Origin of the sequence: Lentibacillus sediminis (assembly GCF_002763455.1) — a bacterium.
Classification (GTDB): domain Bacteria; phylum Bacillota; class Bacilli; order Bacillales; family Amphibacillaceae; genus Lentibacillus_D; species Lentibacillus_D sediminis_A.
Map to the genome: position 1 here is coordinate 807,402 of NZ_NIXK01000001.1, position 46,022 is coordinate 853,423.

Annotated in this window: 51 protein-coding genes and 1 tRNA gene (1 of these 52 only partly in view); 43 read left to right on the plus strand and 9 right to left on the minus strand. The window is 46.6% G+C overall.

The window, feature by feature from the left end; genetic code table 11:
* A protein-coding gene (locus CEG13_RS03780) for a Na+/H+ antiporter NhaC family protein (protein WP_100010449.1) crosses the window boundary here: on the plus strand, positions 1-1,395 show its 3' portion. It extends 159 nt beyond the left edge of the window; only the last 1,395 of its 1,554 coding nucleotides appear in the window; its start codon lies beyond the left edge, outside the window; its stop codon occupies positions 1,393-1,395.
* Positions 1,396-1,533: 138 nt separating this feature from the next.
* Here the strand turns inward: CEG13_RS03780 and CEG13_RS03785 are convergent, their stop codons facing one another.
* Together CEG13_RS03785 and CEG13_RS03790 are read right to left on the minus strand one after the other, a co-directional pair.
* Entirely contained in the window at positions 1,534-2,520 is a 987-nt protein-coding gene (locus CEG13_RS03785; RefSeq protein ID WP_100010450.1) for a bile acid:sodium symporter family protein, read from the minus strand.
* Complete coding sequence (locus CEG13_RS03790; protein WP_100010452.1) at positions 2,517-3,917, minus strand: FAD-binding oxidoreductase; 1,401 nt, start codon at positions 3,915-3,917, stop codon at positions 2,517-2,519. The genes CEG13_RS03785 and CEG13_RS03790 overlap by 4 nt, the downstream gene beginning before the upstream one ends.
* A gap of 465 nt (positions 3,918-4,382) precedes the next feature.
* Between CEG13_RS03790 and CEG13_RS03795 the strand changes: the two genes are divergently transcribed.
* From CEG13_RS03795 to CEG13_RS03885, 17 genes are all read left to right on the plus strand, one after another.
* Positions 4,383-4,577, plus strand: coding sequence for a PspC domain-containing protein (locus tag CEG13_RS03795; protein WP_100010454.1), 195 nt, complete (start codon positions 4,383-4,385; stop codon positions 4,575-4,577).
* On the plus strand, positions 4,578-4,931 hold the full coding sequence (locus tag CEG13_RS03800) for a phage holin family protein (protein WP_100010456.1): 354 nt from the start codon (positions 4,578-4,580) through the stop codon (positions 4,929-4,931).
* Positions 4,932-5,066: 135 nt separating this feature from the next.
* Complete coding sequence (gene hprK, locus CEG13_RS03805; protein ID WP_192869510.1) at positions 5,067-6,008, plus strand: HPr(Ser) kinase/phosphatase; 942 nt, start codon at positions 5,067-5,069, stop codon at positions 6,006-6,008.
* 5 nt (positions 6,009-6,013) lie between these two features.
* A complete protein-coding gene (lgt, locus tag CEG13_RS03810; RefSeq protein ID WP_100010460.1) occupies positions 6,014-6,898 on the plus strand; it encodes a prolipoprotein diacylglyceryl transferase in 885 nt (294 codons plus the stop codon).
* A 28-nt stretch (positions 6,899-6,926) separates the two neighbouring features.
* Positions 6,927-7,889, plus strand: coding sequence for a nucleoside recognition domain-containing protein (locus tag CEG13_RS03815; protein WP_100010461.1), 963 nt, complete (start codon positions 6,927-6,929; stop codon positions 7,887-7,889).
* On the plus strand, positions 7,861-8,499 hold the full coding sequence (ppaX, locus tag CEG13_RS03820; RefSeq protein ID WP_100010463.1) for a pyrophosphatase PpaX: 639 nt from the start codon (positions 7,861-7,863) through the stop codon (positions 8,497-8,499). The genes CEG13_RS03815 and ppaX overlap by 29 nt, the downstream gene beginning before the upstream one ends.
* 3 nt (positions 8,500-8,502) lie before the next feature.
* Positions 8,503-9,024 (plus strand): acyltransferase, encoded by a 522-nt coding sequence (locus CEG13_RS03825; RefSeq protein WP_100010464.1) that lies wholly within the window; start codon positions 8,503-8,505, stop codon positions 9,022-9,024.
* Positions 9,025-9,032: 8 nt separating this feature from the next.
* Entirely contained in the window at positions 9,033-9,587 is a 555-nt protein-coding gene (locus CEG13_RS03830; RefSeq protein ID WP_100010466.1) for a glycerol-3-phosphate responsive antiterminator, read from the plus strand.
* A 189-nt stretch (positions 9,588-9,776) separates the two neighbouring features.
* On the plus strand, positions 9,777-11,441 hold the full coding sequence (locus tag CEG13_RS03835) for a glycerol-3-phosphate dehydrogenase/oxidase (protein ID WP_100010468.1): 1,665 nt from the start codon (positions 9,777-9,779) through the stop codon (positions 11,439-11,441).
* 518 nt (positions 11,442-11,959) lie between these two features.
* On the plus strand, positions 11,960-12,964 hold the full coding sequence (locus CEG13_RS03845) for a tetratricopeptide repeat protein (RefSeq protein WP_100010471.1): 1,005 nt from the start codon (positions 11,960-11,962) through the stop codon (positions 12,962-12,964).
* Positions 12,965-13,050: 86 nt separating this feature from the next.
* Positions 13,051-14,004 (plus strand): thioredoxin-disulfide reductase, encoded by a 954-nt coding sequence (trxB, locus tag CEG13_RS03850; protein WP_100010473.1) that lies wholly within the window; start codon positions 13,051-13,053, stop codon positions 14,002-14,004.
* 996 nt (positions 14,005-15,000) lie between these two features.
* On the plus strand, positions 15,001-15,885 hold the full coding sequence (rapZ, locus tag CEG13_RS03860; RefSeq protein ID WP_100010477.1) for an RNase adapter RapZ: 885 nt from the start codon (positions 15,001-15,003) through the stop codon (positions 15,883-15,885).
* Position 15,886: 1 nt separating this feature from the next.
* A complete protein-coding gene (locus tag CEG13_RS03865; RefSeq protein WP_100010479.1) occupies positions 15,887-16,849 on the plus strand; it encodes a gluconeogenesis factor YvcK family protein in 963 nt (320 codons plus the stop codon).
* Positions 16,850-16,916: 67 nt separating this feature from the next.
* Positions 16,917-17,867 (plus strand): DNA-binding protein WhiA, encoded by a 951-nt coding sequence (gene whiA / locus CEG13_RS03870; RefSeq protein WP_100010481.1) that lies wholly within the window; start codon positions 16,917-16,919, stop codon positions 17,865-17,867.
* A gap of 143 nt (positions 17,868-18,010) precedes the next feature.
* Positions 18,011-18,397 carry a YbaN family protein gene (locus CEG13_RS03875; protein ID WP_100010483.1) on the plus strand — a complete coding sequence of 129 codons (387 nt, stop codon included), beginning with the start codon at positions 18,011-18,013 and terminating at the stop codon, positions 18,395-18,397.
* Between the two features lie 149 nt (positions 18,398-18,546).
* Positions 18,547-18,798: an HPr family phosphocarrier protein gene (locus CEG13_RS03880; RefSeq protein WP_100010485.1), complete on the plus strand. Its 252-nt coding sequence runs from the start codon at positions 18,547-18,549 to the stop codon at positions 18,796-18,798.
* A gap of 42 nt (positions 18,799-18,840) precedes the next feature.
* Positions 18,841-19,710, plus strand: coding sequence for an arylamine N-acetyltransferase family protein (locus CEG13_RS03885; protein ID WP_100010486.1), 870 nt, complete (start codon positions 18,841-18,843; stop codon positions 19,708-19,710).
* 97 nt (positions 19,711-19,807) lie between these two features.
* Here the strand turns inward: CEG13_RS03885 and clpP are convergent, their stop codons facing one another.
* On the minus strand, positions 19,808-20,404 hold the full coding sequence (clpP, locus tag CEG13_RS03890; protein WP_100010488.1) for an ATP-dependent Clp endopeptidase proteolytic subunit ClpP: 597 nt from the start codon (positions 20,402-20,404) through the stop codon (positions 19,808-19,810).
* Positions 20,405-20,606: 202 nt separating this feature from the next.
* Between clpP and CEG13_RS03895 the strand changes: the two genes are divergently transcribed.
* Positions 20,607-20,680, plus strand: a tRNA-Arg gene (locus tag CEG13_RS03895).
* A gap of 326 nt (positions 20,681-21,006) precedes the next feature.
* On the opposite strand, the gene CEG13_RS03900 is transcribed toward CEG13_RS03895, so the two are convergent.
* On the minus strand, positions 21,007-22,038 hold the full coding sequence (locus CEG13_RS03900; RefSeq protein ID WP_100010489.1) for a nuclease-related domain-containing protein: 1,032 nt from the start codon (positions 22,036-22,038) through the stop codon (positions 21,007-21,009).
* A gap of 407 nt (positions 22,039-22,445) precedes the next feature.
* Between CEG13_RS03900 and CEG13_RS03905 the strand changes: the two genes are divergently transcribed.
* The 6 genes from CEG13_RS03905 to CEG13_RS03930 all read left to right on the plus strand — a co-directional run bounded on the left by CEG13_RS03905 (position 22,446) and on the right by CEG13_RS03930 (position 28,615).
* Complete coding sequence (locus CEG13_RS03905) at positions 22,446-23,459, plus strand: ABC transporter ATP-binding protein (protein ID WP_100010490.1); 1,014 nt, start codon at positions 22,446-22,448, stop codon at positions 23,457-23,459.
* Positions 23,434-24,411, plus strand: coding sequence for an ABC transporter ATP-binding protein (locus tag CEG13_RS03910; protein WP_100010492.1), 978 nt, complete (start codon positions 23,434-23,436; stop codon positions 24,409-24,411). The genes CEG13_RS03905 and CEG13_RS03910 overlap by 26 nt, the downstream gene beginning before the upstream one ends.
* 36 nt (positions 24,412-24,447) lie before the next feature.
* The gene (locus tag CEG13_RS03915; RefSeq protein ID WP_100010494.1) at positions 24,448-26,157 is read left to right on the plus strand and encodes an ABC transporter substrate-binding protein; all 1,710 of its coding nucleotides are present in this window, start codon (positions 24,448-24,450) and stop codon (positions 26,155-26,157) included.
* Positions 26,158-26,231: 74 nt separating this feature from the next.
* Positions 26,232-27,233, plus strand: coding sequence for an ABC transporter permease (locus CEG13_RS03920; protein WP_100010496.1), 1,002 nt, complete (start codon positions 26,232-26,234; stop codon positions 27,231-27,233).
* 74 nt (positions 27,234-27,307) lie between these two features.
* Entirely contained in the window at positions 27,308-28,180 is an 873-nt protein-coding gene (locus CEG13_RS03925) for an ABC transporter permease (RefSeq protein WP_100010570.1), read from the plus strand.
* Positions 28,181-28,399: 219 nt separating this feature from the next.
* Positions 28,400-28,615, plus strand: a complete 216-nt coding sequence (locus CEG13_RS03930; RefSeq protein WP_100010498.1) for a hypothetical protein — start codon at positions 28,400-28,402, stop codon at positions 28,613-28,615.
* A 31-nt stretch (positions 28,616-28,646) separates the two neighbouring features.
* On the opposite strand, the gene CEG13_RS03935 is transcribed toward CEG13_RS03930, so the two are convergent.
* A complete protein-coding gene (locus CEG13_RS03935) occupies positions 28,647-29,183 on the minus strand; it encodes a shikimate kinase (protein WP_100010499.1) in 537 nt (178 codons plus the stop codon).
* A gap of 104 nt (positions 29,184-29,287) precedes the next feature.
* Between CEG13_RS03935 and aroD the strand changes: the two genes are divergently transcribed.
* Positions 29,288-30,043: a type I 3-dehydroquinate dehydratase gene (aroD, locus tag CEG13_RS03940; RefSeq protein ID WP_192869512.1), complete on the plus strand. Its 756-nt coding sequence runs from the start codon at positions 29,288-29,290 to the stop codon at positions 30,041-30,043.
* 173 nt (positions 30,044-30,216) lie between these two features.
* Here aroD and CEG13_RS03945 read toward each other — a convergent pair whose 3' ends face one another.
* The 3 genes from CEG13_RS03945 to CEG13_RS03955 form a co-directional block, all read right to left on the minus strand.
* Positions 30,217-30,984, minus strand: coding sequence for a FixH family protein (locus CEG13_RS03945; RefSeq protein ID WP_100010501.1), 768 nt, complete (start codon positions 30,982-30,984; stop codon positions 30,217-30,219).
* A 156-nt stretch (positions 30,985-31,140) separates the two neighbouring features.
* Positions 31,141-31,482: a general stress protein gene (locus tag CEG13_RS03950; protein WP_100010502.1), complete on the minus strand. Its 342-nt coding sequence runs from the start codon at positions 31,480-31,482 to the stop codon at positions 31,141-31,143.
* Positions 31,483-31,559: 77 nt separating this feature from the next.
* Positions 31,560-32,216, minus strand: a complete 657-nt coding sequence (locus tag CEG13_RS03955) for a serine/threonine protein kinase (protein WP_100010503.1) — start codon at positions 32,214-32,216, stop codon at positions 31,560-31,562.
* 181 nt (positions 32,217-32,397) lie between these two features.
* Between CEG13_RS03955 and CEG13_RS03960 the strand changes: the two genes are divergently transcribed.
* The 11 genes from CEG13_RS03960 to CEG13_RS18690 all read left to right on the plus strand — a co-directional run bounded on the left by CEG13_RS03960 (position 32,398) and on the right by CEG13_RS18690 (position 41,158).
* On the plus strand, positions 32,398-33,756 hold the full coding sequence (locus tag CEG13_RS03960; protein ID WP_100010504.1) for a sigma-54 interaction domain-containing protein: 1,359 nt from the start codon (positions 32,398-32,400) through the stop codon (positions 33,754-33,756).
* A 475-nt stretch (positions 33,757-34,231) separates the two neighbouring features.
* A complete protein-coding gene (locus tag CEG13_RS03965; protein ID WP_100010505.1) occupies positions 34,232-35,008 on the plus strand; it encodes a 3-hydroxybutyrate dehydrogenase in 777 nt (258 codons plus the stop codon).
* Between the two features lie 33 nt (positions 35,009-35,041).
* Positions 35,042-36,325: a GntP family permease gene (locus CEG13_RS03970; RefSeq protein ID WP_100010506.1), complete on the plus strand. Its 1,284-nt coding sequence runs from the start codon at positions 35,042-35,044 to the stop codon at positions 36,323-36,325.
* Between the two features lie 133 nt (positions 36,326-36,458).
* The gene (locus CEG13_RS03975) at positions 36,459-37,406 is read left to right on the plus strand and encodes a fumarylacetoacetate hydrolase family protein (protein WP_100010507.1); all 948 of its coding nucleotides are present in this window, start codon (positions 36,459-36,461) and stop codon (positions 37,404-37,406) included.
* Positions 37,407-37,479: 73 nt separating this feature from the next.
* A complete protein-coding gene (locus CEG13_RS03980; protein WP_100010508.1) occupies positions 37,480-38,043 on the plus strand; it encodes a shikimate kinase in 564 nt (187 codons plus the stop codon).
* A 117-nt stretch (positions 38,044-38,160) separates the two neighbouring features.
* Positions 38,161-38,448, plus strand: a complete 288-nt coding sequence (locus CEG13_RS03985) for a DUF4190 domain-containing protein (RefSeq protein ID WP_100010509.1) — start codon at positions 38,161-38,163, stop codon at positions 38,446-38,448.
* Positions 38,449-38,531: 83 nt separating this feature from the next.
* On the plus strand, positions 38,532-38,804 hold the full coding sequence (locus CEG13_RS03990) for a hypothetical protein (RefSeq protein ID WP_100010510.1): 273 nt from the start codon (positions 38,532-38,534) through the stop codon (positions 38,802-38,804).
* Between the two features lie 228 nt (positions 38,805-39,032).
* Positions 39,033-39,515: a nucleoside deaminase gene (locus CEG13_RS03995; RefSeq protein WP_100010511.1), complete on the plus strand. Its 483-nt coding sequence runs from the start codon at positions 39,033-39,035 to the stop codon at positions 39,513-39,515.
* 372 nt (positions 39,516-39,887) lie between these two features.
* On the plus strand, positions 39,888-40,364 hold the full coding sequence (locus CEG13_RS04000) for a hypothetical protein (RefSeq protein WP_100010512.1): 477 nt from the start codon (positions 39,888-39,890) through the stop codon (positions 40,362-40,364).
* Between the two features lie 100 nt (positions 40,365-40,464).
* Positions 40,465-40,731, plus strand: a complete 267-nt coding sequence (locus tag CEG13_RS04005; RefSeq protein ID WP_100010513.1) for a hypothetical protein — start codon at positions 40,465-40,467, stop codon at positions 40,729-40,731.
* 253 nt (positions 40,732-40,984) lie between these two features.
* Positions 40,985-41,158: a hypothetical protein gene (locus tag CEG13_RS18690; RefSeq protein WP_158234644.1), complete on the plus strand. Its 174-nt coding sequence runs from the start codon at positions 40,985-40,987 to the stop codon at positions 41,156-41,158.
* Between the two features lie 6 nt (positions 41,159-41,164).
* Here CEG13_RS18690 and CEG13_RS04010 read toward each other — a convergent pair whose 3' ends face one another.
* Entirely contained in the window at positions 41,165-41,563 is a 399-nt protein-coding gene (locus CEG13_RS04010) for a ribonuclease HI family protein (RefSeq protein WP_100010514.1), read from the minus strand.
* 245 nt (positions 41,564-41,808) lie between these two features.
* Here CEG13_RS04010 and CEG13_RS04015 point away from each other — a divergent pair, with 245 nt between their 5' ends.
* From CEG13_RS04015 to CEG13_RS04040, 6 genes are all read left to right on the plus strand, one after another.
* Positions 41,809-42,507: a hypothetical protein gene (locus CEG13_RS04015; RefSeq protein ID WP_100010515.1), complete on the plus strand. Its 699-nt coding sequence runs from the start codon at positions 41,809-41,811 to the stop codon at positions 42,505-42,507.
* A 5-nt stretch (positions 42,508-42,512) separates the two neighbouring features.
* Positions 42,513-43,385: a DUF3307 domain-containing protein gene (locus tag CEG13_RS04020; protein ID WP_158234645.1), complete on the plus strand. Its 873-nt coding sequence runs from the start codon at positions 42,513-42,515 to the stop codon at positions 43,383-43,385.
* A gap of 85 nt (positions 43,386-43,470) precedes the next feature.
* Positions 43,471-44,751, plus strand: a complete 1,281-nt coding sequence (rpoN, locus tag CEG13_RS04025) for an RNA polymerase factor sigma-54 (protein ID WP_100010517.1) — start codon at positions 43,471-43,473, stop codon at positions 44,749-44,751.
* Positions 44,752-44,764: 13 nt separating this feature from the next.
* Positions 44,765-45,007 (plus strand): glutaredoxin family protein, encoded by a 243-nt coding sequence (locus CEG13_RS04030; RefSeq protein WP_100010518.1) that lies wholly within the window; start codon positions 44,765-44,767, stop codon positions 45,005-45,007.
* 60 nt (positions 45,008-45,067) lie between these two features.
* Positions 45,068-45,247, plus strand: a complete 180-nt coding sequence (locus CEG13_RS04035; protein ID WP_100010519.1) for a CsbD family protein — start codon at positions 45,068-45,070, stop codon at positions 45,245-45,247.
* 230 nt (positions 45,248-45,477) lie between these two features.
* Positions 45,478-45,834 carry a hypothetical protein gene (locus tag CEG13_RS04040; RefSeq protein WP_100010520.1) on the plus strand — a complete coding sequence of 119 codons (357 nt, stop codon included), beginning with the start codon at positions 45,478-45,480 and terminating at the stop codon, positions 45,832-45,834.
* Positions 45,835-46,022: the final 188 nt, after the last annotated feature.

Genomic DNA, 46,022 nt, shown 5'->3' on the forward strand with positions numbered 1-46,022 from the left:
GATTTTATCATTCCCAATGTCGGTGATCCGTGGAGTGCCACTGTTTTGATTTATTGTGGTCTGTTTGGTGTATTGATTGCATTTCTGCAGAAAACGGGTGGCGCGCATGCGATTGCCAATGCAATTGCCCGTAAAGTAAGGTCGCCAAAAGGTGCACAGGGTTCGACGATGTTATTTGGTATCATTATTTTCTTTGAGGATTATTTTAACGCGTTGACGGTGGGAAGTGTCATGCGTTCGGTTACGGATAAAATGCGTGTGTCACGGGAAAAACTGGCTTATATCGTGGACTCAACTTCAGCGCCGATTTGTCTTTTAGGTCCTGTTTCCACATGGGTTGTGTTCGTGATGGGGCTAATTGGTGCACAGTTTGTGGAATTAGGTATATCAGGATCAGAGTACATGACGTATATCTTTACGATTCCATTTAATTTTTATTCGATTTTGGCCATCCTCCTTGTCGGTATTATCATTTTCCTGAAATGGGATTTCGGACCGATGGCTCAGGCGGAATACCGTGCCAGAACGACAGGAAAGCTGCTGCGTGATGGTGCAGAGCCGCCCTCGGATATGGAAACGACGGATGTAGAGATGGCGGAAGACTATACGCCAAAAATAAGAAATATGGCCGTGCCGCTTGTCGTGCTCATCGGACTTATTCCGCCACTGTTTCTCTGGACCGGGGGATATCCGGAACAGGATCTCGTTACGGCGTTTGGAGAAGCAGATGGTGCAACATCCATTTTAATCGCCGCTTTTGCTGCAGGTATTGTAGCCCTAGTGATGGGAATGCAGCAGAAACTATTCGATTTTAAAGAAGCGATGTCAATCATTGTGACCGGATTTCGCAGCATGACACTCGTCTACATTATTTTGGCTCTGGCATGGTCGATTGGCAGTGTGACGTCAGAGCTAGGAACAGCAGCATATCTTGTAGATTTTGCTGAACAGACAACATCACCGGCGATTATTCCGCTGCTCATATTCATCGTTGCAGGAATCGTAGCATTTACTACAGGCACATCGTATGGAACATTTGCGATCATGATACCAATTGCTATGCCACTGGCGGTTTCCATGGATATCTCCCTCTATCTGGCCATTGCAGCTGTATTCAGCGGTGGAATTTTCGGGGATCATTGTTCACCGATTTCGGATACGACGATTTTATCTTCAGCAGGGGCTTCAAGCGACCATATCGACCATGTAAATACACAAATACCGTATGCGATTACCGCTGGTGTCAGTGGGATAATATCTTTCCTGATAGCCGGAATGACAGGATCTTCTTTGATGGCACTCGCTGCGGGAATAATTGTCCTGTTTGTCTTGACATTCATTCTTAAGAAAACGTGGGGGAAACCTATTCCGGGAAAATATGAAACTGGATTTTAATGAAGCTGAATGGAGAAGGGGGTTGTCAGTATTCCTGGAGCCATTAAATGAATCCGTGTTTAACGCCCGCTAACTTCAACTGAAGGGTTAACGCAAAATAAGAGGGGCAAAATCCTCGGTTGTTCTGCCCCTCACATCTCATTTTCCGGAAACTTTTGAAGCCATATCCACATTATATGCTTCAACTGAGCTTACGGTTTTCGTTTGTTTTTTGGACCAATATGTTGCAAGAATCGGCCCTGTGATGTTATGCCAAATAGCTGCAACAGCACTTGGCAGGGCTGCTAATGGCTCAAAATGGACAGTAGCCAAGGAGACGCCCAGCCCTGAGTTTTGCATACCGACTTCGATAGAGATTGCCCTTTTTTTCATTTGATCTAAGCCTAATAAAAATGCAGTTAAATAGCCCAGAACGAGACCAAATGCATTATGAAGCATAACCGCTGTGAAAACCAGCAGTCCGGATGAAGCGATATTCTCTACATTAGCCGCCACGATAGCTGCCACAATAATAATGATGGCTGTAACAGAAATGAGCGGGATGGCTGTAATGCTTTTATCTACAATGGTCGGGAGGAACCGTTTGACCAAAAGACCTAAAACAATAGGAACAATGATAACCTGAACAATCGATATGAGCATCGATATCGGATCCACGGGCAGCCACTGACCTGCAAGCAAAAGTAAAATAAATGGTGTTGCAAGCGGTGCAAGCAGTGTGGACAGCGAAGTCATTGCAATCGAAAGTGCAACATCTCCCTTAGCAAGATATACCATCACATTTGATGCCGTTCCCCCAGGCACGGAGCCAAGAAGGACGAGTCCGGCCGCAATGGTTGGCGGCAGGTTTAATAGATAGGCGATTGCAAAGGCTATCAATGGCATAATGACATATTGGGCAGCAATTCCTAAAATAACCGGTAATGGTTTGGTCAGAACCAATTTAAAATCCACTGCTTTTAGCGTCAGTCCCATACCAAACATAACGACTCCAAGTAGAATGGTTATGTAGGAATTCAGCCAGAGAAATTGACCTGGCATTATAAATGCAATTAAACCAACAGCAATGACTAATACTGCAAAATATCTTCCGGCCAAGTCACTGATTACATTTAATACCTTCATTTTACAGACTCCTTATGTTTTGTTTTTACGATTTTATTTGGGTTGAGCAGTGCTTTTGGATCGAGTGCCGCCTTGATTTTTTCCATCACATGGAATGCTTCACCATGTTCTTCCAGCTGATATTTTTGTTTTCCAAATCCCACACCATGCTCGCCGGTGCATGTGCCTCCTCGAGCAAGGGCATACTTGACAATTTGCTCATTTAATTCTTTCGCTTTTTCTACCTCGTTCTGATCATCCATGTTGATCATGAGGAGAATATGATAATTCCCATCACCAACATGGCCAGTGATTCCTCCTGGAAGCCCTAAGTTATTCAAAGCTTCCCTGGCATGATGAATGGCCTGTGCCAGTTCAGAAATTGGCAAACAAACATCTGTAACCATCAATTTTCTTCCTGGATAATCATGGACGTAAGCATAGGCTAAATTGTGTCTGGCTTCCCATAACTGATTCCGGGCAGCGGTTTCTGTTTCAAAATCGATTTTCACACAGTTAAAGTCCTTCATGATCTCCTCCGTAAAAGCAAGATCCTCTTTAAGACCTGCTTCATTTCCATGAAATTCCAGAAAGATTGTCGGTACTTCTTTGTAGTTCGTATCACTGAAGCGGTTTACCTGTTTCATTGACACTTCATCGATAATCTCCATTCTCGCAATCGGAACACCCGCCTGCAAGACTGCAACTACTGCCTCAATAGCGTCATCGATGGTTGTAAAAGATGCCCTGGCTGCTGAAATTTTCTCCGGGATCCCGTAAATCTTCAGTGTCAGTTCCGTGATGCAGCCAAGTGTACCCTCAGAACCTATGAAAATACCATTCAAATGATAGCCTGATGATGACTTTGCGGCTAAACTGCCGGTATGTATGATTGTGCCATCTGCGGTCACGACTTCCATATCGACGACATTGTCACGCATAATGCCATACTTAAGAGATAATGTTCCACTGGCATTGGTTGCTGCCATCCCGCCAATGGTCGCATCTGCACCTGGATCCACCGGGAAAAACATCCCATATTTTTTCAATTCTTGATTTAGCTGGGAGCGGGTAATGCCAGGCTGAACTTTTATAAGAAAATCTTTTTCTCTTACTTCCAGTACTTTATTCATTAAGGAAAAATCTATGGTAATTGTTTGATCTATAGGGATTACGTGCCCCTCCAAGCTTGACCCTAAACCAAATGGTATAACGGAAATTTGATAGTTATCTGCGATTTTTATAATTTCACTAACTTCCTCCGTATTCTCAGGAAATACCACAATATCCGGCAGTTTCGGTGTGTGATAGGATTCATCCTTGCTGTGCTGTGCCAAAATAGTGGCATTATCACTAACCTGGCTTTCATGTAACAAATCTTTCAAATCAGCAATAGCATTTTTTACAGCTTCTTTCATGTGGATCTCTCTCCTCAATAAATAATTTTTCCAACTACTCGCTTTTTCATTTTTTCACATTCATAAAGATTTAGTATATTTGTGATATATGGATGTTCAACTACCCAATGTTTTTATACAGTTTATTACCTTTTTTCTAACTTGGCAATACTTTTTCGGTTTAATTTTCTCCGATTTTCCATTTTTATCGATATCATAAAAAGTAGAGATTTCGCTCATGATCATACCGAATTCCCCTTTCTTGCTTACGACCGTTCGTAAATTAAGGGTGTTAACGGATTGCACGGAAATCGCAATAGGTATTCCTAGAAAAGTGTCTATTCTACCGGATTGTTTGAAAAGCCAGTCAAAATAATTCCCCTGCCCAGGTGAAACTTTCTCTCAACTCCTCCGTATAAATAAGTACCATGTTTATAAAATCCCACGCTACGGGAAAATATAAGCAAAGCTGGAGGAGGAATTCATATGAAACGATTATATCGATCCAATACGAATAAAATGATCGCCGGCGTGCTGGGTGGTATTGCGGAGTATTTTAACATTGACGCAACCATTGTGCGCCTGGCGTTTGTCGTGCTGTTGTTTTTGAGTCTGTTCACGTTTGCGCTGATTTATCTGGTGGCAGCCTTTATCATTCCAAATGAAAGGGATATACAGTAGATGCTGCTTCGCTGGATTATTTCCATTGTTTTAAATGCAGTGGCGCTGATCGTTGTGGCTGTCCTGTTTGATACTTTCCATTTGGATGGCTTTGGCACGGCGCTGTTGGCCAGTTTGATTCTGGCTATCTTGAATATGATTATCAAACCGATTCTCGTTGTGCTGACCTTGCCGATTACGGTGCTGACATTGGGGCTGTTCCTGTTTGTGATAAATGCGATCACCCTGATGATCACGCAAAGCTTGATGGGGCCATCTTTTGCCATCGACGGTTTCGGCATTGCAATTCTGGCAGCAGTGATCATCTCGATTATCAATCTGCTGCTTAACAACTTAGTTCGGGATATACGGTAAGAAACGCAGGTATTAATGCCTGCGTTTTTGTATGCCGAAAAATCCCTCCATTTATTCAGTCACCCGGGTCGTGATTTCCCCTGAAAATGTGCTACAATATAAAGCAGTTATGTTTTCGATAAAGGGGCGAGCATCATGTCGATTGTACGGACAAAGGATTTGCTGGAAAACTTCAACCTTACCCTGGTTGCCGGGAAAGACGGGGTACATAGAGAGATTATTACAAGCGACTTGTATCGGCCTGGGATTGAAATGACCGGATACTTTCGTTATTACCCGAAAGAGCGTCTGCAGCTGATCGGGAAAACGGAAATGGCTTACTTTTTGGAGCTGACCGAAGAAGAAAAGCGTGACCGGGTGGAAAAATTGTGTACGGATATCACACCTGGAATTGTGATCTCCCGGGGGATGGAGATACCCCAGGTGCTGGTCGATGCGGCGAATAAGGCGGGTGTGCCGATTTTGCATTCCCCGAGGAAAACCACAAGGGTCATCAGCCGTCTGACCAACTATCTGGAGACAAAGTTTGCCCCATTCACCGCGATTCACGGAGTGCTTGTCGACATTAATGGAGTCGGCGTACTGATCACCGGACAAAGTGGTGTCGGGAAAAGCGAGACGGCACTGGAGCTCGTCAAACGGGGCCATCGTCTGGTGGCGGATGACAGTGTGGAAATTCGCCAGGAGGATTACGATACACTCATTGGCAACTCGCCTGCACTGATTGAACATCTGCTGGAAATCCGCGGGCTGGGGATTATTAATGTGATGACACTGTTCGGCGCCGGTTCTGTAAGGAGCTATAAAAAAATCTCCCTGATCGTTAATCTGGAAAACTGGGATGCAAAGAAACAGTACGACCGGCTCGGGCTGGATGAGGACAAGATGAAAATCATGGATGTACATTTGCCGAAAGTGACCGTTCCTGTACGTCCGGGGAGAAACCTGGCTGTGATCATTGAAGTCGCCGCCATGAATTTTCGCCTGAAACGGATGGGGCTGAACACCGCACAGGAATTTTCCCAGCGGCTTACCAATATGATCGAGCATGAGAAAAAGGATAGCGGACAGGAGTGATTGGAATGACAAATACAGCACCGCCATTGGACCCTGTCTTTTTGCAGCTCGGTCCGCTGACGATTCACTGGTATGGAGTTATTATTGTAACAGGATTGTTTCTCGGCATCTATTTGGCCACAAAAGAAACGAAACGGCTTGGTCTGGATAAGGATTTAATTGTTGATTTTATGCTGCCTGCTGCCTTTATTGCGATACTCTTTGCAAGACTCTATTATGTGATATTTGAGTGGGAGAATTATGCAGGCGGCCAGTGGTGGGATATCTTTGCGATCTGGGAAGGCGGCATCGCAATTCATGGAGCGATCATTGGCGGGGTGCTCACGGCGATTGTCTTTGCCAGGGTGCGGAACATTCCGTTTTGGCAGCTTGCGGATATTTTGGCTCCGAGTCTGATTCTCGGCCAGGCGATCGGCCGCTGGGGCAATTTCATGAACCAGGAAGCACACGGGGGACCGATGTCCGAGTCTGCCTATGAAAATTTCCATCAGTACCTGCCTGATTTTATTATGAATCAGATGGTAATTGATGGTGTGATGTATTATCCGACGTTTTTATATGAATCATTTTGGAATGTCCTTGTCTTTGTTTTCCTGATTGTACTAAGGAAATACAACCCGTTAAGAGGGGAAATATTCTTAAGCTATCTGGTTCTGTATTCTATCGGCCGTTTCTTTATTGAAGGAATGCGGACAGACAGTTTGTATATCGACTTGCTAATGTTTGGGGAAGTTCGCCAGGCGCAACTGATTTCTGTTGTGATTATTGTGCTTGCACTGGTGCTGCTTATTTATCGTCGCTGGTTTGCCCAGACGAAGCGGTATGAGGATATCAGACTTGAGATCGAGCAGGAAAAGAAGCAAAAGAAAAAGAAGAAGAAAAAGAAATAATAACACCATGAGAAAGAAGGGCTGCGGGATGAAAGGAATTTTATTTCGTGGATTGCAGCAGGGACTGTCTACAACTTGGACATTGGGGAAAGTTATTTTCCCGATCACATTAATTGTTACGATATTACAATTTACACCCGTACTCCCATGGGTGATTGATAAATTATCGCCGGTAATGGGGCTGCTCGGTCTGCCGGGTGAGGCGGCGATGCCCCTTGTGCTGGGAAATGCGCTGAATTTATATGCGGGGATTGCCGCGATTGTTTCGTTTGAGTTCACGGTGAAAGAAGTATTTATTATGGCCGTGATGCTGTCTTTTTCCCATAATTTATTCATCGAGTCGGCTGTGGCATCCAAAGTGGGTGTGAGCTGGTGGCTAATTTCCGGCATCCGGATTGGCCTTGCTTTAATCGCTGCTGTTGTAATCAACCTGGTTTGGAATGGCGGTGCGGAGATGGCGCAGTATGGATTCATCCCGGCCCAGGCCGCAGAGCCGGAAAGCTGGGGAGGGATTACCATGCTTGGCTTTGAAACGGCAGTAACGACCATTTTGCAGCTGGCGGCGATCGTGATTCCATTGATGGTGATGATGCAGATCATGAGAGAGAAAGGCTGGCTCAATTGGTTATCCGATAAATTTGCGCCATTCACCAAAGTCCTCGGAATGGAAAGAAATACCTCAATGACCATGGTTGCGGGGCTGACAATCGGTCTCGCCTATGGAGCGGGCCTGATGATTCAAGCGGTGAAAGAAGACAATGTATCCCGGAAGGACATGTCCCTGGCGCTGATTTTTCTTGTTTCCTGCCATGCGGTCGTGGAAGATACGCTGGTGTTTATCCCGCTCGGCATTCCGGTGCTGCCGCTCCTCGCCATCCGGCTGATAACGGCCATTTTGCTGACGGTGGCAGTCGCGTTTTTCTGGAACCGCGCGGACGCCAAGAAGAGAAAGGAAACCGCATATGAAGAACATTCGTACCATACTCTTTGATCTGGACGGAACACTGATTGATACCAATGAATTGATCATCGCTTCGTTTGATCATACGTTTAAGCAGTTCAACCATACGTTTACGAGGGAAGAAATCATTGCATTCAACGGTCCTCCGCTTGTAGAGACCTTTGAAAAAATTTCACCAGGGGACGCGGCTGAGATGGTCAAAACATACCGAGAGCATAACCTCGCTCATCATGACAGCTATGTGACGGCGTATCCTTATGTATTGGAAACTTTGGAAAAACTGCGGACGGCCGGGGTGAACCTCGGGATTGTAACAACCAAAATGCGGCCCGGTGTGGAGATGGGGCTTGCCTTAACCGGATTGGATAAGATTATCGACACGGTGATTACCCTTGGCGATGTCACCCATGCCAAACCGCATCCGGAACCGGTTCAAAAAGGAATGGAAGCACTCGGGGGCGATGCGGAGACCACGTTGATGGTCGGAGATAATTCCCATGATATTGAAGCAGGAAAAAACGCAGGAATCCAAACAGCAGGCGTGGCCTGGGCGCATAAGGGCAGAGAGCATCTTGCCGCTTATGAGCCGGACTATATCTTAGAGGATATGCGGGATTTGCTGCAGATGACAGGAGAGTAGCCGATGCGGAAAACAACGCGTCATCCCGTCGAGAATGCCAATTCACTCTGGCAGATTTACCAGACTGTATCGTTCTGGAAAGTCGTCAAAAATTTCATCGTCATTCAGATTGCCAGGTATACTCCGTTTTTGCAGGTGAAAAACGGGCTATATCGTCATTTGCTGCAGATGAAAGTTGACCGGCAGACGGCATTTGCCCTTATGGTGATGCCGGATGTGATGTTTCCGGAAAAAATCACCGTCGGCAAAAACAGTGTAATTGGCTACAACACCACCATCCTGGCACATGAGTATTTGATCAACGAGTACCGGATCGGTGAGGTGGTCATTGGCGATGAGGTGCTGATCGGTGCCAACACCACCATACTGCCCGGTGTGACGATCGGGGATGGAGCGGTTGTTTCCGCGGGCACACTCGTTCACAAGGATGTCTCGCCGGGTTCGTTTGTCGGCGGAAATCCAATGCAGCTGATTTATACGAAAGAAGAAATGGAGAAGCGAAAGGCAGATTCTCCTCAAGAGTAGGTGAAGGGATGCAAATACAACAAGACGTGCTTCCGGCTGTCCGCAGCATGAAAGACTTTGATAAAGCACTGGAAGCGGATCAGGAAATGATTGTTCTTTTGGAAACAAGACTTACACAGCTGAAAAGCATGGTCGCGTATTTGAAGCGGGCTGGTAAAAAGGCACTCATCCACGTTGATTTGATCCAGGGGCTGAAAGCGGATGAGTACGGCTTGGAATATTTGCTTCGTGAGGTAAAGCCGGACGGAATTTTATCCACCCGCGGCAATGTGATCAAACTGGCCAAGAAACAGAAGCTGCTGGCGATTCAGCGCATGTTTCTTTTAGACAGCGCAGCGCTGGAGCAAAATGTCAAATTGATTGAGCGCATCCAGCCTGACTGTGTCGAGGTGCTGCCAGGCCTGATGCCGCGTGTCATCCGGCAGATTCATGATGAAACCGGGCTGCCGATTATTGCCGGCGGGCTGATCCGCACAGAGGAAGAGGCGCATGCGGCACTGAACGCCGGGGCTGTTGCCGTTTCGACCTCCAAACGGGAACTATGGAAAATGCAATACTCCTGACTGTACGCGTGCAAGTGTATATGATATAATGAATTTAAGTTAATATTTTGGACGGAGAAATGGAGAAACCGCAATCACACTAATGTCTGCTGACATTGGTGGGGATTGCGGTTTTTTGTGCCGAGTGGCCCATTACTCCTTCCAAAAACGGGTAAAGATAAGAAGAAGATTAGAATAGGAGTGTTTCATATGGCAATGTTTTCAAGTCACAAAAGAAAAGAGCGTTTTAAACAGGCAGAGGCAAAAGAGCTTGATGTTCTGGTTATCGGCGGAGGCATCACGGGTGCGGGGATCGCGCTGGATGCAGCATCCCGCGGAATGAGTACCGCGCTGTTTGAGATGCAGGATTTTGCAGCAGGGACATCAAGCCGCTCCACGAAGCTGGTGCACGGCGGTCTGCGCTATCTGAAACAGTTCGAAGTGAAAATGGTGGCAGAAGTAGGCAAGGAGCGGTCAATTGTCTATGAGAACGGTCCACATGTGACGACACCGGAATGGATGATGCTGCCGTTCCATAAGGGAGGCACGTTTGGCCCGTTGACGACGAGCCTCGGCCTGCGCGTCTATGATTTGCTGGCAGGGGTGAAACGGGCGGAATGGCGCACGATGCTGAAACCGGATGAGGCGCTGGAGAAGGAGCCACTCATTAAAGAGAAAGACCTTCGCGGTGCGGGACTTTATGTGGAATATAAAACCGATGATGCCCGCCTCACGATGGAAGTGCTTAAAAAAGCCGTACAAAAAGGCGCCAATGCCATGAATTATGCGAAAATCGTTGACCTGGTGTATCAAGGGCCGGGACAGCTCTCTGGTGTGGTTGTCCGCGATGAAATCACCGGCGAAACCTACACGGTTCATGCGAAAAAGATCGTTAATGCCGCCGGGCCGTGGGTCGATGAATTGCGCGAGATGGACGGTTCCAAACAAGGAAAAGAGCTGGTCCATTCGAAAGGGGTGCACCTTGTCATCCCGAAAGAAATCTTTCCGCTCCAGCAGGCGATTTATTTTGATGCTCCGGACGGACGGATGATTTTTGCCATCCCAAGAGGCAACAAAGCCTATGTCGGGACAACGGACACCGTCTATGAAGACAACTTGCAGCATCCAACCATGACCGAAGCGGACAGAGATTATCTGCTCGAGGCGATTCGATATATGTTCCCGTCACTGAACATCGAAGCACAGCATGTAGAATCAAGCTGGGCCGGGCTGCGTCCGCTGATCGCCGAAAAAGGCAAGGACAACCCGGGCGAGATTTCACGTAAGGATGAAATTTTTATATCCGATTCCGGGCTGATTTCCATCGCCGGCGGCAAGCTGACAGGCTACCGGAAAATGGCCGAAGATGCAGTGGATAAAGTGGCAGATTTGCTAAAAGAGGAAGACGGGATTCTGTATTCAGCATCAGAGACAAAGCATATGCCGATTTCCGGCGGGGAAGTTGGCGGTTCCAAAGGGTTTGAAAGCTTCCGTGAACGAAAAATAGAAGAGGCGGTCGCTATCGGTGTTGAGGAAGCTGTTTCCCTGTCGCTGGTACAGACATACGGAGCAAATGTTGACCGAATTTTTGACTTGTATCAGAACAAGCAGGACCAGGCGATAGAAGCAGACATCGATCCGATTGTCTTTGCCCAGCTGCTTTATGCGCTGGAGGATGAGTTGGCCTATAAACCAGTCGATTTCTTCGTCCGCCGCACAGGAGCTTTGTTCTTTGACATTAACTGGGTACGGGCACATAAAGATGCGGTGATCCGTTATATGGCGGGCACGCTCGGATGGACAGCTGAGCAGGAGGAAGATTATACGGAGGAACTTGATCAGCTGCTGTATGAAGCGGTGCATCCGGTGGGGTAAACTTCCGGCCGAGAGCGAAAACTCCCGGCCGAGAGCGAGAACTTCCGGCCGAGAGCGAAAACTCCCGGCCGAGAGGGTGAACTTCCGGTCGAGAGGGAAAACTTCCGGTCGAGAGGGAAAACTTCCGGTCGAGAGGGAAAACTTCCGGCCGAGAGGGAAAACTTCCGGTCGAGAGCGAGAACTTCCGGTCGAGAGCAGAAACTCCCGGTCGAGAGGGAAAACTTCCGGCCGAGAGCGGAAACTCCCGGTCGAGAGCGAGGACTTCCGGTCGAGAGGGAAAACTTCCGACCGAGAGCAGAAACTCCCGGTCGAGAAGGAAAACTCCTGCCGAGAACCAGAACTTCCGCCCGACAGGGGGAACTCCCGTCCGAAAGCAAAAGCACTAAAATACACCTCCTTCCAATACGGAAGGAGGTGTATTCTAATTTTTGCGGCGAGAACAAAACACCTTCTTATCCATGCAAAAATATGATATACTGTGGTCTGATGTGTAAAGAAGTATAGGGGGATCCCGCCAAATGCAGCAGCAAACGAGAAAGAGAACTGGCGTTAAACAGAAAAATATCATCCCTTTTATTCCTGAAGGTGATTTCTTTTTCACCAAAGGCGTGGAAGCTTTTCAGAATCGGAAGTTTGAGGCTGCCGTCAAGTGGCTGAAAAAGGCGCTCGAAAGAAAGCCGCGCGAACCATTGTATGCGTGCCAGCTATCTGTCGTCTACACGGAAATCGGCTCCTATCATGAAGCCAACCAGGTGCTGACAGAAGTGCTCGAGGCCTCAGAGTATGTGGACTGCTATTATTTGCTGGCCAACAATTACGCGCATCTCGGCCTTTTGAATGATGCGAACAAATATGCCACCATTTATCTTGACAAACAGCCGGACGGTGATTTTGCCCAGGAAGCAGAGCGATTGTTGAAACTCATTGATATCGAAGAAGAGGATGAAGATGAAGACAACTGGGACCTGGAAGATGAAGATGACCTCTTGATCTACCAGGAAACCGTGTTTTATCATATGGAAAACCGGGACTGGGAAAAGGCAATCCCGCTTCTGGAGGATTTGATGGTGATTTTTCCAGAGCATACATTAGCCCGGCATGATTATGCGCAGGCATTGTTCTTTTCAGGAAGCACGGAAGAAGCAATTCAGCTGGAGCTTAATATAATGGAAGAAGACCCTGCTTCATTATACGGCCATGCGAATCTGGCGCTGTTTTACTATGAAACCGGACAGACTAAAAGCTACAAACGGCATATTCAGGCATTACTAAATGTATATCCCATCCATGATCAGCAGAAACTCAAGGTAGCTTATACCCTGGCAAGAACAGGCTGGGACGAAGAAGCGTGCAGACGTTTTCGGGCTTTACGGAGAAGCATGGGCCGCGGCCACCTTTCCTATTACCGCGGCTACAGTGCTGCGGCGCACCGTATTGGCAAGGTGAAAAGGGCGGCCGCGCTGTGGGCAGAAGGATGTAAACTGCATCCACAGTTGGCTAACGAAAAGGAGCCCTGGCTGTAACACTTGAGCAGAATAATGGACGAAACAGCTATTGTTTTATAAGCTGTAATTGCTTATGAATTTTTAAAGATAAAGAGGCGATTTGAATGTCCGAAGAACAAATTTATGATGTCATCATCGCAGGCGCGGGCCCTGCCGGCATGACAGCCGCTGTCTATGCCTCGCGCGCCAATTTGGATACTCTTATGCTGGAGCGCGGCATCCCCGGCGGTCAGATGGCAAACACGGAAGATGTAGAGAACTATCCGGGGTATGATCATATTCTCGGTCCGGATTTATCCAATAAAATGTTCGATCATGCGAAAAAATTCGGTGCGGAATATGCATACGGCGATATTAAAGAGGTCGTTGATGAAGGCGACTATAAAACGGTTATTGCCGGAAAAAAAGAATATAAAACCAAATCACTGATCATTACGACCGGCGCGCAGTACAAAAAGTTGGGAACTCCCGGGGAAGAAGAACTCGGCGGCCGCGGTGTCTCCTACTGTGCTGTTTGTGACGGGGCATTTTTCAAACAGAAAAATCTCGTCGTAATCGGCGGCGGTGACTCTGCGGTGGAAGAGGGGATTTATTTAACCCGATTTGCCGACAAGGTGACGATAATCCACCGCCGGGATGAACTGCGCGCGCAGAAAATTCTGCAGAACCGCGCATTTGATAATGACAAGATCGATTTCGTCTGGGATACGGTGGTGGAAAAAATCAACGGTCCCGAGGGGAAAGTCAGCAGTGTGACCATGAAGAATGTCAAGACAGGCGAGGAATATGAGCACGATATTGACGGTGTATTTGTCTATATTGGCATGGTTCCGCTCAGTGAGCCGTTTCAGTCACTGGGAATCACCGATGAGGAAGGCTATATTCCAACCAATGAGCAGATGGAAACACAAGTATCGGGCGTTTTTGCAGCCGGGGATATCCGTGCCAAAACGCTTCGACAAATAGTGACAGCGACTGGCGACGGAAGTATTGCAGCAGAAGCAGCGATCAAATATGTGGAAAATCTCAATGAGGAGATCAAGGCAGCCCAGGCATAAAGCCGTTTCAGGGGCGTGCCACAAAATTAACACAGAAAGTCATTGCTTTTTAACGCTGTTGTAACACGCTCGAAACAATTGTTGGGTATAATAAGTAGTAACTAATTGACCCCCTTTTAATAGATAAATTAGTTCTTGGCACAGGTGCTTGCACCTGTGCATTTTTTTTGGGGAGAAGCCCCGTCTGTTGTACAAGCTTGTCCAGATTTGTCGGATGCTGAGCTGACGTTTGTTCGGTGAGTCCGTCTGTTCCGCTGTGCTATTGCTGAAAGAAGTGCTGTTTCCATTGAGGACCGTTTCTAAAAGAATGTTGTTTTTTACATAATCTATAAACTGCGAACTAATCCACCGCTCCGGAAATACCCCTCGCTTTCCGCGGGTGGCTGGTGAGCCTCCTCGCGCTGTCTCCGCTTGAGGGGTCTCACCGATGCCATTCCTCCCGCAGGAGTCTCGGGGTATTTCCTCCGCTGGCATTGTGCTTTTAAATTCAAACGGCAGCTAATACATTACACTACTTTGTTGATGGTTGATTGGAGCGGAGGGCAGTCGACTCCTGCGGGAAGAAAAGCCTAGGCGAGACCCCGCCGTGCGCCAGCACAAGGGGGCTCGGCAGCTTCCCGCGGAAAGCGACTGCCCGCAGCGGAAATCAACGAGCACTTTGTAACAGAAATTTTCTCAACGATAGCTTAGGGCACAATTTCCATCGACTACGAAATAAATAAGCAAAATACTTAAGAATAGAGCTTAGCTGAAAGCAGCCCCTTCCACTGGACCTTTTCACTTACCATGCACCGAATTATCATTTGCTCCCTATAATTCAGCATTCTTTCAGTACAACAAATCTTATCCTTGTTGCTTTCAATTCGTTCATTGTATAATAGGGATAGTGTGAAACAACAAACAAATGACATGCTGCTGACAATCAGCTGCATAGACATATAGAGAACCTGGCTTGTGCCCGGAGCCTGACAGGAGTTTGACAAAGGAGAGATTGCAGTGGGAAAAGGAGAGCATGAGACAAAATTAGTGATCATTACCGGGATGTCCGGGGCGGGAAAAACCGTCGCGATTCACAGCTTTGAAGATTTGGGCTATTATTGTGTCGACAATTTGCCGCCAACCTTGTTCCCGAAATTTCTCGAGCTGATGAAGGACTCCACCAACAACATTCAAAAAGTCGCCCTGGTGATGGATTTGCGTGGCCGGGAATTTTTTGATTCCTTATTTGATGCTCTGGATGTTCTGGGAAAAGAAGACTGGCTGCAGGAACGTATCCTGTTTCTCGATGCCAAAGATGAGCAGCTTGTCAGCAGATACAAGGAAACAAGAAGATCCCATCCGCTCGCTGTGGGCGGTCTGCCGCTTGCCGGGATCACCAAGGAGCGGGAGATTCTCGATGAATTGCGCGGCCGTGCCCAACGGATTATTGACACGACAAATTTAAAGCCAAAAGAACTGCGGGATAAAATTTTGCATATTTATTCCGAAGAAGAACAGGAAATTTTCTCCGTCCATTTTGTTTCATTCGGGTTTAAATACGGCCTGCCGATCGACGCCGATTTGGTTTTTGATGTCCGTTTCCTGCCCAATCCGCATTATGTCAGCCACCTGCAGCCAATGACGGGATTGAACAAAGAGGTTTCCTCCTATGTATTTAAATGGTCGGATACCCAGCAGTTTAACGAAAAAGTGCTAGATTTACTGCAGTTCATGCTGCCGCAGTATAAAAAGGAAGGAAAATCCCAGCTGGTGGTGGCCATCGGATGTACGGGCGGACAGCATCGATCGGTGGCACTGAGCGAGTATTTCGCCAAAGAATTATCGGGCGGCTACATTACACATATCAGCCATCGTGACATTGATAAAAGAAAGGGACATTAATATGACTGAGGAAAAACTGCCCCGGGTTGTCGCCATCGGCGGCGGGACGGGCATGCCAGTGCTCCTGCGCGGTCTGAAAAACCTGCCGATCCACCTGACTGCCCTGGTAACGGTGGCAGATGACGGGGGGAGCACTGGGAGACTGCGCGAGGAAATGGCCATCCCTGCTCCTGGAGATATTCGCAATGTTATCGCAGCGTTGTCGGATGCCGAACCGATGCTGCTTGAGCTTTTTCAACACCGGTTTTCTGTCGGCAATGGTCTGTCAGGCCATTCGCTGGGAAACTTGCTCTTGGCGGCGATGACATCTATCACTGGCAATTTTAATATGGGAATCAAAGAAATCTCCCGTGTGCTGAACGTGAAAGGGAAAATTTATCCGATTTCCAATGATAATATGTCCCTGCATGCAGAAATGGAAGACGGGACCATGATTACCGGGGAGTCAAAAATTCCGCTTTCCGGCAAGCGGATCAAACGGGTTTTCCTGAGTCCGCAGCCGGTGCAGCCACTGCCCAATGCTATCCGGGCTATTGAACAGGCAGATCTCGTCGTGATTGCCCCAGGCAGTTTATATACGAGCATCCTGCCAACAATGATCACGCCAAAAATCGATGAAGCTATCCGCAATACCGTCGGCAAAGTGGTCTATGTCTGCAATGTGATGACACAAGCAGGTGAGACGGATGATTACACGGCTGCAGAGCACGTGCGCGCGATCAGCAGCCATATTGGTGATGGCGCGGTGGATGCGATTGTTGTGCATAATGAGCCGATTCGAAAAGCGGTTCGGGCCATGTATGCCGAAGAGAACGCCGACCCGGTGGTGTATGATACCGACCGGTTAATAAACATGGGGCTTGAAATTATCGAAGGAGATATCATCGACCATACCCGTGCGACAGTTCGCCATGACACGGAAAAAATCGCGAAATTGCTTTATTCGATTATCGAGCGGCCGTAGTTGTAATAGAAAGTTTGTGGGAAGCCTGGTAAATCCAGGTTTTTCTAAAGAAAGGGGGTCCTCAAATATGTCGTTTGCCTCGGAAATAAAGAAAGAATTAACATCCATGGAAGTTGAGGACTGCTGTGTGCGGGCAGAACTCACCGCATTAATCCGGATGAACGGTGTCGTCTCTTTTTCCCGAGAAAATTATGTGCTTGACGTGCAAACCGAGAACGCGGCGATTGCCAGGCGGATTTATACCCTGATCAAATCAGTCTATTCCCTGCCGGTTGAATTGCTCGTGCGCAAAAAAATGAAGCTGAAAAAGAATAATGTGTACATTGTGCGGATGAAAGAAGATGTCCAGGATTTGCTCACAGATCTGGAGATTCTACAGGATTCCTATACACTCATCCAAACCATTTCTCCGAAGTATCTGGAAAAAGACTGCTGCCGGAAAGCCTATTTGCGCGGCGCATTTTTAGCCGGAGGGTCGATGAATAACCCGGAAACTTCCTCCTATCATCTGGAAATATTCAATTATCATCAGGAGCACAACGATGCCCTCTGTGAGCTGCTGAATACGTTTGGGCTAAACGCGCGGGAATTGGAACGGAAAAATGGCTACATTGTCTATTTGAAAGAAGCCGAGAAGATTACCGAGTTTTTGGGAGTTGTTGGTGCCCATAATGCCCTGTTCAAATTTGAAGACGTGCGAATTGTCCGTGATATGCGGAATTCGGTCAATCGGCTCGTCAACTGTGAAACTGCCAATTTAAACAAAACGATCGGCGCCGCATTCCGGCAGATTGAAAATATCCAAATGATCGAGCGCACCGTCGGACTGGACCAGCTGCCGGAAAAATTGCAGGAAATTGCCAAACTGCGTGTCGAGCACCAGGAAGTATCCCTCAAAGAACTGGGTGAGCTTGTATCCAGCGGGAAAATTTCCAAATCAGGTGTTAATCACCGTTTGAAAAAAATAGATGAATTTGCGGAAAGGTTGCGTGGGGGCGAGGAATTGCAGAGGAGATGAAACCCGTTTCCTGGCAGATGAGAAGGTTTTTTCGGTATAATATAAAATTAAGAACAGTAAGCCAGTTTCCAGCAGAGGGGGCAGGGATTTTCAGAAGGGGCCAATTGACTTAAGGGATATGGCTATAAACGAAGGTGATCACAATGAAACATATCAAAAGAATTTTATTGGTTATTATTGGGCTTATATCTTTTGGTATCGGCGTTGCGGGAACGATCTTACCTGTTCTGCCCGGGGGCCCGTTTTATTTAATTGCAGCTTTTTGTTTTACGAAAAGTTCCGAGCGGCTTGATAATTGGTTCAGAAGCACCGAAGTATATGACAAGTACGTGGTAGGCTTCCGTGAGAAAAGAGGCATGACACGCAAAGAGAAAATCCGTATTAATCTGATTGCTGATTTCTTTATTGTTTTTTCGTTATTTATGGTCGATATTCTGTTTGTGCAAATAATTATTGCAGCGCTTGGTCTATATAAACATTATTATTTCATTAAGAAAATCAAAACGATTAAGCCAGCAGAGCAAGAATGATGCAAGAGGGAATTTAATTCGGCGGCAGCAGTGTGTTTAACCTATGCTGCCGATTTAAATTAAAGCGTCTTTGATAGCGCTTACGTTACGCGGTTTATAGCGAAAAACACGACAAACTACGAGAAGAGTAAAAGGAGTGGACGAGCACTATGTTAGAAAAAACGGTCAAAGTTGAACTGGATACCGGGCTGCAGGCAAGGCCGGCCGCCCAATTTGTGCAGGAGGCCAATCGCTACGGCGCGCATTTGTTTCTGGAGAAGGATGGGAAACGAGTGAATGCCAAGAGCATCATGGGACTGATGAGCCTGGCGGTGACCAGCGGGGAAGAGATGCTGATCATCGCGGATGGACACGATGAAGAAGAGGCAGTGGAACATTTGACTGCGTTTGTGAAGAATTAGTAGTGCGGCTGGCAGTGGTCAAACATAATAGAAGGTGAAAAAATGTTGAATCAAGGCCAGGTTGAAGCATATTTAAACTGTTTAGGCATCATGAAAATTCAGCCGCCTGCGAAGGAATTTTTATTTAAAATCCATAAAGCGCATGTAAAAAAGTTCTCTTGGCAAACGGTGGATATCTTTGCAGGTAAGGCAAAGCCTATCGATGTTCAAAATTCGATAAACCTTATGCTGGAAGGGAAAAGCGGTTATTGTTTTCACTTGAATGGAGCTTTTTCTGAACTTCTCAGGTCTTTGGGTTATAAAGTAACCATGCATCGGGCGGGTGTGCAATCACATGGTGCTAAACCTCATATTAATTCCACTCATCTTGGGCTTGTCGTTCACCTTTTGAATGAATCCTCATTCGAAGAACGATGGATCGTCGAAGTTGGTCTGGGAGATATGATTTACGAACCTTTTCCGTTGGAGACTGGCTCTTACACGCAAGGGGTGTTCACCTATCGGGTGGAGGATTCGAAGGTTGCTGATGGAGGCTGGCGTTTGGTCCATGATCCACAGGCTTCTTTCGCGGGAGTAGATTTTGGTGCTGACCCCGTTTTTGATATTCTTGCCTTTCAACCCAATCATCATCACTTAAGCAAGTCACCTGATTCTCACTGGGTGAATTTATCGATTGCAAAAAACAGAGACGCCAGAGGCAGTAACCAACTTATTGGCTGTGTTTTTACTGAGCATAATGAAACTGGAATCAGGAAAACAGAAGTGGTGGAAAAACCCCGTTGGTTTGAGGTCCTGAGAGACGTTTTTGGACTTCGATTTCAGGATTACACTCAGATGGAACGGGATGAATTATGGAGAAGAGTAATTGAGTTACATGAAGTTTGGAAGAAAGCACATTCACAGGAAATATAAGATGAACCCCATGGGTGCAGAAGTAAACGACGTGATGCATTTATATTAAAAAACCCCGTACCACTCATAAAGTGATACGAGGCTGTCTTTTTCATGCTTAACCGTTATTCGTTTCATTGCGCTCAAGAATCTTGTCAATCAAGCCATAGTCGACCGATTTTTCTGCGGTCATAAAGTTGTCGCGTTCGGTGTCGCGCTCAATGACTTCCAATGGCTGACCGGTGCGCTCGGACAGAATCTCGTTCATTCTCCGCTTCATTTCCACAATCCGGCGTGCATGGATTTCAATATCCGTTGCCTGCCCCTGTGTTCCGCCCAGCGGCTGATGGATCATCACTTCACTGTTCGGCAGCGCATAACGTTTGCCTTTTTCCCCGGCAGCCAAGAGGAATGCTCCCATGGATGCTGCCATCCCGGTGCAAATAGTTGATACATTCGGCTTGATAAACTGCATGGTATCAAAAATTGCCATGCCCGCCGTGATCGATCCGCCCGGTGAGTTGATGTACAGGGAAATGTCTTTCTCTGGATCTTCCGCCTCCAGGAAAAGCAATTGCGCAACAATGGAGTTGGCCACATTGTCATCAATTCCGCTTCCCAGCATAATAATCCGGTCTTTCAGCAAACGTGAGTAAATATCATACGCGCGCTCCCCACGGTTGGTCTGTTCAATAACTGTAGGTATTAAATTCATTGACTGATTTCCTCCCTTTTCATCCGTTCTGATTTTATCATACATTAATGGTCAATAAAGGTCAAACAAAACGTTCAACAAAACCCTCTAACCATGATACCCATCTCCTGGCAAAATAAACCTCTAAGAATTTGAGGAAAATACTTGTATATCTCAGCCGAGCGAGTTATAATATTCTATGTGCCAAAAAAATTCATATTCTGCGCCCATAGCTCAGTAGGATAGAGCTTAGGTTTCCGGTACCTAGTGTCGGGGGTTCGAATCCCTCTGGGCGCGTCATTATTTTAGAAACAGAGAGTACATGTGTGTGCTCTCTGTTTTTTGTGTTTTGGTGGAGGGAATCGGCGTAAGCGGGCGCTTCCGCCCGAGAGGGAGAACTTCGGCGCCACGGTGGAAACTTCAGCGCGAGAGGGAGAACTTCGGCGTGCCAGCGGAAACTTCGGCGCGAGAGGGAGAACTTCGGCGTGCCAGCGGAAACTTCGGCGCGAGAGGGAGAACTTCGGCGTGAGAGCGGAAACTTCAGCGCGAGAGGGAAGACTTCGGCATGCCAGCGGAAATTTTAACTCGCGACTGAAAATCCGCCCGCACATAAACAAGATTTATCACCAATTTGCTCCACTGGAAAATATGGATCTTTCACCTATTGAAACATACAAGTCCTGAGGAAATTCCTCAAGGCGAGGGGCATAGTATTTTCTTGCACTAGTTGTGCCTTTTTGTTTCAGATTCATGGAATTCAGTAATAGATAAGCAGTTTTAGGTGATTCAATATGCAGCAAACGCCGGCATTCCTGATTGGTGATTGTATCCTTTTCAAGCAAAAAATAAGATAAAACTACTTGTCTGTGTGCGGTGAAATCAGGCTGGAGGCATTTGGGGCATAACCATTTTTTATACATCCTCTGCATTGGGTAATGTCCACATTCCGGGCAGGCGACTCCATGAATAAGATGGTTATCCGTGACACCATATTTTTTTAACAAAGAAGGTTTATGATCGACGTGGTGACTCAAAAGCAAACTGCTCGTTTTCATAAGTTTTTTTTTATCAAGGTATCTTTTTGTATATTTTGTTTGGATCTTATCGAGTTGGAGAGGTAAGCTTTCGGAGTGAATTAATTTCTCATAACTCTCTGGGTCTTGCTGCAAATTTTCAATAATGGTTGATTCATTGCTTGAAACCACAACTGTTTCAATTGGAATATGGATATTGCGGTTCTCCAGCCAAAATGCCAAATTTCTTTTCTGCGCTTCTGCCTGCAAAATAGGGTCTTTGTATCCCTTCTCTTTTCCCTCAACAATTTGTATAAACTGCTTTTGCAAGGAATCGTATCGGAGCGTTCCTTTAATATTTTTTATCTCAAGGATGCAGATGAAGTTATTAGTGAGGATTAACGTGTCTATCTGAAAATAGTGGGAAAAATTATTTAGACGAAGGCTCTGGAAGATGTGGAAATTGTTATGCGGGTAAAGTGACAACTTATAATCTACTTTCTTTTCACCTCGGTAACCAGCCAGGAACTTCTTGTATTCTCCCAGTAAGACTTCATTTCGCCGATAGGGTTCTTTTAATCTCCGGAATAAGGCTTCCAATGATAAAAGTTCAAATGGTTTTGAACGATGTTTAACAAACATGTAAACACTCCTTTTATTTGGTTTAAAGATATAGTTCGACATAAATCTCAAAAACCCTTTAATTTTATGGAAAAATTTTTTGGATTAATCCCTAGCCTCGGAGCGAAAACTTCGGCGTCACAGTTTAAATTTCAGCGCGAGAGTGAGAGCTTCGGCGTCACGGTGGAAACTTCAGCGCGAAAGTGAGAACTTCGGCGCCATGGTGGGAAGTTCAGCGCGAGAGTGAGAACATCGGCGTCACAGTTTAAACTTCAGCGCCACAGTGGAAACTTCAACCCGAGAGCGGGAACTTCAACCCCACAGCGCGAACGCCGACCCCCACCCCACCCGACAATTCCCCGGCATATTCCTCCCGCCCTCCACATACAATGCATGGACAACTCAATTAAAGAGGAGGGGCCCCGATAATGTCCGATCAAGAAACGGTACTGGAAATGAATGATCTGCATACACACTTTTTCACCGACAGCGGGGAGATTCCTGCAGTTGACGGGGTCAGTTTGCGTGTAAATAAAGGGGAAGTGGTTGGGATTGTTGGCGAGTCGGGCTGCGGGAAGAGTGTCGCGTCCTTGTCGATCATGCAGCTTGTCCCCAGTCCGCCAGGCCGGATTGTAGACGGTGACATTCAATTTAAAGGGGAAAATCTTGCCACTGCGACGGAGAAGCGGATGAGGAAGATTCGCGGCAATGAGATTTCGATGATTTTTCAGGAGCCAATGACTTCGCTCGATCCGCTGTTTACGATTGGCAACCAAATGGAGGAAGCGATCCGGATTCATCAGAAAATCAGCAAAAAAGAAGCGAGGACGAAAGCGGCGGACATGCTCAAACAGGTGGGCATTCCCCGGGCGGAAGCGATACTGGATGAGCATCCCCACCAGCTGTCCGGCGGCATGCGGCAGCGTGTGATGATTGCGATGGCGATGTCCTGTGATCCGGAGCTGCTGATTGCTGATGAACCAACGACCGCACTGGATGTCACGATCCAAGCACAAATTTTGGACCTGATGCGGAAGCTCAATAAAGAAAATGATACGGCGATTCTATTAATCACGCACGATCTCGGGGTCGTCGCGGAAATTTGCGATCGAGTGGTAGTGATGTATGCCGGGCAGGTTGTTGAAGAAGGCACCGCCAGGGAAATTTTAAAAGATCCCAAGCATCCCTATTCGCAAGGTCTGATTCGATCACTGCCAAAACTCAGGGAGCGCGAGCAAAAACTCTATTCCATCCCGGGCACCGTTCCGAAGCCGAAAATGGGGCGGGTTGGCTGCCGGTTTGCCGATCGCTGCCCGTTTGCCTTTGACCGTTGCTATGAAGAGACACCATCCTTGATCCAACTGAACAATCAACGAACCAGCCGCTGTTTTTTATATGATAAGGAGGCCCAGGAAGATGCCGAATCCCCTGTTGGAAGTTAATGGACTGAAAAAATACTTTGATATCCGCGGCGGTGTTTTTGGCCGGAAAGTTGGCGATGTGAAGGCAGTGGATGATATTTCCTTTACCGTCATGGAAGGCGAGATTCTCGGGATCGTCGGAGAATCGGGCTGCGGCAAGTCGACGGCCGGAAAAGCAATCCTGCGTCTGATTGAACCGACGGCTGGCACCGTCCGCTTTGAAGATAAGGACCTGACCGAATTAAATGCGGAAGAAATGCGGAAACTGCGCCACAACATGCAGATCATTTTCCAGGATCCATATGCATCGCTCAATCCGAGGCATACCGTGGAAAAAATCATCAGTGAGCCGCTCAAAGTTCATGGCATGACTTCGGCAGCAGAGCGGAAAAAGCGGGTGCAGGAGCTGCTGGAGACCGTGGGCCTGAGCGCATACCAGGCGTCACGCTACCCGCATCAATTCAGCGGTGGTCAGCGGCAGCGGATTGGGATTGCCCGGGCGCTTGCCAATAATCCAAAACTGATTATTTGCGATGAGCCTGTCTCGGCGCTTGACGTGTCGGTGCAATCGCAAATTCTCAACCTGATGGAAGAACTGCGCGACAAATTTCAGCTGACCTATGTATTTATTGCTCATGATTTGAGTGTCGTCAAGCATATCAGCGACCGGGTCGGGGTGATGTACCTGGGGCGGATGGTCGAACTGACGACAAAGGAAAAATTGTACGAGGAACCGAAACATCCTTACACCCAGGCGCTTCTCTCAGCAGTGCCGGAGCCCGATCCAGATGTAGTAAAAGAGCGGGTTATCTTACAGGGGGATGTGCCAAGCCCGGAAAATCCTCCGGCCGGGTGTGCGTTTCATACCAGGTGCCCGATGGCTATGGACATTTGCAAAGAGTTGAGGCCGCAGTTTGAAGAAATAGAAGATAATCATTTTGTTGCCTGTCATCTTTACGGAGACGCGCAATAGAATTGATATATACATTATTTTAAGGGGGCATAACCTATGAAGTGGAAGGTTTCAATTTTTATGGCCTTCATGCTGTCAATCGTGCTCGTGCTTGCTGCCTGCAGCGGGGATGGCAGCGCTGATCCGGAAGCTACGGAAGGCGATGATGGCGGCACGGAAGAAAATGCTGGTGAAGAAGGCGAGGCAGAAAGTGAAGGCAGTTCAGAGGGTGAAGGAGAGGCTGCCGAAGAAGGAGGGGTTCTGGTCTTTGCGCGTGGCGGGGACTCGGAAAGCCTCGATCCCGGAAGCACAACCGATGGGGAATCCTCCCGGGTAACCAGGCAAATTTTGGAGAGTCTGCTTGACTTTGAGAAAGATTCCTTTGAGATTAGGCCAGGGCTCGCCCATGACTGGGAAGTTTCCGATGATGGGTTGTCCTACACCTTCTATTTAGAAGAAGGAGTCACATTCCATGACGGGACGCCGTTCAATGCAGAAGCGGTGAAAACGAATTTTGAACGTTGGTCTGACCCGGAACATGAATATGCATTTACAGATGATGGCTATGTGTATGCCATGTATGGCACCATGTTCGGTGGCTACAAAGGCGATGAGGGGCATGTCATTGAGTCGATCAACGTGGTAAATGATCATGAGATTGAATTTGTCCTGAGCCAGCCACTCGGATTCTTCCTGCAAAATATGGCGATGAGCTATTTTGCGATCACCTCGCCGGCAGCACTGGAAGAACACGGGGCAGCGATTAATGAAAACCCGGTCGGCACCGGCCCATTTAAATTTGTCAGCTGGACCAAGGATGACTCGATTGTCCTGGAAAAGTTTGAAGACTACCGGGTGGACGGCTTGCCGAAACTTGATGAGGTAGTGTTTGAAGTTATTCCGGACAACGCAGCCCGCCTGATAGCCCTAAGATCCGGGGATATCGACATTATGGATGGATTGAACCCGGATGACGCAGCTGTTGTTGAGCAAGAAGAAGGGCTTAAGCTGTATACCCGCGCGGAGAACAACTTCGGCTATGTCGGCTTCCATACCCAGAAACCACCGCTGGATCAGGTAGAAGTACGCCAGGCGATTAATTACGCAATCGATAAACAAGCGATAGCGGACGCCTTGTATGCGGGCTACGCCACCGTGGCGAAAAACCCGCTGCCGCCAAGTTATATGGGATACAACGAAGATACGGAAGCCTATGAATACAATCCGGAAAGGGCGCAGGAGCTGCTGGCTGAAGCAGGCTATGAGGACGGTCTGGAAATTGATTTGTGGACCATGCCGGTAGCACGTCCGTACATGCCGGATCCGGAGACCGTGGCACAAATCGTGAAAAATAACCTGGCAGATGTCGGGATCACAGCGACCATTGTCCGGCACGAATGGGCACCATATTTGGAAAAAACGATGCAGGGAGAGCATGAGATGTTTATCCTTGGCTGGTCCGGAACCAATGGCGATCCGGATTACTTCCTGAGCAGCCTGCTGCATGGTTCGAATGTCGGCAGCAGCAACCGTACCTTCTATGAAAATGAGGAAGTCGATGAACTGCTGGATCAGGCGAAACGGGCAGTTGACCAGGAAGAGCGCGCGGAACTGTATAAGGAAGCACAGGCGTTGATTTCCGAGGACTCGCCAATGGCCACCCTGGTGCACTCACGTCCAGTTTTGGCAACCTCAAGTGATGTCTTAAATTATGTTCCGCACCCGTCAACAAGTGAATCGCTGGCAGAGGTGGAATTGGCTAACTAACGAACGAACAACAGAGGGGGAGCAGTTCATGCTGCTGCCCCTTCCTTTCCATATAAGGGAACGGAGGTGAAGAAATGTTTTCCTATGTCATGCGGCGATTGGTGATGCTGATTCCGGTTTTAGTCGGCATGACGCTGATCACCTTTTCGATTGTGCATTTAATTCCGGGAAATCCGGCTCAGGTTATGTTAGGCGAAACAGCAACAGCGGAAGCCATCGCCGATTTGGAAGAAAGTATGGGATTAAACGAGCCATATCTGGTGCAATACGGCCTTTATATATCCGACTTGCTGCAGGGTGACTTAGGCACATCTCTAAGGTCCAAAGCAGAAATTTCCCAGGAAATATGGCCATATATCGCTGCAACCTTTGAATTAACCGTGTTCGCCATGCTGTTTGCTATTTTTATCGGGGTGAATGCGGGAATCATCAGTGCATGGAAACAAAATTCCTGGTTCGACTTTTTGGCCATGCTGTTTGCGCTTGTCGGAGTCTCCATGCCGGTTTTCTGGCTGGCATTGATGGAGCAATGGGTCTTTGCCCAGGAGCTAGGCTGGCTGCCTGCCTACGGTAGGGAAAACAGCCGGGATCCGATGGCACCGATTACCCATTTCTATGTCCTGGACTCGTTGATTCACCTGGACTTTGCAAGGACGTGGGTTACGCTGAAACATTTAATTCTGCCAAGTATCGCTCTGGGCACGATTCCAATGGCGATCATCGCTCGGATGACCCGCTCCAGCATGCTGGAAGTGATGAAATCGGATTATGTCCGGACGGTCCGGGCAAAAGGCTCCGGGACATTTCTCGTTATTTACAAGCATGCGCTTAAAAATGCAATGATTCCTGTATTGACGGTGATCGGTTTGCAAACCGGCGTGCTGCTAGGCGGCGCGATTCTCACAGAAACGATCTTCAGCTGGCCGGGCCTCGGCAGGTATGTATATGAAGCGATTAATTACCGTGATTATCCGGTGATTCAATCAGGCATACTCGTGATTGCTTTCATTTTCGTCATCATCAATTTGGTGGTGGACGTGCTGTACAAATTAATCGATCCACGGATTAAATATTAAGGGGGGAGTTGCAGATGGACAAAAAGGATAAAAATGAGGCAGAACAGTTGACGGCAAATCCTGCTAAAGCATCCATGGCAAAGGATGCTGAGGAAATCGAAGCAATCTCTCCCTGGAAAGATACACTCCGGCAGCTGCGGCGCAACAAGTTTGCCATTGCAGGCATGGGTATTATCGTATTTTTCATTTTGCTTGGTTTGGTGGCTCCACTGCTCACGTCTTACGGCTATGAGGATCAGGATCTGGTTAACCGGCTGATGCCGCCATCCGCGGAGCACTGGCTGGGCACCGATCATTTGGGGCGGGATATTTTTACCCGGATTGCTTATGGTGCCAGGGTTTCCCTGCAGGTCGGATTTTTTGCGGTGACCGGCGCGCTCGTATTTGGTTCACTGCTGGGGATCATTGCAGGATACTTCGGCCGCTGGGTTGACATGCTGATTTCCCGGATTTTTGACATCCTGCTGGCTTTTCCAAGTATTCTGCTGGCAATTGCGATTGTGGCTATCCTCGGTGCTTCCCTGCAAAATGCACTGATTGCGATCGCCGTTATCAATATTCCAATCTTCGGCAGGTTGGTCCGCTCGAAGGTAATCAGCCTGCGGGAGGAAGAATTCATTATGGCTGCCAGGGCGCAGGGGATGAAGAATGGCCGGATCATCTTTCATCATATTCTGCCAAACAGTACCGCGCCAATAATCGTCCAAGCTACACTTGGTTTTGGTACAGCCATTCTGGAAGCAGCAGCACTTGGCTTCCTCGGACTCGGTGTTCAGCCGCCAACCCCGGAATGGGGGCAAATGCTCGCCGACTCTCGCGACTTTATCCAGCTTGCCCCATGGACGCTGATTGTGCCTGGGGTGTCGATCATGCTGGTTGTGCTTGGATTTAATCTGATTGGGGATGGGCTGCGGGATGCGCTCGATCCGAAGATGAAGAATTCGTAGGGAGGAGAAACGGCTGGAGCTTGTAATGACAAGCTTCGGCTGTTTTTTTATCATTTTATATTTCCCTTTATGTATTCCACATTTAAGTTACGAAATAGTTCAGGTCAAAAATTTTTCCATAGAAATCCATCATAGGAAAGAAAACTCCCTTAAAAAAGAGCATAAATGTTCGTGTTTTGTGGTATAATGAAACAAACGTTCTTTTTGAGGTGATCATTAATGAAGGGATTGCTGATGAATTCGCTGGGGACCAAGCAAAAACTGGAACTGATTTACATCGATGGAGAGGGAAACATTTCTCACAGGGTCATTCGTGTGCTGGAGATAAGAGAAGATGCCATTCTTGCTTATTGTTATCGAAAACGAGAAGTGAGGTTGTTTAAGCTGGAAAATATCCTCTCTGCGGGTGCGGTGCGAAAGCGTCAGGGGGCATAATGGGGGAGAGGCATCCACCTCTCCGGCCAAGTTAGGAAAAATCCGGGTGGTGCTGCAAAGCGTCGATAATTTCTTCTGATGCTTCATGAGGGGAAAGGTTGTCTATTTTGATCTTCAAATGATGCGCAGCATAAATTTCCTGGCGCTCATCAAAGAGTGCTTTGATCTCCTCCTCGGTCCTTCCCTGCAGGAGAGGACGGCTGTCACGCAAGAGGCTGATGCGCTCTTTCCAAAACGGCCAGGACAGATCCAGAAAGACAACTAGGCATTCGGACAGGCAAAGTCTGCGGGTTTCTTCCTGGAGAAACGCCCCGCCGCCGAGAGAGATAACCTTCCGTTTGCCAAGACGTGAGTATGAAGCAATCAGCTCTCGCTCTTTATCCCGGAAGTAAGCCTCCCCATAGGTCTGAAAGATATCTGGGATACTCATGTCCACAGCTTTTTCAATTTCCTCATCCATATCTACGAAACCGCGGTTGAGCTGATTTGCAAGGTCTTTGCCGATCGTCGTTTTGCCGACACCCATAAACCCAGTCAGCACAATATTCTTTCCTTTAATTTGCTTCATTCGAATTCCTCTTTCTCTTACAATCTTCCTTATAGTATAAGGGAATTTCGCTTTTTTTGCATCAAGTGATAGAATAATAGAAAAGGATTTCGGAGGTCATGTAAATGCTGCAGTTGAAACAGATTCGTATCGGGGAAGGAAAGCCCAAAGTGATTGTCCCGCTCATCGGCCGAACGGAAGATGAGTTGGTCCAGGAAGCGGAAGCGGTGAAAAAGCTGGGGCCGGATATGATCGAGTGGCGGGCAGATGCTTTTGCTGGAGTGAAGTCTTTAAAGGCGACTGGGAAAATGCTTGCTAAATTTCGTGCTGTACTGCCAGAACTGCCATTGATTTTTACATTTCGCAGCGAGCGGGAAGGTGGTCACACATCGGCCGGTGAATCGTTTTATGAAGAACTGCTAGATATGGTGCTGGAATCCCAGGCGGCTGATGCAGTGGATGTGGAGTTGTTTACGGGTAGAGATTCGGTGGAGAGATTGGTAGAGAAGGCAAAAACCCATGGCGTGCCTGTCGTGATGTCGAACCATGATTTTGCCAAGACGCCGGAAAAAGCGGAAATCCTTACGCGTTTGCAGGCAATGGAAGACTACGATGCAGATATGCTGAAAATTGCCGTCATGCCAAACAGCACAGCGGATCTGCTTGTCCTCTTGGATGCCACTCAGACGTGGAAATCCAAGGGAGAAAAGCAGCCACTGATTACCATGGCGATGGGGCAGCTGGGGCTCGTCAGCAGACTTGCTGGGGAAGTATTTGGCTCAGCTGCGACTTTTGGAGCGGGAGTTGAAGCCTCCGCGCCTGGGCAAATTGATGTTGCAGATTTGAAAGCTGTGCTGCATATTATTCATCGGTACAGCTGAACAGAAAAACGAGGCTGCCGGGAGATGTCCTCCCGACAGCCTCATTTGCTGTGGTTCACAGTATAGATGCCGAAGTTTGTGGCAAAGATGCCAAAGTTCACAGTGGGAATGCTAAAGATGTTCTCAAGCCACCTCAGACTGGCAACTTTATCTCAAGCGAGATTTCAGCTGTTTCACTCACCAACCGCCACTTCATGAATCTCATGTTCATGCAGGCCATCGTCATTTTCGACATGAACTTGAACTTGATAGGTACCAGCTTCAGAAAAAGTGTGCAATGCATGATATTCTCCGGCAGTTGTTTCGTCCGCATCCACCCAATCATGGTTGCCGGCACCTTCCTTCTGCCATATTTCATAACGGACATTGGCATCCTCCAGAGGTGCGCCGTCCATCTGCACGTGTACGGTCAGGTCTGTTTCTTCCCCGGAAACGACATCTGCGGGCAGGTCCATATGCATTGAAAAGCCTTCCGTATTCCCATGGTCATGTGTTGCTTCGTTCTCTGCTTCCGTATCGGCAGAATCATTGTCGCTCGGATCGGCGTCACCGACAGTAATCGATTTCAACGGCATGGTATGTAGATCCTTTGCGGTGACATGGGCATACATTTCATAAACGCCCTCTTCATCAAAAGTGGTTTCAGCAGTATAAATGCCATCTTCGCTCATTGTTCCCTCAATCTCTACGCTGTTGTCTTCGTTACCGGTCTCCCAGATTTCAAACATGACTTCATCCGCATCAGTCACCGGTTCTTCTCCATAAGTAACTGCTGCAGATAATTCGACCGTCTCATCAGAATCAGCAGTTTCCGGCACGGAGAAATCAACAAGCAGCTGTTTCAACTCTTCCGCTTCAGTTCCTGTGTTTTCCTGCTGCTCTCCGCATGCTGCGAGCAACACCGCTATTATTATGAGCAAGCCCAATAGCTGTTTACGCATAGGCTGTCCTCCTATTGTGTTGATTAAGGCGATTATACCATTTCTTAACAAAATAATTGTGAAAGATAAATGACTTTCAGGGCAAATCTTATACCTATCAAGCAGTGTAGCCAAGTTTTACCACCAAAAAACCCGGAAGCCACTCTGCTCCCGGGTCTATCTATCCTCAACCGTCACAAGAATATCACCTGATTTAAGCTTCCCCTGATATCGCTTCGCCTGGTTCTCTGGTACCCCGAGACGAACAAGCTGATCATAAGGGTCGGTAATATCGTCGGTAAATGTTTGTTTGATTTTTTCCATGAATGAATGGTCTTTGCTATCCTTTGGGATGCCGCTTTCCATCTTCACATCCGTTTGCCATTGCAGGCGGCCGGTGTTTTTCTTATTGGTCACAACAGTGATATCTTCCGGCTTGTATCCTTCTACTTCCAATTCCTTAACCGCGGTAATCGCTTCGTCTTCTTTATTGCAGGCTGTGACAATTTGTCTTGCCATGGCTATCTCCTCCTGTGCCTGTAAAGTTTTACATTAAACTTTACCACCAGAGCAGCCGCGGTAAACCGCAAGCACAGTCACGTGTCCCCATGCCGTTTTTTCATTCTGCCGGTATGAGGGCCTAAGCGCCTGACTTTGAGCCACTTGTTATACAACGCAGCGATCCAGTTCAGCAAAAATTTCGGGAACTGTTTTGGGAAATAGGGCCGCTGGTAAAACAGGAAGAAAGCCTTTTTCAGGTCTTTCCATTGCCGCAGTCCATTGGCTTGCCTGAATCTGGCCACATCAATCAGCCGTATCTCTCCATCTGGTGTCAATAAAATATTTTTCAGATGCACATCGGATGGAGTCAAGCCGACACCCGCGGCCTCGTACAGCGCCTGATCTGTCTCGTGCAGCATGTCAGCAGTTAACCGGATGCCAAGCCGCAAACAGTCAAATAGCGTCTGGCCAGCTATATAATCAATCTCGATATAATTTTCTCCGAATTCGTGTAAGGCCGGATAGTAGGGACTTCCCTGAAGCTGCTGATAAATTTCCGCTTCCACATAAGCGAGATGCGCAAATTCAGGAAAAAATACTTTGAGCGCCCTGCCCGTGGAAGCAATCCGAAACACAGCAGCACTCCTGCCTATGCCAATCAATTCCAGAGAGGGATCTTTTCGCACGACAGATGCCTGGTGTTTCTCCAAACTAAATTCAACACTACCTGCCAACACAGCTGTTGGACTCAACTGTCATTCTCCTCTCCCATTGATCTGCCTGGTGCGGCTGTTTTATGAACACTCCTCAGCTATCAAAATCAATGGTTTCTTCTATTATATAGGAGAATAGCGGCAATATGTAGCGAAAAACCCCTATGTTAAACAGACAGCCCGTTGTATAATGTAAAAAAAGGCAGGCGGAGGGGGATGTATGCAATCAATTAAGCAACAGCATCGAGAAGATTTTTTTGAAACCGTTATCGAAAATGCTTATTACTGCTTTGTCGTCGTGGATAATGAGGGGTTTATCACCTACATGAACAAAAGCTATCTCCGCTTTCTGGAAGTGGAGAATGTAGTGGGCAAGCATGTCACCGAGGTGATTGAGAATACACGAATGCATACTGTGGTAGAAACAGGCAAGGAAGAGATTGCCGACCTGCAGTATATCCGCGGCAATTATATGGTTGCCAACCGTATCCCTGTTAGGTCCGGCGGTGAGATTGTCGGTGCTGTCGGTACGGTCATTTTCCGTGACACCAAGGAATGGATGAAGATGAACAGCCATATCAAGGATTTGCTGCTGGAGATTGAGCATTACCGCAGCCAGCTGCAGAATCTGCACGGGAAAACCTATTCTCTCGGCGATATTGTCGGCAGTTCGAGACAGCTGAATGAACTAAAAAATAAAATCAAAAAAGTTTCCCCTGGCGACGTTTCGGTGCTGATAAGGGGCGAAAGCGGCACAGGAAAAGAGCTCGTCGCACACAGCATTCACCACTTAAGTGAACGGAGCAGGAAGCCGTTTGTTGCGGTAAACTGTGCGGCGATTCCGGAGCACCTCTTGGAATCCGAACTGTTTGGCTATAAAGAGGGTGCATTCACCGGGGCAAAAAAAGGCGGCAAGACGGGAAAATTTCAGCTGGCAAACGGTGGCACACTGTTTTTGGACGAGATCGGCGACATGCCGCTTGCCACCCAGGTCAAAATTCTGCGTGTGCTGCAGGAGGGAGAGGTCGATGTGGTTGGCGGCACTGCCCCGCAGCCAATTGATGTTCGGCTGATCGCTGCGACCAATCAGCCACTCGAAAAACTAATTGCAGCACAGCGTTTCCGCGAGGATTTGTTTTACAGGATTAATGTCATTCAGCTGAGTATTCCGCCATTACGTGATCGGATGGAGGATATCAGGGTGCTGGCCAATTATATTCTTCACAAAGTGACAAATCGGACAGGGAAGCGGGTGGTGTCATTTGATTCCAGGGTGCTGGACCGCCTTATGCACTACCACTGGCCAGGTAACATACGCGAACTGGAGAATGTGATTGAATCGGCGGTACATTTAACGAACAATGAAGTGATAAACGTGGAGGATTTGCCGGAAAGCCTGCAGACAGATGCCCCGGCCGTCACAGAGCAGACAACATTAAAAGAAAAGTTGGAGCAAACCGAAAAATCCGCCATCCAGCATGCTCTGGAAAAAAGCAGTGGTGATAAGGCGGCAGCAGCCAAGTTGCTTGGCATTGGAAAATCCAGTTTATATGATAAGTTAAAGAAGCATCAGCTCTAATTCCGGAAATCCGGAATCCGTTTTCCGGGTTTCCGGAATGGCTTGCTGTATTGAAGATGTAAGGGATCACAAAGATATAACTCTCTTTGGGAAAAACCTTTGTTCCGCAAACTCGGAATAAAGGTTTTTTCCTTATGGAGCAAATAGCCGGCACAGCAAGGATTTCATTTACACAAAAGTTGGCATAGTTTTTGCTTATTAAATAGTTGAGAGGAGGTAGTAAGCAAATTTAAGTTTGATTGATATGTAAGCGGTTACTGTACGTGGATTTGAACGTGATTGCTTAAGCCGGTATTCCTTTTTCAAGAAAGCTGATTTGGCGAATAAGCCAAACACAGGTAAAATGATCAGGGGTATGGGAGAGTTTGGGTTTCCCTGCGATAAAGAATTTGTAAGCAGCATGGATTCGCTCGCGACAAAACAATTTCGTCCACCATAACCCAAAACTTACAAACTCAAGAGGAGGACATAAATAATGACAAAAAAGCAAGTAGTTTTCATAACTGGAGCAGCTAGCGGAATCGGCTATGAGATCGGCACGGCTTTTGCCAAAAGCGGTGCAAGTGTGGTGTTCACTGATATCAACGAAGAAAAAGTCAAGCAGGCTGCTGCGGATGTCGCAGCAAACGGGCATGACTGCCTTGGGCTGAAATGCGATGTCACCAACGAAGAAGAACTAAAGCAGGCAATTGATCAAACGGTGGGGGCATATGGCAGGCTCGATGTGCTGATCAACAATGCCGGCCTGCAGCATGTCGCTTCCCTGGAGGAATTTCCGACAGAGAAGTTTGAGCTTATTACCAAAGTGATGCTTGTGGCTCCATTTATGGCAACCAAACTTGTTTTCCCGATTATGAAAAAGCAGGAATCGGGCCGGATTATTAATATGGCATCAATCAACGGGCTGATCGGCTTTGCCGGAAAAGCTGCCTATAACAGTGCAAAGCACGGGTTGATTGGATTAACCAAGGTAGCAGCATTGGAAGGAGCGGATCATGGCATCACGGTGAACGCAATGTGCCCTGGCTATGTTGACACGCCGCTGGTCCGCAATCAATTTGAAGATTTGGCGAAAAACCGCAATGTGCCAGTGGAAAAAGTCCTGGAGGAAGTGCTTTATCCGCTGGTACCGCAAAAACGACTTTTGGAAGTTAAGGAAATCGCCGATTATACGATGTTCCTCGCCAGTGATCAGGCAAAAGGCGTCACGGGGCAGGCGGTCGTGCTGGACGGCGGTTATACTGCACAATAAAAGACAGAAAAAGAACGACCAAGGAGGGGTTTTATGTTTGGTATTATTCTTGGCCTCATTGTGCTAATGGTCCTTGCCTATCTGGGCTGGTCGATTATTTGGGTAGCGCCGATCGCGGCCGGCGTGGTGGCACTTACCGGCGGTTTGGATTTGCTGGATGCCTATACCAATACCTACATGGGCGGTTTTGTGGACTTTGCCAAGCAATGGTTTCCGGTATTTATGCTTGGCGCGATTTTTGGAAAATTGATGGAAGATACGGGGATGGCTAAATCTGTCGCCGTTGCATTAACGAAAGTAATAGGGACAGACCGGGCAATTTTGGGTGTTTTAGTATCGGCTGCTGTCCTGACATATGGTGGTGTCAGCCTGTTTGTCGTCGTGTTCGCGGTTTATCCGCTTGCCCTGACGTTATTTCGCGAAGCTAACATCACGAGGAGATTGATTCCGCCAACCGTGGCGCTTGGGGCATTCACGTTTACTATGGGTGGCTTGCCCGGGTCGCCGCAAATCCAGAATCTGATCCCAACCGATTATTTTGGGACCACGGCGATGGCTGCGCCGATCATGGGGATTGGTGCATCGATTGTCATGGCGGTCGGCGGGTACCTGTATCTAAGGTGGCGCGAGAAAAAGGTGACAGCTGCCGGGGAAGGATACACGGAACCAAAGGATAACAAAATTGTCGACACGGGTGGTGATGCTCCGCATTTCTTTTTATCTGTCTTGCCGCTCTTGGTGGTGCTGATCACACTTAACGTACTGGGCTGGCACATCATTGTGGCGCTGCTCTCGGGTATTGTATTAATCATGCTCTTAAACCTGACGAAATTTAAAGGGTTTGTTAAAGCGATCAACAGTGGTGCGGGCGGATCAGTTACGGCGATTATCAACACAAGTGCAGCGGTCGGTTTTGGTACAGTTGTGCAGGCAGTTCCCGGTTTTGGCAGACTGACAGAACTGCTAATGGGCATCCGCGGCAATCCACTAATCTCCGAAGCAGTAGCGGTCAACCTGCTTGCCGGTGCGACTGGTTCAGCCTCTGGCGGGATGGGGATTGCCCTTGAGGCACTAGGTTCCCGTTATTACGAAATTGCCCAGGAAACAGGAATTGACGTGGAAGCCTTCCACAGAATAGCTTCCCTGTCAGCCGGTGGTCTTGACGCCCTGCCTCATAACGGTGCAGTCCTGACCTTGCTGACAATCACCGGCATGACGCATAAAGACAGCTATAAGGATATCTTTGTTGTTGCTGTGCTGATCCCGATTGTTTCGGTGGCTGTGGCGATCTTGCTGGCGTCGATAGGATTGTATTAGTTTTTTAGAGGAAATAGATTAACAAAAATAGGCCTGGGAGATACCCGGGCTTTTTCTGTTTTCGTCTTTGCTATCTTTTTCCAAAATGTTTTGATAAAATGAAATAAAAATCTAGTTAACAGGGGTGGAACCAATGAAACTCGTAAATTATAAAATGAAACAGCGTCCCGGGCAGGCAAGGATGGGCTGTGTGGTGGGCGAAAATGTATATGATTTGCAGGAGGCATATCGGCAACTACTTCTGACAAAGCAGGAGAACGACCTGGTCTGCAAAGTGGAGACACTGCTTCCGGCAGATCCCGGCGTATTCTATGCCCTGGGTGAAGAGGAGATGAACCGGGCGAAAGATGCTGCTGCTTTCATTGAGATCGGTCAAAACTTTTTTCCGCATTTTTCCCGAGATGAAGTAATCCTCGGCAACCCCGTTCCACGTCCATCAAAGATAATTTGCGTCGGGAAAAATTATGCTGATCATGTTGCCGAAATGCAAGGGGTCCCCGGCGCCTCCGCATTGCCGGAATTTCCGGTGCTTTTCGCTAAATATGCAACTGCATTGATCGGACCGGAAGAAAAAATCGAGAAACCCTCGGCTACAAGCAGCCTTGATTATGAAGTGGAGCTTGCAGTAGTTATTGGAAAACACACCTCCAAGGTTACGAGACAGGAGGCGCTGAATCACATTGCCGGCTATACCATCGCCAATGATACAACTGCCCGCGACCTGCAAAAACGGACACCGCAATGGCTGCAGGGAAAATCACTTGATCGCAGTACACCAGTGGGTCCATGGGTGGTAACTGCCGATGAAATAGACGATCCGGCAAGTCTGACAATAAGTTCTTATGTCAATGGGGAATTGCGGCAGTCGTCCAACACTAAGCATATGATCTTTTCCATCTCTCATTTAATTGAATTTATTTCCAGCTTGATTACACTGCAGCCAGGAGACCTGATTCTGACTGGAACTCCAGATGGTGCTGGAGCCGGAATGAACCCGCCGAAATTCCTGGAAGCAGGAGATACCGTAACCCTGGAAATTGAGCAGATCGGGCGGATGGAAAACAGTGTTGTAAGTTCTTAAGCTGCGTTTGCAGGCTGATATTAAAAATTGTAATTTACTCGTGAAACAAAAAATGGCTACCAGAGGAGTTCAGATGGCTTCTACTATTATTTTAATCGGTCCAATTTGTTCTGGCAAAAGTACAGTGGCTGAGGTGCTCTCAACTAAAACGGGAATTCCTCAACGACCAATGGATGATTTGCGATTTGACTATTATAAAGAAATTGGGTTTAGTACAGAAAAACAAAATGAAATACGTGAAAATAATGGTTATATGGCTATGTATCAGTATTGGAAGCCGTTTGAAGCCCACGCGGTTAAAAGGGTGTTGGAAGATTATCCGAATTGTATTCATGATTTCGGTGCAGGACACTCTGTTTATGAAGACCAAATTTTATTCAAAGCAGTCAAGCGTATTCTCAATGGTTACGAAAATGTATTTTTATTGCTGCCAAGTCAAAATGAACAAGAATCCATTAATGTCTTAAACGAAAGATTAAAAGATGTGACCACTAACAATGAAGTGTATAGACTAAATGAGCACTTTGTTAAAAACAAGTCTAATAAGCTGCTAGCTAAATATACTGTTTACACAAATGGCAGTTCTCCAGAAGACATTGCTGATGAAATAATTGAAATGTCTTCGATCAACTCGTAGCATTTGTTTCTAATGACAGTTGCTTAAATGACTAATAGGTGATCGCATGCTGTTCAATTGTCGGGCACGAGAATAATAAGGAGACACAGCAGTTTGGAATTGTTAAGGGGGAGTCAAATGAATAATGTTAAAGCTTCACAGGGTAGTGTGACTAATGGTAAAGCTATTGCTTCTTTAGTTCTTGGGATTCTTTCCATTCTTTTCGTCATATTAGGTTATGTGGGCTTAATTCTTGGTATTGCTAGTTTAACCCTCGGGATTATTGGATTACAAGAGACAAAAAGTTTGAAACAAGAAGGAAAAAAGCTTGCTGTATCAGGGATAGTTTGCAGCGGTTTAGGTATTTTGCTGCCGATAATTTTGGTTGTTTCTGCAATTATTGCCTTTATGAATATGGCCAGTTAATGGAATAACACCTTGTGAAAATAACCGGGATTTGTAATCGACAGGTATGAATAAATCTCATTTATATATTAGAGGTGGGACATTTGTTACTAGTATTGAGAGTTGTATTTGCGGTTATTGCAATCGGTTTCTCAGTGTATGTCTTAATATCTGACAGCAATGAGCCTGAGCAATTTCCTTATATGCTATTTTTTCTAGGAGCTTTGATGTTAGTTGTGGAAATTTCAGAATTAAAGGCAAATCCGGACGATCCTAAATTAAAGGCTAAACGGAAGACAAATGCAATAATGTCTTTCTTTACATCCGCATTTTTATTTTTTGTATCTGTGTATTTGTTTTTTAATTATGTTAGTTAGCAGGGGTAGTTTGATGAAGAATATTATCTTGCAGTTAGTATGATGATTGTGAACACAATGTTGTGGTGGTAGATTTTCGAATTAGAAAAAGGAGTTGAACTAATGTACTCTGGTATTGTGGCTGCAGTACTTGTCATCTTTATCGCTGCTATGGGCATAAATGCTAAAAGGAAGAAGTAAACGAAAAGTTCCTAATGGAAAATTTGATTCTACAAGGGAGGATTATTTATGGTAAATAATTCAGATTTGAAGCACCTCAGGCGTTGCATTGAACTGGCAAAAACTGCCCTGGAGAACGGTGACGAGCCATTTGGTTCCGTCCTTGTCTCAGCCGATGGCAAGGTGCTTGCGGAAGACCACAACCATGTTTCAGGTGGCGACCAGACCCAACACCCGGAATTTGCTTTGGCGCGCTGGGCGGCAGGGAATATGACATCTCAAGAAAGAGCAGAGGCGACAGTATATACCTCGGGTGAACATTGCCCTATGTGTGCTGCAGCCCACGGACTGGTTGAGTTGGGCCGAATCGTTTATGTAAGTTCCTCTAAACAGTTGGCGCAATGGCGGAGTGAAATGGGAATTACTGGGTCGCGCGTTCGTAACCTTTCGATTCAGGATGTTATTCGTGATACCACAATAGAAGGCCCTGTTCCTGATCTCGACGAGGAAGTACACCAACTCCATCGTCAATTTTACACCGGAAGACGTTAGATAAATAGGAGGGAACTCGTTGAATGCACTAATACTACAGATAATCTTTATTTGCGGAATAGTATATGGTCTTATTATGTTCTTTATTGTTATACGAAAGGGATCTAAAATGGAAAAATATCAGTTGATGCTTTCCATTTCATTAGTAGTTATGTGTACCACTTCCTTCCTGCTGACACTTTATTAGCAGCCATCCGTCCTTGCGTATAAGCGCTATATCATGGATAAGAATAACAGCTGCAAGGGGGAGATAATTTGAAAAGGTTATTTGGAGTTCTGCTATTAATTCTGATGATCCTTGTTTTAAGTGCTTGCGATAATAACAATTCCCAAGCCAATATGAATACGGTTTCTGCTGCTGATTTATCATAGATGGAATCCGCCATTCTTGCTACTGCTTCAGAGCAATCATTTGTAATTGATTTCCATAAAGGCAGTGAATACAAAAATGTCTCCGTATGGATTGAAAAATATGAAGACGGAGAGCTGGCTGATGATGAAATAGGGCGGCTGTCACTTATGGCAGAGGAAACAGGGTCAATTATCTTTACATTACCAAAGGAAAATGAGGAGGAAAAGAACCGTACATTTAATATCGGTATCACCAGTGGCGGCAGCACAGCTTCATCGACCGGCTTGGATAATAATCTGGATGAAAAGTCCAGTCTTAGGGCCAGCTTTCAAGTAGGTGAAACATCTTTAGAAGAAGGGGAAGCGGTACTGGCGGGCATTGTTTATTCCGATGACGAAAATGGTACGACATCAATTTCCGCGAATTTTTATGAAGATCCTGGTGAAATGGAAAAGTACGATGTGGTCTATTTATTTAAAGCTGCTTTTGTTGAGTAGGATTTAGGTGAAATTAACCTCCAGTACACCAGCTGACAGCAGAAAGCACAAATCTTGCATAAGGCACGGTTCTTCTTATTTATTTTTAGGAGGGGTAACCTTGTTAAAAAATAGATGGATAGGTTGGCTTTCTCTACTTCTCAGTATAATCCCTATTGTTGTTTTTATAGCGATTCTTGGTGGCGCAGATATATCTAATTTTATTTTGTTTTCTCCGTTATTCTTATCCATTGTTTTAGCGGTTATTGCAATCATAAATAAAGCTGAACTCAAGTTGGTTCCGGCTATTGCTTTAATTTTCTCTGTTGGGAGTGGTGCGTTTTTCTTACTGATTATCACTGTGTCAGGAATGGGACAGCCTACATAAATAGATTGTTTCGCGTAAATACTTTGTTAGTCTTAGAACAAGGGACAATTGTCACCTATGGAAATAAGTTATTCCCAGTGGCTGACTTAAAAGCTAGCATCCGTAAAAGTAGAGAGAGACTATGTTCACCTCTATAATCGGGAGAACGCATAAAAAGGTGGCATGAATTTTCCAATTATTTTTTGGGGAAATTGCTTAAAAGTATGGTATAATGGAAGCAACTTGAGAGAATCCCTGTCCGAGGAGGGTAACGATGGCGTTCGCTTTAGCGATTTTCATCACAGGGACCGTGCTGGCGGTGCTGACGGTTTCCGTGCTGTTCCGCGGTACATCCCAGCGGCTGAATAGGCCAAAGGAAGAAATGCAGCAGCAGATCGGCAGCCTGGAAGAGCGGGTGCGTGATTTGGAAGAAAAGGATCAGCGCTAATTGCGGTTACTCTGCCTCATTTAACCGCAATGCTTGTCTGGCCAGCCGGTCTGCGTGGTGATTCTGCTTTTCCGGAATCCATTTAATGAAAAAATACGGAAAGGCGTTCGTCCGCTCACGGATGATTTCCAATAGAGGCAGGAATTTACGATTCTTGGTAAAATCCTTCTCAATCGTTTCAACCACAAGCTTGGAGTCGGAGCGAAAAGAAAGGATTTCATCAGGAAAAGCCTGGCTGCAAACTTCCAGTGCTTTAATGACTGCGTGAAATTCGGCCTCATGATTGGACATACTTCCCAGAGGAAAGGTGTGCTCCTGCTGCTTCCCATGTGCTTTAATAAAAATCCCCGCCCCGCTTAATCCGGGATCCCCGCTTGCCGCACCATCTGTATATACTTCGATCAATGGGTTTTCTCCTTTCTTCGGTAGGATCTTATAGATTCAGTATAACAAGGGCAGACAGTTTTTGCTTTAGAGAAACCCCTGCTACCCTCTGTGGATTGAACCATTTGTATAACTTCGCTATACTTGAAACGAGTATACGCATTTCACATATATATTCAAATGTATACGTCTTTTCCATATACTTTAAAAAGTATACGTACTAATCATATACTTTTGCATGAACCGTTTGGAGGTGTTAAGGTCCCATGAAAGAATATTATGCCTGTGTGGCACTTGATGTGGCGGGATCCAGGAAGTTAGATTTCCAGGAGGTCGAGAACATACTGCATCTGCTTGCAAAAGATTTAAATGACAAGCTGCAAGGCAAAATGCTGATGTCTTTTCGCATTCGAAACGGTGATGAGCTGATCGGTGTAATAAAAGATTTCCGGGACAGCTTCCGGGTAATCAGGAGAATTCTGGAAATAGTCGAAGAGAACAGCGAAATAGCCTTTTATATCGGTTGTGGATTTGGGGAGGTTGCCACCAGAAATAAAACGGATGAACATATTTCCAACGGCAGTGCCATCATTCATGCGATAGAAGCAAGAGATTCTTTTTTGAAGAAAAACGATCCCAAGGCTGCCGGCTGGAATAAGCCGTGGAAAAATAAGGTTTTTTACTACACGGAAGAAGTTCCTTATCAGGTAATCAATTACTCGCTTTACACGATCAGGCTGCATAAGCGGAACATGACCAGCAGGCAGCGGGAAATCATTATGGAAGTGGAGAAATACCCGGACCGCACGTTGGGAGAGATCGGAAAGGCATTTGGCTACAAAAATCCCAAAGCAAGTGTGCGCAATCATTTAACAGCAGCCAACTATCAGCTGGTTAAAGAAATGGAAGAAAGCTTAGAGGATTTGCTTGGTTTCTATCAGAAATTGCTCCAGGAGGGTGGGTAGACAAATTGGTTTATTTTCTATTATTGCTGTTCGGCCATTTTGTCTCAGACTTTCTGCTGCAATCGGATCAAATGAATGCCAGGAAAAAGGAAAAGCATACGCGAATCAGAGCGTTAATGGAACATGTGGGTATTCATATCGCGGTTTACACTTTGCTGGTTGCATCATGGCTGATATCGCAGCAGTCCCTTTCCGTCCAGACTGGTCTCAGTTTCGCTGGTATTTTTCTGATCGTAGGGGTCATCCATTTCGGAATTGATTTGGCCAAATTGAATCTGGACAAAAGGCTGACTTCACAAATACATAAGGCCTTGGTGTATCTTGCTGATCAGGTGCTGCATATCGCAGCCATAGCTATTGTGCTGACGGTGTTTAACTTTCTGCCTGCCTCCCTTTCCAGTTGGGCAGAAGGATTTTACCTTTTGTTCTTTGAAGGGATCAATCTATCGGACTTTGAAAAACTTTTGGCCATGGGGATTCTGCTCATCCTTAATACATACGGAGCCTCCTATCTGATAGCGATTCTGCTGCAAAATCTGGCTCCACCGAAATCGACTACTAACACAAGTATCGAGGAGCGGGAGACAGAGGAGAAGGGAAGCAGGTCACTATCTAAAATAACCACCCATGTTACAACACATTATCCGGAGCAGTCTATGAATCTGGGAAGGTACATTGGTATTTTGGAGCGACTGCTGATCATGGTTTTTGTGATAAATCAAGCTCTGACCAGCATCACGGTGCTCGTCGCGATGAAGTCGATTACCAGATTTAAGCAATTTGAGGATAGAAGGTTTGCCGAGTATTATCTGGTGGGCACACTTCTCAGCATCGTGGCGGCTGTTTTAATTGGATATGCTGCGGTGAGGGTTTTGTGAGCTGAGTGCGTTCAATCAGCGGTGAGTCCAACTAAACGGGGGGTTTAAACCAACCGACGAAACCAAAGCAGAAGAGGTGTCTCAAATGAAACCGAGAATGGTTCAGGAACAGCGGCTGCAATGGAAGATGAACCAGTCGCTTTTGCAATCCATCCATATTCTGCAGTTTTCCGGGCTGGAACTCTTGGATTATATTCAGGAGGCAGCCAAGGATAATCCGCTGATTGAAGAGGTGAATTATGATGCCGATCTGGCCACCTATCGTTCGGAACATGCTTCACCCGCAGAAATTGGGGAGATTAACCCAACGGAGCTCACGTTTCATGAGCAGCTGAAAAGCCAGTTGTATACGCTGGATATTCCCGGGGAAATAATGCCGGTGGTGCTTTTCGGGATTGATTCGCTGAATGAGGATGGCTACCTGGAGATTGATCTGGATACTTGGGCTGAAGCTTGCGGGGTTACCAAAACTGCCACTGAAAATGCGCTGGAGATGATCCAGTCGCTTGAGCCGGTGGGTGTTGGAGCGAGAACCTTGACGGAATGTATCCTGCTGCAATTTCGGCAGTTCACAGGGGAGCACCCATTTATCAAAGACTTGTTGGAAAATCATTTGGAATGGATCGCGGAGGAGGACAAGCAATCGATCAGCGACAATTATCAGGTCTCTGAGGAAGCTGCATCAGAAGCGATTGATTATGTGAAAGCCTGTCACCCCAAGCCTGGACAATTGTTGACAAGTGAAAGGTCAGAATATATTATTCCAGAAGCATCCGTTTACAAAGAGGACGGTGTGTGGAAAATATCCTTTTATAAATGGAATACTCCTGCTATTGAGGTGAATCAATCCTATGCGGAGCTGATGGAAAAGGATAAAGCAGCCGCGGATTATTTGCGTGAAAAATATAAGCAGGTCGAGTGGCTGAGACAGGCGATTTCCTACCGATCGAATACTCTACATGCGGTGATCCGGGAAATTGTAGAGCGGCAATATCTTTTTTTCGAGCATGGTAGTTTCATGCTGCAGCCACTAACCTTAAAGGAAATCGCTGATGAAGTGGGGGTCCATCTTTCTACGGTAAGCCGCGCGATTCACCATAAATTTATCCAAACCACTCAAGGGGTGGTTGCGCTGAAATTTTTCTTTCAGCCAGGAGTAAGGCAGCCGGATGGAAAACAGACCTCGGCTTTTGCGATAAAAAAACTGATCCAGGAATTGATTCAGCATGAGGATAAAGCGAAACCTCTGTCGGATGAGGCGATCCGGAATAAACTGCAGGCGGAATTCCGCATTTCTGTGGCTCGGCGCACGGTGATGAAATACCGGGAGCAGCTAAATATCCCCTCATCGGTAAAACGAAAATAAAGGAGCGAACCGCATGCAACATGTGATTTTATATAAAAAAGAAAACTGCCCGCTCTGTGATGACGCAGAGGCGCTGTTTGATTTGTTGAAACATGACTACTCGTTTGAAGTGGAAGAGCGGGACATCCACTCAAACGATGACTGGCTGGAGGCTTATCAAATTTCCATCCCGGTTGTGCATATAGGAGAAACCGAACTCGATGCATCGGAGATTACATATGAGAAGCTGGAGCAGGCCTTGAAGGAACTGAAGTAATGGTTTCTTAGAATGATAAACCCTTCCTGAGAATAAGGTAAATAGAGGGAGGGGTTTATTATGGCTGGCGGAGATAAGCATATTGCCAAGGGTGTCGGGAACCAGATTAAAGGCGAAATCAAGGATCAGATAGGGAAAGCAACAGATAATGAGAGATTGCAGGCGAGTGGGAAAAAGGATATAGGGAAGGGAACATCCCAGAAGGCTTTTGGTGATATGAAGAAAGGAAAACTGAAGTAGGGTGTACCACTTCAAACATAAGGGATTTCAGACGATAAAAATGCTGAACCCCTTTTTTTCTTTTTGTCAAATTAGCATTACTGAGTAATATTACCCACAAAATATACCTCGGAAGATAAGGGGAAGAATCAATACAAGGTATATGCAGCCAGCTAGCGTTCATTTGACAAAGAATTCAGTTTGGTATTTGATACAATATGAGAGAGACACAGAATCAAAGAAGGGATTTTATGTCGCAAAAGAAAATCGAGCAAAGAGTGAGGGCAAAAGCAACAGAGCTGTTAATGGAGAAAGGGTATATTAGCCCGGTAGATTTGCTGGTTAGGATGGACAGACTAACGCCAAAGCAAGTGGAAGACTGGCGGCTTAAGCGGATACCCTATCTGGAGCGTGTGGCAGTTGGGGGACTTGGCAAGATGAATCACATATTAAAGACTTTAAAGAAATTCGCGCAGGAGCAAAATCTGAAACCATCGACCACAGTATATAAATCCGGGGGAAAAGGCCCAAAGAAGCAGCTGCAGTTTTCTAAATCCGGCATCCCTTATATGGAGGAGCAGTACTCTACGCATTATGTGCGGAGGTAGAAATTGGGACGAAGATCTAATAAATAGCATAAGTATTTGGCAGCAAAACGCTTGGCAATTGACATCTAATGATATGCTCCCCTTAAGGTAGACAGGTTAAAAAATAAAACTTGTTTATCTTAGGGGGATTTTTGTGTCTAAAAGAGCTTTTACTCCAGAATATAAGATGGAAGTCTTAAAGGTGTGGG

Bases quoted from the DNA above. Each gene is read 5' to 3' on its own strand.
- CEG13_RS03785 (WP_100010450.1), bottom strand. From the start codon at position 2,520: ATGAAGGTATTAAATGTAATCAGTGACTTGGCCGGAAGATATTTTGCA.
- CEG13_RS03790 (WP_100010452.1), bottom strand. From the start codon at position 3,917: ATGAAAGAAGCTGTAAAAAATGCTATTGCTGATTTGAAAGATTTGTTA.
- CEG13_RS03795 (WP_100010454.1), top strand. From the start codon at position 4,383: ATGAAACGATTATATCGATCCAATACGAATAAAATGATCGCCGGCGTG.
- CEG13_RS03800 (WP_100010456.1), top strand. From the start codon at position 4,578: ATGCTGCTTCGCTGGATTATTTCCATTGTTTTAAATGCAGTGGCGCTG.
- hprK (WP_192869510.1), top strand. From the start codon at position 5,067: ATGTCGATTGTACGGACAAAGGATTTGCTGGAAAACTTCAACCTTACC.
- lgt (WP_100010460.1), top strand. From the start codon at position 6,014: ATGACAAATACAGCACCGCCATTGGACCCTGTCTTTTTGCAGCTCGGT.
- CEG13_RS03815 (WP_100010461.1), top strand. From the start codon at position 6,927: ATGAAAGGAATTTTATTTCGTGGATTGCAGCAGGGACTGTCTACAACT.
- ppaX (WP_100010463.1), top strand. From the start codon at position 7,861: ATGAAGAACATTCGTACCATACTCTTTGATCTGGACGGAACACTGATT.
- CEG13_RS03825 (WP_100010464.1), top strand. From the start codon at position 8,503: ATGCGGAAAACAACGCGTCATCCCGTCGAGAATGCCAATTCACTCTGG.
- CEG13_RS03830 (WP_100010466.1), top strand. From the start codon at position 9,033: ATGCAAATACAACAAGACGTGCTTCCGGCTGTCCGCAGCATGAAAGAC.
- CEG13_RS03835 (WP_100010468.1), top strand. From the start codon at position 9,777: ATGGCAATGTTTTCAAGTCACAAAAGAAAAGAGCGTTTTAAACAGGCA.
- CEG13_RS03845 (WP_100010471.1), top strand. From the start codon at position 11,960: ATGCAGCAGCAAACGAGAAAGAGAACTGGCGTTAAACAGAAAAATATC.
- trxB (WP_100010473.1), top strand. From the start codon at position 13,051: ATGTCCGAAGAACAAATTTATGATGTCATCATCGCAGGCGCGGGCCCT.
- CEG13_RS03865 (WP_100010479.1), top strand. From the start codon at position 15,887: ATGACTGAGGAAAAACTGCCCCGGGTTGTCGCCATCGGCGGCGGGACG.
- whiA (WP_100010481.1), top strand. From the start codon at position 16,917: ATGTCGTTTGCCTCGGAAATAAAGAAAGAATTAACATCCATGGAAGTT.
- CEG13_RS03875 (WP_100010483.1), top strand. From the start codon at position 18,011: ATGAAACATATCAAAAGAATTTTATTGGTTATTATTGGGCTTATATCT.
- CEG13_RS03880 (WP_100010485.1), top strand. From the start codon at position 18,547: ATGTTAGAAAAAACGGTCAAAGTTGAACTGGATACCGGGCTGCAGGCA.
- CEG13_RS03885 (WP_100010486.1), top strand. From the start codon at position 18,841: ATGTTGAATCAAGGCCAGGTTGAAGCATATTTAAACTGTTTAGGCATC.
- clpP (WP_100010488.1), bottom strand. From the start codon at position 20,404: ATGAATTTAATACCTACAGTTATTGAACAGACCAACCGTGGGGAGCGC.
- CEG13_RS03900 (WP_100010489.1), bottom strand. From the start codon at position 22,038: ATGTTTGTTAAACATCGTTCAAAACCATTTGAACTTTTATCATTGGAA.
- CEG13_RS03905 (WP_100010490.1), top strand. From the start codon at position 22,446: ATGTCCGATCAAGAAACGGTACTGGAAATGAATGATCTGCATACACAC.
- CEG13_RS03910 (WP_100010492.1), top strand. From the start codon at position 23,434: ATGCCGAATCCCCTGTTGGAAGTTAATGGACTGAAAAAATACTTTGAT.
- CEG13_RS03915 (WP_100010494.1), top strand. From the start codon at position 24,448: ATGAAGTGGAAGGTTTCAATTTTTATGGCCTTCATGCTGTCAATCGTG.
- CEG13_RS03920 (WP_100010496.1), top strand. From the start codon at position 26,232: ATGTTTTCCTATGTCATGCGGCGATTGGTGATGCTGATTCCGGTTTTA.
- CEG13_RS03925 (WP_100010570.1), top strand. From the start codon at position 27,308: ATGGCAAAGGATGCTGAGGAAATCGAAGCAATCTCTCCCTGGAAAGAT.
- CEG13_RS03930 (WP_100010498.1), top strand. From the start codon at position 28,400: ATGAAGGGATTGCTGATGAATTCGCTGGGGACCAAGCAAAAACTGGAA.
- CEG13_RS03935 (WP_100010499.1), bottom strand. From the start codon at position 29,183: ATGAAGCAAATTAAAGGAAAGAATATTGTGCTGACTGGGTTTATGGGT.
- aroD (WP_192869512.1), top strand. From the start codon at position 29,288: ATGCTGCAGTTGAAACAGATTCGTATCGGGGAAGGAAAGCCCAAAGTG.
- CEG13_RS03945 (WP_100010501.1), bottom strand. From the start codon at position 30,984: ATGCGTAAACAGCTATTGGGCTTGCTCATAATAATAGCGGTGTTGCTC.
- CEG13_RS03950 (WP_100010502.1), bottom strand. From the start codon at position 31,482: ATGGCAAGACAAATTGTCACAGCCTGCAATAAAGAAGACGAAGCGATT.
- CEG13_RS03960 (WP_100010504.1), top strand. From the start codon at position 32,398: ATGCAATCAATTAAGCAACAGCATCGAGAAGATTTTTTTGAAACCGTT.
- CEG13_RS03965 (WP_100010505.1), top strand. From the start codon at position 34,232: ATGACAAAAAAGCAAGTAGTTTTCATAACTGGAGCAGCTAGCGGAATC.
- CEG13_RS03970 (WP_100010506.1), top strand. From the start codon at position 35,042: ATGTTTGGTATTATTCTTGGCCTCATTGTGCTAATGGTCCTTGCCTAT.
- CEG13_RS03975 (WP_100010507.1), top strand. From the start codon at position 36,459: ATGAAACTCGTAAATTATAAAATGAAACAGCGTCCCGGGCAGGCAAGG.
- CEG13_RS03980 (WP_100010508.1), top strand. From the start codon at position 37,480: ATGGCTTCTACTATTATTTTAATCGGTCCAATTTGTTCTGGCAAAAGT.
- CEG13_RS03985 (WP_100010509.1), top strand. From the start codon at position 38,161: ATGAATAATGTTAAAGCTTCACAGGGTAGTGTGACTAATGGTAAAGCT.
- CEG13_RS03995 (WP_100010511.1), top strand. From the start codon at position 39,033: ATGGTAAATAATTCAGATTTGAAGCACCTCAGGCGTTGCATTGAACTG.
- CEG13_RS04000 (WP_100010512.1), top strand. From the start codon at position 39,888: ATGGAATCCGCCATTCTTGCTACTGCTTCAGAGCAATCATTTGTAATT.
- CEG13_RS18690 (WP_158234644.1), top strand. From the start codon at position 40,985: ATGGCGTTCGCTTTAGCGATTTTCATCACAGGGACCGTGCTGGCGGTG.
- CEG13_RS04015 (WP_100010515.1), top strand. From the start codon at position 41,809: ATGAAAGAATATTATGCCTGTGTGGCACTTGATGTGGCGGGATCCAGG.
- rpoN (WP_100010517.1), top strand. From the start codon at position 43,471: ATGAAACCGAGAATGGTTCAGGAACAGCGGCTGCAATGGAAGATGAAC.
- CEG13_RS04030 (WP_100010518.1), top strand. From the start codon at position 44,765: ATGCAACATGTGATTTTATATAAAAAAGAAAACTGCCCGCTCTGTGAT.
- CEG13_RS04035 (WP_100010519.1), top strand. From the start codon at position 45,068: ATGGCTGGCGGAGATAAGCATATTGCCAAGGGTGTCGGGAACCAGATT.
- CEG13_RS04040 (WP_100010520.1), top strand. From the start codon at position 45,478: ATGTCGCAAAAGAAAATCGAGCAAAGAGTGAGGGCAAAAGCAACAGAG.